We start from the raw sequence: 55,661 nt of genomic DNA on the forward strand, positions 1-55,661 counted from the left end.
GGGCCCTTGGGGCAGGGCCGGGCCATCGGGCTCGGCGTGTCCGACAGCCAGGGGGTCGTCTTACGCCCAGGGATCCGGCTCGACGCCCGCAGGTTACTGCGGTCCTGCGCCCTGTCGTCCTGGGAGTTCGACAACCTCGAAGCCGGTCAGGAGGTGTTCGTGCCGCACGCGGTCGAGGAACACGCCTCCCCGGTCATCGACATCGGCGAGGGGTTCGAGCGGTACACGCGGCGGCTGCGCGCGAAGTCGCCGAGTTTCCTCAGACAGACCCTGGCCAAGGAGCGCAGGCTGGCCCGGCAGGTCGGCGAGGTGCGGTTCGTGTACGACGCCCGGGATTCGGGTGCCTTGCGGGCGCTGATGGAGTGGAAGTCGGCGCAGTACCGGCGGACCGGCCGGCGCGACCGGTTCGCGCAGGAGTGGATCACCCGGCTGGTGGGGCTGCTCGGGCAGAGCGAGGAACCGGAGTGCCGGGGCGTACTGTCCGTGCTGTACGCGGCGGACCGGCCCGTGGCGGCGCACTTCGGTCTGCGCTCGCGCACGGTGCTGTCCTGGTGGTTCCCGGCGTACGACCGCACCTACGCCAAGTACTCCCCCGGACTCGTGCTCCAGCTGAGGATGCTGCGGGCCGCGGCGGCAGACGGCGTCGAGACGGTCGATCTGGGGAGCGGCCCGGCCCGCTACAAGGAGTCGCTCAAGACCCGTGACCTGCGGGTGTACGAGGGGGTGGTGGTACGGCCGGTGCCGGGCGGGGCCGCCCACTGGGTGAGCCGGGAGCCCGCACGGGCCGCCCGTCGATTCGTCCGCAACCGGCCCCTCCTGGCCGGCGCGGCAGCGCGGGCGCTGGAGGGGGTGGGGCGGCTGCGCGGTCACTGAGACCGGTCAGGCCGGGCGCCCGGCTCCGGGGAACCGGGCGCACCGCGGTCAGCTCGTGCCGGTCCAGTTGTGGGCGACGTCCACGACGACGCGGCCGTCGAGCTGCAGTACCCGGAAGGGCAGCCGGGCGCGGACGCCGAGCCCGACCTGGGTCTCGCCCTCGAAGCTGCCGGCGAACCGGGTGTCCCGGAAGGTGCGGTAGCCGGTGAGGTCCACGCCCGGCAGCGGGCGCGAGACCCGGCCGGGATACGTGGCGGCGCCGGTCTCCGGGTCGTAGGCGGGCGCTGCGACCCGAACCTCGAGGACGGCTCCGCCGGCCACGGGGATCTCCCGGCCCGAGCCGTCCTGGTAGAGCCGGTCGACGTAGCGGACCGAGTAGCCGACGTCGCTGCCCCCGCCGGGCACGTCGATGACCATCCGGTCGAAGCAGGTGTGACGGCCGGTCCGGACGTCCTTCACCGGCGCGATCGTGCCACTGGTGTCGGTCTTGGGGAGGCTTCCCCAGCCGGTCGGACAGGCCGTGGCCTGGGCGGCGGCCCGGGCGGCGACCGGTGCGGCACCGGCCGGGACGGCTGCCACGCCCACCGTGGCGCCGACGAGCGCGAGAGTCGCGCATGCTGTTCTGATTCGTACCATTACCGCCCCCGAGGCTCATGTATTGCTGGTATGGGGTGAGACGTCCGGACGGACCGAAAGGTTGCACCCACCGCGCCGGACCGCCGACCATGGCACATCCTGGTGGGGAGCGATGGGGTCCGGTGCGTCCGTACCGGGAGGACGCGAGATGGATGAGTCAACCGCCGTACCGGACGGGCCCCGGTCATCCGATGGCCGGAGCCGGGGCGGTGGTGACGGCCGGGCCCGGACCGGGGACACCGGCTGGATCGAGGATGCCCTGACCGCTCCGCTGATCGAGGCCGTACAGGACCTCGGGGGTTACGGCGGACTGGTCTACCTGCGCTCCCGCGACCGGCGTTCGCTCGTGCTCGCGATGGTGACCGGGGTGCCCCGGTCGCTGCTGAAGACCTGGTGGCGGGTGCCGGTGGGCGGTGCACTGCCCATGGCGGAGGCCTACCGGCGCAACGAGACGCTGTGGCTGCCGGACGAGAGCGCCACCATGGTGCGCTTCCCGCACTTCACCGCCGGGCTGCCGTACTCCTTCGGCTCGGCCTACCGGCCCGTCCGGGCCGGCGGCGAGACCGTGGGCGTCCTGGTCGTCCTGCGTTCGGCCGCCCGGTCGCCGATCGGCGCGGAGGCCGTGGAGCCGGCGCTGCGCCCGGCCGGGCAGGCCATGGAGGAGCGTCTGGCCCGCCTCGCCGCCGGCCGGCCGGATGCGGAACCGGCCCCGGACCGGGTCGAGTACGACGGCGAACCGGTGGGCGTGCGGCTGCCCACGCCCGCCGTCCATCCCGTCCGGGTAGGGCTCATCGACTGGGACCTCGACAGCGACCGGTGCACGGCGGACGACGAGGCGCTCGCTCTCCTCGGCATCGGCCGGGCGGACTTCCGCGGCACGATGGCGGAGATCGTGGCCCGGGTCAGCCCCGACGACCTGCACGAACTGCGCGCGTGCCGGCACGACGCGCTCACGCTCGGCCAGGTCAGGTCCCGGCACTTCCGGGTGCGGGACGACTCCGCGGGCGAGGCGGAGGCCGGCTACCGGCCCGTCGAGCTGTGGGGACATCTCGTGCGCGGCGGCGCCGGTTCCGGCCGGATCCTGGTGGGAGCCCTCGTCGACGCGGTCAGCGGGCTCAGGGCGGCCGAGGCCGCGGAGCGGCTGCCCGACGGTGTCTTCTCCCTGGACCAGGACGGCCGCGTGACGTACGCCAACCACCGCTGCGAGGAACTGCTGGGCGGCGGCCGCGAGGCGTTCCTGGGCCGCTATCCGTGGGAGGTGATCACCTGGCTCCGGGATCCGGCGTACGAGGACCGCTACCGGGCGGCGATGCTGTCGCAGGAGCAGGTGTCCTTCCTCGTGCGGCATCCCGCCGGGAACTGGCTGAGCTTCGTGCTCTACCCGGATGTGCACGGGCTGACCGGCCGGGTCCGTCCGGCCGGGGCGCCCACGGACGCCGGGGCGGCGCGCGATGCCGGGTCCGCCGCCGGTCCCGAACCAGGGGCCGTGGCGCCGCCGCCCGGTCCGGTCGCGGCGGCGCGTGCCGGGGCGCTGTACCACGTGGTGCAGATGGCGAGCGTGCTCACCCAGGCGGTCACCGTCGAGGACGTGTGCCGGGCCGTGTCCGAGCAGCTGCTGCCCGCGTTCGGCGTCCGGGAGCTCGCCCTGTACACGGTCCGCGAGGGGCGGATGTACCTGCTGTGGGAGTCGGGCTATCCCGAGGGCTTCCTCGCCCCCTTCGAGGGGGTCACCCTCGACACGCAGCTGCCCGGTGTGCACGCGCTGACCACGCGGCTGCCGCTCTTCTTCGAGTCGCCCGAGGACCTCTCCGTCGCCTACCCGGGCATCACCCTGGACCGGATGAGCGCCTGGTCGTTCCTGCCGCTGATCGCCTCCGGGCATCCCGTCGGCTCATGCATCCTCGGCTGGGACACCCCGCACCGGTTCACCCCCGACGAGCGTTCCGCACTCACCGCGCTGAGCGGCCTGGCCGCGCAGGCGCTGGAGCGAGCGCGCCTCTACGACGCCGAGTCCGCCGTCGCCCGCGGTCTTCAGGAGGGGCTGCTGCCGCACCGGCTGCCCGCCGTCGAGGGGCTGCGCACCACCGGCCGCTACCTGCCCGGCACCCAGGGCATGGCCATCGGCGGCGACTGGTACGACGTGGTCACCACGGGGCGCGGGGTGGCCCTGGTCATCGGGGACGTCGAGGGCCACAGTGTCGGCGCCGCCGCGGTGATGGGCCAGCTGCGCAGTGCCGTGCACGCCTTCGCGGCGAGCGAGTGGCCGCCGCAGGAGGTGATCACGCACACCAACCGGCACCTGGCCGAGCTGGAGGCGGACGTCTGCGCCACCTGCTGCTACGTCGAGCTGGACCCGCGTACGGGACGGGCGTTCGCCGTACGGGCCGGGCATCCCCCGCCGCTGCTGCGCCATCCCGACGGGCGCGCGCAGACGCTGGATCTCGCGGGCGGCGTCATGCTGGGCGTGCAGTCCGACGCGGACTATCCGGTCACGGAACTCACGCTCGCCCCCGGCAGTGTCCTCGCCCTGTACACCGACGGGCTCGTGGAGCAGCCCGGCAGCGACATCGAGACGGGCATCGAGGAGGTCCGCCGCTGCCTCGCCGACACCCCGGCGGACTCGGTGGAGCAGCTCGCCGACCGGCTGGTGCGCATGGCCCGCCGGGCCCGGGAGCGGCCCGACGACGTGGCGCTGCTGCTGACGGCGTATCGCTGAGCGACCGGGCTGCCGACGCACGCGACGGGGCGTGGGCGGCGTGGCGCGGGGTACGGTGGGCGGGACGGGTGAGCGAGGCGGTGGTGGCGGTGGAGTGGCAGCGGTATGCCGAGCAGATGGCGATGCTCGCCCGCGATCTGGTGGCGCAGGATTCGGTGCAGGCGACGCTGGACGAGATCGCGGCAGCCGCCGTGAAGCTGGTCGAGGGCTGTGACGCGGCCGGGATCCTGGCGGTGTCCAAGGGCCGGGCCCTGACGCTCTCCGTCTGCGGCGACATGGTCGAGGAGTCCGACCGGCTGCAGGGCGAGCTGGGCGAGGGACCGTGTTTCGACGCGGCCCGGCGCGTGGACGGTGAGCGGCTGTTCCGCATCGCCGACATGACGAAGCCGCAGCCGTCCTGGCCGCGGTTCTCCCAGGCCGCCCGCGACCTCGGAATCGGCAGCATGACCGGTGTGCTGCTCTACACCGGTGGGCAGGACTTCGGCGCCCTCAACCTGTACTCGCGCCGGCCGGGGGCCTTCGGCAAGGACATCGAGGCCGCGGGCTGGCTGCTCGCCTCCCACGCCGCCGTCGCGCTGGCCACCGCCCGCACCGTCGACCAGCTCGAGCACGCCCTGGAGACCCGGCACGCCATCGGGGAGGCCATGGGGATCCTCATGGAACGTCACCGGATGAGCGAGGACGAGGCCTTCGACGTGCTGCGGCGCATCTCCCAGCATCACAACATCAAGCTGCGCGACGTCGCCCGGCACGTCCGCGTCGACACTCCCGGCCAGGGCTGACCGGAGCGGTAGGGCACCTCACGGTGCTGACCGGGCAGGCGGCGCCGGTGTCGATGCCCAGCAGCGGGCCGGTTCGGGAGGACACCGGCGGTGGCGTGGGCGGGGTGCCGAACGCCCTGCGCTCGAGGCCGGTGAGCCGCCCGCGTCCGTCGAGATCACCAGCGCCTTCTGGGGAGCCTGCCACGGCGGTCACCTGCCCACCGCGCGGTACCTCCACCGGCACGGCGCGGACATCAACTGGTGCGGCTACGACGACCGGACCCCGCTCGACATCGCCCGGGCCCAGGACGCGGACGACGTCGTGCGGTGGCTGCGCGGCCTGGGGGCGCGGAGCCGCTCGTAGCGTCCGCGGTGTCTCACAGGCAGTAGCGCACGAGCCACTCGTCCTGGTTGTACGCGGTGCGCGCCGGGTCGGGCGTGCCGGCGGCGCGTTCCTCGACCGTGTCCTCCAGGCGCACCCGCTCCGGCAGTGTCCCGAACCGGGCCTGGCGTGCTGCGGCTTCCGCCTCGCTGCTCCGCTGTGACATCGCTTCGTCCACGGCGATTCCCCTCTCCGGCCGGCCTCTCCGACCGATCGGCCTCCCTGGGCAATGAGTTGACGTGCGAGCCGGGCTCATGGTTCCCGCGAGGGTCACTTGTTCGACCCTACGAACTTTCCGCTCGGCTGTTTCCCTTGCACGGGGACCAGTGATAGTAAACCTTCCTATCAGTTCTGCACGGCCAGCTCTTCCAACCCCCACCCTGCTTGGAGGCCCCGTGAGACACCCCTCGACCCCGGCGGCGCGCCGCACCGTCCTGGCGCTCTTCGGCGCGACACTCGCCGCCGCCCCGTTCCTGAAGCCGCCGCACGCCACGGCCTCCGTCCGTGCGGCCGGGCTCGACAACCCGGCGAAGAAGGAGATCGCCATGCAGCTCGTGTCGAGCGCGGAGAACTCCTCGCTCGACTGGAAGGCGCAGTACCAGTACATCGAGGACATCGGCGACGGCCGCGGCTACACCGCCGGCATCATCGGGTTCTGCTCCGGTACCGGCGACATGCTCGACCTCGTCGAGCTGTACACCGACCGCAAACCCGGCAACGTCCTGGCGAAGTACCTGCCGGCGTTGCGCCGGGTCGACGGCTCCGACTCGCACGACGGGCTCGACCCGGGCTTCCCCGGCGACTGGCGCAGGGCGGCCCGCGACGCCCAGTTCCGCCGCGCCCAGGACGACGAACGCGACCGGGTGTACTTCGGCCCGGCGGTCCGGCAGGGGAAGGCGGACGGGCTGCGGGCGCTCGGCCAGTTCGCGTACTACGACGCCATCGTCATGCACGGCGACGGCAACGACCCCCTGAGCTTCCGCAGCATCCGTCAGCGGGCCCTGCGCACCGCGAACCCACCGGCGTGGGGCGGTGACGAGGTGACGTACCTCGACGCCTTCCTGGACGCACGCGTGTGGGCGATGAAGCAGGAGGAGGCGCACAGCGACACCAGCAGGGTCGACACGGCACAGCGGGTCTTCCTGCGCGAGCGCAACCTCGACCTCGACCCGCCGCTGGACTGGAAGGTCTACGGCGACAGCTACCACATCGGCTGAGGACCGCGGCCCGGGCAGGATTGGTCCGGCAAGCAGGCACAGAAGTGGACCCCTTCCCGGGCCGCCCGGCTGCCTAGCGTCGCCCTATGAACGCCACCACCACGCGCGGTGCTCTGCTCGCCGCGCTCGCCTGCGTCCTCGTCGGAGGCTCCTTCACGGCCAACAGCGTCCTGGGCGACTACCCGTACGCGGGCGGTCAGTTCCTGCGGTACGGGCTGGCCTGTCTGCTGCTCGTGCCGCTGACCGGCAAGGGCGCGGCCGCCCGGCTGCGGGCGCTGACACCCCGTCAGTGGATCCGGCTCGCGCTGCTCGCCGCGGTCGGCATGGTCGGTTTCAACCTGGCCGTCATCGCCGCGGAGCGCACGGCGGAGCCTGCGGTTCCGGGCGTGTTCGTGGGCTGTGCGCCGGTGGTGGTCGCGGTGCTCGTGCCCCTCCTGGACGGGCGCCGGCCTCAACGGTCCGTGTTGTGCGGGGCGTTGCTCGTGGCCTTCGGTGCCTGCGTCGTCCAGGGCTGGGGGCGCACCGACGGCGCGGGCATCGCCTTCTCCGTGTGCGCCCTGGCGGGAGAGGTCGGGTTCGCCGTGCTCGCCGTGCCCGTACTGCGGCCCCTCGGTCCACGGCTGCTGTCCGCCACGGTGTGCGCGGTCGCCGCGCTGGAGTCGGCGGCGGCCGGAGTGCTCGCCGAGGGCGCCGCGTGGCTGCGGCGTCCGGACACCGTCGAGACCTGCGCGCTGCTGTGGCAGGCGGTGGTGGTCACGGTGGTCGGGTTCGTGTGCTGGTACATGGGCATGCAGCGGATCGGAGCGGAACGCGCCACCCTGTTCTCCGGCCTCATCCCGGTCGCGGCGGCCTGCACCGCGCCGCTCGTCGGTACGGGCTCCTACGGTCTCGCGCAGGCGGCGGGCAGTGCGCTGGTCGGCCTCGGCGTCGCCCTGGGGTCCGGGGCGCGGACGCGGCCGGGCGGAGACGGGCCGTCGGTGATCCCCGCGGGCGGCCGCACTCCCCCGGTGGCCACCTTCCGGGGGAACAAACCCCCTGAGGAACGTGGTGACGCCGTGTCCGGCATGCCGGAGTGATCTCGCGCGCATCTAATGGACGGCGTCGCACGTCCCGTCCCACACAGGAGTCCACGGCCATGCCGCACACCCGCACCGGCGCAGGGGACGAGAAGGCCGCACGGGCGGGTCTGCTGCGGCGGCTGGGCGAGTGGTGCGCGCGCCACTTCGTGGTCGTCGTCATCGCCTGGGTCGTGGCGCTGGTGGTCCTCCAGGTCGTCAGCCGCTCGGTCGGGGGCACGTACTCCGACAACTTCACCCTGCCGCAGGCTCAGTCGCAGAAGGGCCTGGACGTGCTGAAGAAGCACGATCCGCAGGCCGGCGGCTACAGCAGCCAGATCGTGCTGCAGGACGACGGGCAGTCCCTGTCCTCACTGAGCTCCCAGATGTCCACCACCGTCGCCGACCTGGGGAAGCTGCCGCACGTCCTGTCGGCCCAGAACCCGCTCTCCGCCCCGGGTTCGTCCTCCGGCCAGTCGCAGCAGAACGTGGGGCCGTTGTCGGACGACGGGAAGACGGCCTACATCACCGTCCGCTTCGACGTGCAGCCGTCGACCCTCGGCGACGACTATCTGAACGGGGTCGACGACGCCGTACAGCCGCTGCGTTCGGCAGGGGCGGAGGTGGAGTACGGCGGACCGCTCGGCGAGCTCGCCCGGCCGGCCGCCGACGACCGGGTGAGCGAAATGATCGGGTTCGGCGTGGCCGTCATCGTGCTGCTGGTCGGGTTCGGGAGTGTGATCGCCGCCGGTGTCCCACTGCTGACCGCGCTGATCAGCGTCGTCGCCGGTCTCGCGATCCTCGGCCTGCTGGCCGCCGCGTTCACCTTCGCGACCGTCTCACCGACGCTGGCCACGATGATCGGACTGGGCGTCGGGATCGACTACGCCCTGTTCCTGATCACCCGTCACCGGCAGAACCTCCTCGACGGGGCGGACCCGGTGCGGGCCGCCGGGCAGGCGGCCGCCACCAGCGGCCGCGCCGTACTCGTCTCCGGCTGCACCGTGATCATCGCCCTGGCGGGCCTGTCCGCGTCGGGGGTCTCCTTCATCGCCAAGCTCGGGTTCGCCGCCGCCGTCACGGTCGTCTCGGCCGTCGCCGGAGCGCTCACCCTGGTCCCGGCCCTGCTCGGGCTCCTCGGCCGGCACATCGACCGCTACCGGGTGCGGCGCCCCGTCGCCGAGACCGACGCCGGGGCGGGTGACGCGCCGCAGGGCACCTGGCACCGGTACGCGCAGCGAGTGGAGCGCAGGCCGCTGTGGTTCCTCGCGGCGGGTGTCGCGGTGATCGTCGTCCTGGCGATCCCGGTGCTGTCCATCCGGCTCGGCCACATCGGTGACGGCGCCGACCCGACGTCCTTCACCGACCGGCGGGCGTACGACCTGATGACGGACGCGTTCGGGCCCGGGTCCAACGGTCCGCTGACGGTCGTCATCGACCAGACGGACGTACCGGACTCACAGCGCTCCGGTCTGGCCTCGAAGGCCCAGCAGACGCTCGACTCGGCCCAAGACGCCGCCGTCGTCACGCCCCTGACGGCCACCCAGGACGGAGACGTCCTGGTCGGCACGGTCTACTCGACGTCGTCCCCGCAGAGCGCCACGACCACGGACCTGGCCAACCGTCTGGTCGACGACACGCTGCCGGACGCCGTCCGGGGCACGGAAGCCAAAGGGTACGTCACGGGTACGACGGCGGCGCAGGTCGACTTCCGTGACATCGTCGCCTCCCGGCTGGCGGTGATCATCGCCGTGGTGGTGGCCCTGGCGTTCCTGATCATCCTGGCCGTGTTCCGGGGGCTGCTCGTCGCCGTGAAGGCCGCCGTCCTCAACATCCTGTCGATCGCCGCCTCGTACGGCGTGGTCGTCGCGGTGTTCCAGTGGGGCTGGGGCGGCCCCGCCCTCGGCGTCAACGGCACGGTCCCCATCGAGAGTTATGTACCGATGATGATGTTCGCCATCATCTTCGGCCTCAGCATGGACTACGAGATCTTCCTGCTGTCCCGGGTCCACGAGGCGTGGCTGCGCACCGGGGACGCCAAGGCCTCGGTCGCGCACGCCCTGGAGATCACGGCCCGGGTCATCACCTGCGCCGCGCTGATCATGGTGAGCGTGTTCGCGGCGTTCATCGTCAGCGACAGCATCGTGGTCAAGATGCTCGGACTGGGGCTGGCCGTCAGCGTGCTCATCGACGCCACCGTGGTACGCCTGCTGATGGTGCCGGCCGTGATGACACTGCTGGGGCGGCACGCCTGGTGGGCTCCGCGGTGGCTGGACCGGATGCTGCCGCACATCGACGCCGAGGGCGGAGGGGCCCAGGCGATGGGGGTCAATGAAGCACCAGGTGGACCAGGGCGACGGTACCGACGGACACGATCAGGGTGCGCAGGACGGCGGGACTGAAGCGGCGGCCCGTCCTGGCTCCGATCAGGCCGCCCAGTGCGGAACCCACGGCGATGAGCAGGACGGCCGTCCAGTCGAACTCCGCGAAGAAGAGGAAGAGCACCGCGGCGACGGTGTTGACGACGGCGGCCAGCACGTTCTTGACGGCGTTGAGCCGCTGGAGTGTGTCGTCGAGCAGCATGCCCATCAGGGAGACGTAGATGATGCCCTGCGCCGCGGAGAAGTAGCCGCCGTAGACGCTGGCGAGCGTCAGGCCGGTGAACAGCAGCGGGCCGCCGTCACGACGGGCGGGACCAGCTGCCGGGCGACGGCGGCGCACCCTCTTGCCGATCAGCGGCTGGCAGGCGACCAGGACGAGGGCGAGGCTCACGAGGACCGGAACGATCCGCTCGAAGGCGGATGCGGGCAGGGTCAGCAGCAGGACGGCGCCGGCGAGGCCGCCCAGTACGGCACCGATGCCGAGCAGCAGGACGCGGCGTCGCTGCCCGCGGAGTTCCTCGCGGTAGCCGATGGCCGCGCTGATGGAGCCGGGGACCAGGCCGAGCCCGTTGGACACCGTGGCGGTGACCGGGGGCAGGCCGGTGGCGAGCAGGACCGGGAAGGTGATCAGCGTTCCCGAGCCGACGACGGCGTTGACGGCGCCCGCGCCCGTACCGGCGGCGAACACGGCCGCCATCTCGCCCGGCGTCACAGCGCCGCTCCGCCGGCGCCGCCGAGTCCGGCGTTCCTGGTGAGGTGCATGGGATCACGCTAGAGGGTGGTCGGTTCGGCGGCCGTCGAAGAGCGGCGGATGGCCGGGAATGATCAACGGCGGCGGGATCCGGGCCGGATCCCGCCGCCGTTCGCCGGTCGTGCCGGTGCTGTCCGTCAGCCTCGCCTGACGCGGCGCAGGACGACGAAGCCCGCGATGACCAGGACGGCGCCCGCCGCGGCCGGCCAGAGCTGGGCGCCGGTGTCGGCGAGACCGCCGCTGCCGACCGCCTGGGGCTCGGTCCGGGACGGGTCCGACGGGGTGGGAGCGGCGCTGGTCGCCGTTCCGACGGCCTGGGACTGGCCGAGGCCGTCCGTGTCCTCGCCTGCGTCGTCCTTCGAGCCGCTCTGCTCGCCGGTGTTCGCGGCGCCGCCTTCGGGCGTGGGCGTCGCGAACACCTCCGGCTCGTCGGTGCGCGGCGCGGCCGTGGGCGAACCGTCCTGCTCCGGCTGCTCCGGCTCGGGGGCCGGCTTGTTCGTCACCGGGGGCTTGGCGGCCTGGTCCTTCCCGCCGTTGCCGTCGCCCTTCCCGCCGTCGCCGTCACCCGTGTCGCCGGGCTTGCCGCCGGCGTTGCCGTCCTGCGGGGCGTCCGGGGTGCGGGTGGGCTGCTCCTGCGGGGCCTCGGGGGCCTTCGTCGGCTCCGCGGGGGCCTTCGTCGGCTGCTCCTTCGTCGGCTCCTCCTGCGGCTCCTCCTGCGGGTTGTCGCCCGGCTCGGCTTCCGCCCCGGCGCCGCACGTGCGGCCGTCGTTGATGCAGTCGGCCATCTCCCGCATCAGTTCCTCGTCGAAGACGTTGATGAAGTCGCCGTGGTCCGTGACCGGCTTGTGCAGCTGCTCCGGGAAGGAGTCCACCGCGAACAGCGGCGTCGTACGGCCGCCGTCCTCCAGGCTCGGCGCGTCGACGTCGTAGACGATGCGCTGGACAAGCTGCGGGATGGGCCGGAAGCCGGACGGGCAGTTGCCGGCGGCGTCCGTGAACGCCACGTGGGTGCGGTGGTTGGCGCTGTCGATGTTGCGGCCGTCCCAGCAGCTCTGGAACTTGAAGGTGCGCACCACGTCGCTGCCCTGCGGGCACAGCGGGTACTTGTCCTTCAGCTGCCGGTCCTCGAAGCCCGTGCAGCTCCAGGAGGCGTTGGCGTTGGCCGGGCCGTTGACGAACGACTTGGCGTCACCGGTGATGATGCGCAGCAGCCGCGGCATCTCGGTGACCTTGTCGCGCGGATTCCCCACGAAGGTCAGCGTGACCTGCTTCGGCGTGACGATCTCGCCGGCGTTGCCCTCGATGCCGCCGCCGGGCGACTTGGCGTCCTGCTCCTGGGTGCCGTTCTGCAGGCGCAGCACGGGCCAGTAGTAGGAGGACTTGTCGCCCTGGTCGACGCAACTGGTCTTGGCGTCCGCGAGGTCCTGATCGCTGGCGAAGGCGTTGTTGGCCTGGTTCCCGACGTAGTCGTGGAAGTGGTGGGCGCCGTTGGTGACGCCCGGGGCGGCGATGATGTTGTCGGAGTTGAACACGCCGTTCTCGTTCACGCCGCAGTCGGTGACGAAGGAGCCCCGGGAGGCCTTCGTCCCCTGGCGCGGGCCGCCGGCGTTGGGCTGGACGCTGGTGATGGGCGCGAAGTCGGAGGCGACGGGGCCGTTGCCCGCCTGTCCGCCATTGGCGCCTTGGCCGTCGCCCTGCTGCTGGCCGTCCTGCCCCTGCTCCTGGCCGGGCTGTTGGCCGCCGTCGCCGTCCTGGCCCTCGCCCTGCGCGGGGGTCTGGTTGCCGGAATCCCGTACGGTGCAGGCGGCGAGGGCCTCGAGCCCTTCGGGGCGGTCCCCCACCCGGTCGATGGCGATCGCGATGCGTTCGAGGGCCGCGGCCCGCTTGTCCTTCAGCGGGTTCATGATTGCGTTGTCGGCGAAGCCGGAGTCCTGCTGCACCTGCTGCGCGGACTCGCTCAGGCGCTGGTAGGCCTTGGCGATCTGCTCGTCCAGGAGGGCGAGTTCCTTGTCGACCTCCCCCCGCGCCTGCTCGGGGACCGACGTGAGCTTGCTGCCCACGTCGGGGCAGTCGATCGTGGAGCCCGCGGTCCGGACCCCCGTACCGGACCGCGTCTGGGCCGAGTCACCGCCCGAACCGCCGTCGGTCGCGGAGGCGTAGACGTTCGCGGCCATCAGGCCGCCTCCGCCGAGGATCAGTGCGAATGCGGCGAAGGTCGCGCGTCGTGGGCCGGTAGGGCGTCTTCGCGTGTTGCGTCCCAAGGGTGCTCTCCTGCGCTTGTGGCGTACCGGGCATGAAAATCCCCCCGCCCCATACGTACGGGAGCACTGGCGTGTTCACGCGTCTCGAAAACTTTCGGAGAACTCTCATGAAGCCGCCAACACCCGGACCCCGCCGGTCTCGTGGACCGGCGGGGAACCGCAGGTCAGCGGAAGTTCACATCACTGCACAGGAAGTAGGTCTGGTCCATGTGCGACGCCTGCCAGATCGTGTAGACGACGTGCCGGCCGCTCAGGCCCGAAGTGCGCACGGGAATCTCGTAGTTCTGGCTGGGCGCGTACTTGCCGGTACGCGCGACGAGCCGCAGGTCGTTCCATGTCAGCGGCTGGGTGGCGGGGTCGAAGCCCTGCCGTGTGACGTACACCAGGAAGTAGTCGGCGCCGTGGCTGGCCTGGTCGTACAACTTCACGGTGAAGTCGGCGCCGATGTCGGCCGTCTTCCAGGCGCCCACCGTGTCCAGGGAGTTGTACCGGCCGCCCTCAGTGCGTCCGCCGCTGCACAGCTGGCCGTCGGGGACCACGGCCTGGAAGTTGCCGCCCGAGCCGTTGCGGTACAGGCCGTTCCAGTTCCACATGGCGTTGGGGTTGTCCTGCCACGCCTGCCAGCACATGGGGTCCTGCTGCGCCATCGCGGGGTTCTGGAAGTCGCTGCCCCAGCGCAGCCAGCAGCCGTAGTTGCGGGAGGCCGGGTCGACGACCGAGCCGTGGGCGACGGCGGTGCCACTCCAGGGGAGGACGCTGAGCAGCGCGGCGACCAGGACGCTCACGGCAAGCGTCAAGCGGGAGCGGACCCTATGAGCATGACCATGACAATTCATGATCTCCTTCTTTCGGATGTGGGGGTTGCAGTGCTCTCGATGCCGTTCCGTGGGGGTGCGGGAGCGTGCGTGTGGGAGCGCTCCCGCACTGCCAGGCTGCGCCGGATGGCCGGGGTCGGCAACGTGCGTTTGCGCCACTTCCGTGCCTCGTGGCGTGTTCGATGCGTCGAGAGGGTCTTTCAGAGCCGGTCGAGTTCCTTCGTGGTGCGGCCGAGGTAGGTGGCCGGACCGGGCTCGGGGAAGTCCAGTTCATGGAAGCCCATGCGGTCGTAGAAGGCCCTGGCCCGGGTGTTGGCGGTCGCCATGGCCAGGTGCACGGCCGGCACTCCCCTGTCCTGGAGGGTCGCCAGGAACGTCCGCATCAGGCGGCGGCCGTGGCCGCTCCCCTGCCACTCGGGCAGCAGGTCGATGTGCAGGTGGGCGGGGTAGGCCGCGAGTTCGCGCAGCACCATCCGCTCGGGGTTGTGCAGCAGTTCCGCCATCGCCTCGTCCGGAGTGCGGGGCGGCTCCGGCGGCTTCGGGTAGCGGTCGGCGACCAGCGGCAGCCATGTGCTGCGGAAGGCCTCGGCGAAGCGCGCGGTGTCCGCGGTACCGAGGATGTAGCCGACCGCCCGTCCCTGGCCGTCGTCCAGCACGAACGCCAGGTCCGGCTCCAGATGGACGTACGGAGCCGCGAAGGTGACCGGGAAGATGCCGGGGTCCGTGTAGTGAGGGCGGCTGTCCTGGCCGTTGTGCGCGGTGCGGACGCAGATCTCGTCCAGGGCCGGACGGTCCTCGGGGCGGTACGGGCGGATGGCGGGGAGCGTGGTCATGACGGCATCGTGCCCGCGCTGGGAGCGCTCCCGCAATCCGATCGGAGAGGCTGGAGCGGCGGTGGAGCAGCGGGGGTCCTGCGAGGGCGAGTCGGCCAGGGATGGTCTTCGACCGAGCGCGGCTTAACCGCACGGCTCGGGGTTACCCGGCTCCCATGGTGAAGCTGCATATTCCGGGACGAAAAGAACATCACACGAGCGAGGCCCCGCCTCGGGACTCCTCGCCGGCCCGGGCTGCCGCTCCGGCCGCGGAAAGGCCCGGCCCCGGGCCCGACCAGGAGCCCGGCCCGGGACCCGAGGTGGAGCGGGCCGCGCCGGACAGCCCGAGTGAACTCCCCCGGAAGTCGTGGGGTGCGGTGCTGAAGGGGAGCCTGCGGGAGTTCAAGGACGACGAGCTGGCCGACCGGGCGGCGGCCCTCACGTACTACGGGGTGCTGGCGCTGTTCCCGGCGCTGCTGGTGCTGGTGTCGCTGCTGGGCCTCACCGGCAAGTCGACCACCGACAAGGTGCTCGACAACGTCCAGCAGCTCGCCCCCGGCTCGGCCCGCGACATCATCACCCGGGCCGTCGAGCAGTTGCAGGGCAACGCCGGGATCGGCTCGCTGATGGCGATCGTCGGTCTGGTCCTCGCGGTGTGGTCGGCCTCCGGCTACGTGGGGGCGTTCATCCGCTCCGCCAACGCCGTCTACGACATGCCCGAGGGCCGGCCGGTGTGGAAGCTGCTGCCGGTGCGGGTGGCCGTGACGGTCGTGCTGATGGTGCTGGCCGTGATCAGCGCGCTGATCGTGGTCTTCACGGGTGGACTGGCCCGGCAGATCGGAACCACGCTCGGGATCGGGGACACCGCGCTGACGGTCTGGTCGATCGCCAAGTGGCCTGCTCTGGTGGTGCTGGTCACGATCATGATCGCGATCCTGTACTGGGCGACCCCGAACGCCAAGGTGAAGGGGTTCCGCTGGATCACGCCGGGCAGTCTGCTGGCTCTGCTGATCTGGATGATCGCGTCGGCCGGCTTCGCGGTCTACGTGGCCAACTTCGCCTCGTACAACAAGACCTACGGCACGATGGCCGGCGTCATCGTCTTCCTGGTGTGGCTGTGGATCACCAACCTGGCGATCCTGCTGGGCCTGGAGTTCGACGCCGAGACGGTCCGGCAGCGGGCCATCGCCGGTGGTCATCCGCCCGAGACGGAGCCGTACACGCAGCCGCGTGACACCCGTGCGTGGGACGAACAGGACCGGCGCCGCATGGAAGGGACCTGATCCGTTCAGCCCATGAGTCCGGCGGCGACCGTCGCGCCCAGTTCCCAGCACTTCTCGATGTCATCCTTGCCGGGCTCGCCGGTCACCGTCACGGCCTCGGCGGCGCGGCGCCAGCCGAGACCCGTCGTGATCGACTCGATGCCCCGCACGGCCCCGGTGACGTCGTTGCCACCGTGCACCCAGTAACCGAAGGGCCGGCCGCGGGTCGCGTCGAGGCAGGGGTAGTAGACCTGGTCGAAGAAGTGCTTGAGGGCGCCCGACATGTAGCCGAGGTTGGCGGGGGTGCCGAGGAGGTAGCCGTCGGCGGCGAGGACGTCGGAGGCGGTGGCGGCGAGCGCCGGCACGCGGACGACCCGGACGTCCTCGATCTCGGGGTCGCTCGCCCCGGAGACGACGGCTTCGAACATCGCCTGGCAGTTGGGCGAGGGCGTGTGATGGACGATCAGCAAGGTGGCCACGTCGACCGACCTTACAAGTCGTGACGACCATGAGTGTCCGGCGCGAGAACTGGTACCCGTCCGTCGCTCTCCGTACGAGAAAGGAAGGTACCGCCTTGTCACAGGTAGAGGAATCCATCGAGGTCCGCGTCCCGGTGCACACCGCGTACAACCAGTGGACGCAGTTCGAGGACTTCCCCCAGTTCATGGACGGCGTGGAGCGTATCGAACAGCGCACGGACACCCTGACGCACTGGGTGACGAAGGTCGGCGGCCAGGAGCGGGAGTTCGACGCGGAGATCACCGAGCAGATCCCCGACGAGCGGGTCGCCTGGACCACCGTGAACGGCGAGGCCAAGCAAGCCGGTGTGGTCACCTTCCACCGGATCCAGGACGACACGACCAAGGTCATGCTCCAGATGGAGTTCGACCCCAGTGGCCTGGCCGAGACCGTGGGCGACAAGCTCGGGTTCGTGAAGCGGCAGGTCTCCGGTGATCTGCGGCGGTTCAAGCAGTTCATGGAGGCCCGGGGGACGGAGACCGGGGCCTGGCGCGGCGAGGTCTGATCCGCGGGAACGACGGCCGCCACCACTGATCGTGGTGGCGGCCGCCTTCTGTCTGCCGGGCTGTCCTGGCGCTGTCGTCGCCCGTTCCTACGCCACCGCCGGCCGGGCCGTCCCGCTCTGCAGCCGTTCCCGGACCTCCTGGGTCAGGCCGTTGAGGCGCAGGGCGAGTCGTGTCGCGGCGTCGTAGAGGGTGTGGACCGCCTGGAGGCGCTCCAGGCGCGGGGCCAGCGCCGAGAGGGCGATGGCCAGGGCCACGCCGGCCCAGCCCACGGGTCCCAGCGGGGTGCAGCCGAAGAAGTGGCTGACGCCGGGCGTCTGGACGAGGGCGGCGAGCACGGCGGCGGAGCCGAGGGCAGTGACCCACACCAGCGGGCTGTGGCGCCGGCCGGAGAGGGTCTGCACGAGCTGGGCGCCGACCACGCCGCACAGGGCCATGGTGGTGGACCGGCGTTCGGTGCCGGGGGTGAGGCGGCCGATGAGGTACGCCGTGACCGCGCCGAGGCAGGTGGTGATGCCCCGGCGCCGGATGGAGCGCAACAACGGCGCGCCGAGGACGTCGAGACCCATCGGGCCGGTCGCGGCGTGCTCCGCCGTCGAGGGATCGTCGCTCGGCGTGACCGCCACCGCCATGGCCGGGAACATGTCGGTGAGCAGGTTGACCAGCAGCAGCTGACGCGTCGACAGGGGCGAGGCGCCGGCCAGCAGGGTGCCGAGGACACTGAAGCCGACCTCGCCGGCGTTGCCGCCGATGAGGATGCTCACCGCGTCGGCGACGCTGCGCCACAGGGCACGGCCCTCGGCGACCGCGTCCACCAGGACGGACAGGTCGCCGGAGGTGAGCACGAGGTCGGCGGCGTTGCGGGCGGCCGCGGAGCCGCGGGACTCGATGCCGACCCCGACGTCGGCGGCGCGGATGGCAGCGGCGTCGTTGGCGCCGTCACCGGCCATCGCCACGACCCGTCCGGCCTGTTGCAGCGCCTCCACGACGTGCAGCTTCTGCTCGGGTGCGACCCGGGCGATGACGCCCGCACCGCGCAGCACCCGGACGCGTTCGCGGCGCTCCATGGCGACGAGTTCGTCCCCGGTCACCGCCTCGGTCTCGTCCGGCCAGCCCAGTTGCAGGGCGATGGCGCGGGCGGTCTGCGGGTGGTCGCCGGTGAGCATGACGGGCAGGATGCCGGAGCGGCGCAGTTCCGCGAGCAGGGCGTGTGAGGTCTCGCGGGGCACGTCGGCGAGGGCGACGAAACCGCTGAACTCCAGGTCCGCGAGCGGCGCGTCGAGTTCGGCGTCGGCGTCGCCGGCCCGGCAGGGGCGCCGGGCGACGGCGAGGACGCGCAGTCCCTGTCCCGCCAGTTCGTGGGCGGTGTCGGTCGTGCCGTCGGGGAGGTTCCGGCAGGCGGGCAGGATCGTCTCGGGGGCGCCCTTGACGACGAGGAGTTCGCCGAAGTCCGGGTCGCCGTCGCGGCCGACCGCGGCGGCGTAGCCGCGCCGTGTCTCGAAGGGCAGCTCGCCGGTCGGTGTCCAGCCCTGGTCGGGCGGGGCGACGTCGAGGACGGCCTCGTCGGTGGCGTGCGCGACCCGGCGGCCCTGTCCCGTCTCCTCCTGCGGGCACGCGCGGGCGGCCAGGCGCAGGAGCGGTACGGCCTGTTCGGACTCCACGGACAGGACGGTGCCGTCGGCGGTGGCGACGCGGACCAGGCGCAGTTTGTTCTCGGTGAGGGTGCCGGTCTTGTCGAAGCAGACGGTGTCGACCCGCCCGAGCGCCTCCAGGGTGCGCGGGGTGCGGACCAGGACGCCGCGCCGGGACAGCCTGCGGGCGGCGGCCATCTGCGCGACCGTCGCGACGAGCGGGAGCCCCTCCGGCACGGCGGCGACCGCGACCGCGACACCGCCGCTGACGGCGCGTCGTACGGGGCTGCCGCGCAGCAGGGACAGCCCGGTCACGGCCGCGCCGCCGGTGAAGGTCATCGGCAGGGCCTTGCTGGTCAGTTCCTGGAGCCGGGCCTGTACACCGGCGGGCGGCGGGGTGCGGGCGGCGAGCGTGACGGCGCGGCCCGCCTCGGTCTGGTCGCCGGTGTCGACGACGAGGGCGGTGGCGCTGCCGGCCACGACGGTGGTGCCCTCGAACACCATGCAGGTGCGCTGGGCCACCGGCAGGCCGGGGGTGGCCTCGACGGTCTTGGCGACCGGGAGGGACTCGCCGGTGAGCGCCGACTCGTCGACTTCGAGACCGTCGACGTCGAGCAGCCGGGCGTCGGCCGGTACGACGTCGCCGGCGCCGAGGGTGATCTCGTCGCCGGGGCGCAGCCGGGCGGCGTCGACGGTGACGGTGCGCCTGCGGCCGTCCCGCTTGCGGGCCTTGGGCTGCTGCCGGGCAGCCAGCCGGGCCAGTGCCTGTTCGGCGCGCATCCGCTGGAGTCCGCCGGTCACGGCGTTGAGGTCCATGGCGCCGACGACCAGCAGCGCGTCGACGAGCGAGCCGAGCAGCGCCGAGGCGACGGCGCCCGTGGCCAGGACGGGGGTGAGCGGATCGTCGAGTTCGCGGCGTACGGCGCCGGCGGCCTGCCAGGTCCAGCGGACGGGCGCCACGGCCGGGTGGCGGCCGACGCGAGCGGCCTGCTGCCGCGAGCGGTCGGCGAGCAGGGCGAGTCCGGTGGGCTCCCCGTCGCGGTCGGTGCGTCCCAGCCGGTCACGGGCCTCGTGGGGTTCCAGGGCGTGCCAGGGGATGTGCAGCCGGGGCGGGGGCGGGGTGGCCCGGGCCACCCGGACGGCTTCGAGCCAGCCCGTGAGCAGGGCGTTCGCGGCGGCGATGTTGACGGGGGCGTGCCGGGTGAGGGGCCACAGGAGCCTGCGGCCCGGGGGCTGCCCGCCGCGCGCGACCAGGAGCCCCGACAGGGCCGCCCCCGCGCGGGCCAGGGTCTGCGAGCGGCGTGCGACGCGCCGGGCCGCCGGGATCGCCGTCAGCAGCCGCCAGACGTCGGGGAGTCCGCCCGGGGCCAGCGCGTCGGCGCCCCAGGAGACGGCCGCGCGGTCGTCGGTGAGGGCGATCGCCACATCGCCGGCGGGCAGTCCGGCCGCCACGTGCCCGTCGCCGGAGCCGTCGAGGCGGGCGACGGTCAGCACGACGTGACCGTCGTCCTGGAGGGCCCGTACGACGTCTCCGAACGGCTTGGCGCCGGGGGCGACCTCGTCGGCGAGCCGGGTGATGTCCCTCAGGTCGGAGCCGCCGGCGATCACGACGTGCAGTCCTGCCCGGCGGGCGGCGTCGAGGACGGCCTCGGCGAAGGGATGGACCGGGTCGTCGGCCGGCCCGTCCAGGTCGCGTCCGGCGTCCTGCCGCCGGCTGCGCAGGGCGTCGGCGTGCAGGACGAGGGCGTCGGCGATCTCCAGCTGGCGCAGGCGCTCCGCGCTGCGCACGAGGATCCCGGCCCGGGCGAGGAAGGTGCCGAGGGTCGCGTTGAAGGCGGCCGGTCCGTACCGGGCCGCCTTAGGGGATCCGGCGAGGACGGCTTCGGCCGCTTCCCCCGCGGAGTGCGTGACGAGGAGGGTGGCGGCGGCGCCGGCGAGGCTGCCGGTGCTGGCGTGGGAGGCGTACTCCTGCGCGGGCGTCACCTTGAGCGGCGGCCGGGTGTCCGGGGGGCAGGGCAGGCTGGTGCGCTGCTCGTGGCAGATGTCGTCGTGCAGTGCCTCGAAGGCCGCGGCCCTGGCCACGGCTTCGGTCAGCTGACTGCTGCGCAGCAGGCCGTCGAGCACGAGCGCCAGCGGGGTCTGGCCGACGCCGTGCGCGGCGGCGTTCGCGGCGGCGAGGACGAGTTCCATGCCGTGGGTGCCGAGCCTTTGCCGGAGCAGCGCCCGGAAGCGGGGGTTCTCCCGCAGCAGCATGACGGTGGCGGTGACGATGCGTGAGGTGGGCGGCAGGCGCAGGGACCGGCCGGCCAGGGCACCGGCGGCGCCTGCGGCGTCCAGCAGGATCGCCGCCGCGGTGAGGCGCACTTCGCCGGGGTCGCCGGGGTGGGTGGCCTCCTCGGCCTCGGGGTCGGCGCCCTCGGTCAGGCCGAGGCGGGTGGCGAGCGCGGTGGCGCGTTCGCTGACGCGGTCGGTGACGGCGTCCTCGGCCACGGTGATCACCAGGCGGGACAGTCCCTCGTCCCAGTACGCCGCGATGACGTCCGGGTGGTCGAGCAGTTCCCCGGCGACCTTGCGGGCGATGCCGCCGATGTCGCCGTCGGACCGCCGAAGGGCGATGTGGACGCGCTGCCCCGCCTGCCAGTGCTGTGCGCCGGACAGGGCGTTGCGCGCGACGTTGCGGACGCGCCGTGTGGTGTCGTAGGCGGACGTCACTCCCTGGGCCGTGCTGCGGGCGGCGCCTGCCGCCGCCCCGGCCATGGCCCCGACGAGCGGGGCGACGTCGAAGCGTGTGAGCATCTCCTGTTGTCCCGACTCAGCCGTTGGGCCGGCTGTCGTGTCCGTGCCGGTGTGCCTGCTCTCGGTCCGGCTCCTCGCCGTGCGGGTCGTGGTGCGCGGTGGCCTCGGCGACCTGCTTCAGCGCGGAGGCGGTGACGGTGTCGCCCACCTTGGCGGGCTGTTCGTGGACGTGGTGTTCCGGGCGGTTGTGCCGGTAGTGGGAGGGGGCGAGCTTGTCGCCGGGGCCGTACGAGGAGGTGCCCTCGTCGTCCGGCACGACCTGGACGTCGGCGCCGCGTTCCCCGGCCCCGGCGGTCTGCGTGCCGCCGTTCCCCGACGCGCCGTCGGGACGCTGTCCCGGCTTCGGCTGGGTCAGCCAGGCGACGGCCGCGCCGGTCAGCGCCACCGGCCACTCCACGACTCCGGCCACGCCGAGCACTCCGGCACCGGCGTAGACGGCCATCCGGCGGCCGCGCGGCGACACCGCGCCGATCCGGTCCAGGGCGTCTCCGGCCACCTTGCCCACCTGCTCCGCACCCGGCAGATGCCTCAGCCCCGAGGCGACGGCCCGCAACGGCTGCGGAAGATCGGGCGAACGTGATGTGTCCTGGTTCATGGCGACCTCCACAAGCGCGTTGTCCAGCGGCTTCCACCGGTTTCCCAGCTCTCTGCCCCATATTCCGCCTTTGCCGGAGCGAGCGCTTGTCGTGTTCGGCCGAGGCCGCGATCGGGTCTCAGTCGATGTCCCGCAGGCCGGTCTCGCCGTGGTGGACGCCGCCCATGCCGCGCTTGATGTACGACTGTGATCCGCCGCCCACGGCGGAGATGACGATCATGCCGCCGGCGGCGATGCACTGGCTCGCGGTGACTGTCCGCCGGGCGCGTCACGTCGGCGTGCGCGGGCGCGGTGAAGCCGCCATGACCAGGGCGGTGAGCAGGACGTACGGCGGCTTGTTCACGGGGTGCTCCTTCCTACGGGGGTGGGGCGTCGACGCCATGGCGAAAAGCGGGCCTCGGCTCAGGTGCTCGTCGAGACCTGCCGTGTCGGGGGCACCGCTCCGGGTACTCAGAGCAGGCACGCAAGGCCGTCACGGGTCCGGGCGCCGCGCGGCGGCGGGTGTCCGGTTCGGCGAATGGAGTGGTCATGACGCAGAACGGTGATGACGCGACGCTCGTCCGGCGACCGGGAATCCCCGATTTCCGGCTGGCCCCGGACCAGCCCGAGCCCGCGCCGCCCGCGCCGCCACAGGACCCGCAGGCCGACGAGCCGCCGCAGGAGCTGCCCCTGGACCGCAACCAGGCGATCCTGGAGGCGGCCAAGCAGGTCGGTGCCGTGCTGAAGCGCAAGGGGCATCTGTTCGCGCTGGCGGGGAGCGTGGCCGCCTACGCCCACGGCGGGGAGAAGAACCTCCAGCACGACGTCGACTTCGCCATCCGCCCCGAGGACGCGGACGCGGTGGCGGCCACGCTCCGCGAGGCCGGGCTGACGGTCTACAGCCCGCCGGAGGACTGGCTGATCAAGGCCACGTGCTTCGGCCAGCCGGTGGACATCATCTTCGAGCTGGCGCACCAGCCGGTCGGCGCGGACATGCTGGAGCGGGCGGAGGAGGTCTCCGTCGACTCGGTGCGCATGCCCGTACTGGCCCCGACCGACCTGCTGTGGAGCCTGATCGCCGCCTTCTCCGAGCACCACTGCGACTTCGGCGCGGCCCTGCCCATCGCGCGTGCCCTGCGCGAGAAGGTCGACTGGGAACGGGTGCGGCGTGAGTGCGGGGACGCTCCCATGCCCGCCGCCTTCTTCTTCCTCCTGGAGCGCCTGAACGTCATCTGATGCCGTCTGATGCGGAAGGAACACCATGACTACCCACGGCTCACAGCACACGGGCGGCGGGGAGCCGGCGCAGAACCTGGACTACCGGATCGCCCACCTCCAGGAGCGCCTCGCCTCCGGTGAGCTCGGTGAACTGGGCGTCCGGGTCGAGGCCCGCGGCCAGACGGTGCTGCTCACCGGCACCGTGCCGTCGGCGCCCTGCCGCGAGGAGATTCTGCGCACCGTCCACGAGGAGCTCGCCGGATTCCCGGTGCACAGCGACCTCGTGGTGACCGAGACGTCCTCCCCCGACCACGCGGAGGAACTCGCATGATCCGCATCGCAGCCGTCGGAGACATCCACCTGGGGCCCGGCGACCAGGGCCTGCTCCGCCCCGCCTTCGAGACCCTGCCCGAGTGCGCCGACCTCCTGCTGCTGGCCGGCGACCTGACCCGGCACGGCACCCCCGAGGAGGCCCGGGTGGTGGCCCGGGAGATCCGGGACCTCGGGGTCCCGGTGGTCGCCGTGCTGGGCAACCACGACCATCACGACGACCGGCCCGACGAGGTCACGGCCATCCTCCGGGACGCCGGCGCCCACGTCCTGGAGGGGCAGGGGACGGTCGTGACGAGCGGCGGGGCGCGGATCGGCGTGGCCGGCACCAAGGGGTTCGGCGGCGGCTTCGTCGGCCGCTGCGCCGGGGAGTTCGGCGAGCCGGTCATGAAGGAGTTCGTCAGGTACTCGCGCCGGTGCGCCGACGGCCTGCGCACGTCCCTGGAGCAGTTGGGCGAGGAGGGCTGTGACGCGCGGATCGCCCTGACCCACTTCTCCCCCGTCCCGGACACGCTGGCGGGCGAGCCGCTGGAGATCTATCCGTTCCTGGGCAGCTATCTGCTGGCGGAGGCGATCGACACCGCCGGCGCCGACCTCGCCGTGCACGGGCACGCGCACGCCGGCACGGAACACGGCATGACGAGCGGCGGCGTGCGGGTGCGCAACGTCGCCCAGCCGGTCATCGGGCGGGCCTTCCACGTCTACCACCTGCCCGTCCACGACCACGCCGCCACCACCGGGGCCGCAGCACCCGCGGCCCACTAGACGGCCCGGTCCCCCTCCGCCGCTCCATGGTGCTCGACCGGGTCGAGTACTTTTTCACACCTCAGGGATGAGTGGTTGACCCTCGTGCCACCACGCGCAGGGTGCGGACGGAGGAGTCCGCCGCGTCGGGGATGAGGACCCCGTGCTCGACACCGCTGCGCAGGTAGTCCAGGACCTCGTCGGTGACCACCTCGCCGGGTGCCACGACGGGCACGCCCGGCGGGTAGGGGCTGATCATCTCCGCGGCGATCCGTCCCGCGGCCCGCTCGGCGGGCACATGCTCGACCGGGGCGAAGAACGCCTCGCGGGGCAGCATGGCCTGCTCCAGCTCCAGGGCCGAGGGCTCGGGCAGGTGGACCGGCGGCCGCCGCTCGATGGTGTCCGCCCGCTCGACGAGCTCGGCCAGGGCGTCCACCAGGACCGTCTCGGTCTCGTCGTCGTCCGCGTACGTGATCGAGGCGCTGACGCGGCAGGTATCCGAGCCGCCGACGTCCACGTGCCGGTGGGTGCGCAGCCACTCCGAGGCCTGCATGCCGCTGATGCCGAGCTTGCGTACGTCGATGACGAGCTTGAGCGGATCGAGGTCGGCGGCGAGCCCCTCCTCCACGACCTCGCGGCCCATGGGCCGCAGACCCGGCAGCTCGGTGACCGCCGCCCGGATGCGTTCGGCCCGGCGGATGGCGGCTTCCAGGAGCTCGTACCCCTGTTCGACCATCTGGCGGCGCCAGCCGTCGAGCGTGGCGTACACGAGGGAGGAGGCGCTGGTGGTGCCGAGCAGGTCCTCGCGCTGCCTGAGGGCCTCGGGCGAGACGCGGTCGTACTGGAGGTGGAAGACGGAGCTCTGTTCCACGGCCCCGCCCATCTTGTGCACGCTCGTCACGACCAGGTCGGCCTCGGCGTCCATCCCCCAGGCGGGCAGGCCGGGGTGGAACGGCAGGTGGGCGCCCCAGGCCTCGTCGACGATGACGGGCACGTCGAACTCGTGGCACACCCGGGCCACTCCCCCGATGTCCGCGCAGGAGCCCCAGTCGGTGGGCGTGATGAGCAGCATGCCCTTGGCGTCGGGGTGTTCCCGGAGCCGCCGGCGGACGTCGTCGGGCTCGGGCGGGTGGGCCAAATGCCGTTCGGCGTCGGACTTCGGGTGCACCCAGATCGGTTCGACGCCGTTGACGACGACGGCCGCGATGACCGACTTGTGGGCGTTGCGCGACAGCAGGAGCTTCTCGCCCGGCCCGGCCGCGGCCAGCATGGCGGTCTTCACGGACAGGGAGCTGCCGCAGGTCGAGAAGAACGCCTGCTCGGCGCCGACCGCGTCCGCCATGAGCTCTTGGGCCCGGCTGAGGACGCCCTGCGACTGGCGGCGGTCGTCGAGGCCGTTGAGGGAGAGCACGTCGGACCGGAACACGTCGAGCCCGACGATCTCCGCCACCCGTGGGTCCACTCCCCTGCCCTGCTTGTGGCCCGGCGGGCCGTAGGCGATGTCGCCGCGGCGCCGGAAGTCCTCCAGCGCCTCCAGGACGGGCACGCGCGAGTGGTCCATGGTTCCTCCCAGGTCCGGCCCGCCCGGCCGCCGCCGCGGCGTCCACACTGTCGTGGCCCGACGGGTACACCGACCGTGTTGCACTCCGGCACCGGTCGAAACGCCGTGCTGTCGCGGCACCGGGCGGTGCCCGCCCAGGGGCACCGCCTCACGGCCCGGACAGCCGCGGGCGTGTCGTGGCCGCCCTAGCTGCGGGCAGTCGTGCCTCCCCCAGTGCCTTAAGGGCCTGGGAGGTACCCCCAGGCGGCACGGGTGGGCGCAGCGGCACCTCGTCGCGCCGAGCTGCACATCGCCCCGCCCGCCCCTACCGGGGACACCCTCGCGGGTTATCTGCGGGCTCAGGCCACGACGCCGCGCGTGTCGCCGCACCCGGCGGTGAAACCCGGTCGGGGACACACCGCAGCCGACGCCGGGGAGGTTCCTGTGGAGCGCACGCTCGACGACGTGCACCAAGCCGTTCGGGAAGAGGTGGCGGCGCGGGCCGAGGCGTTGTGGGGCGTGGCCTCGCTGCTGCACGCCGAGCCCGAGTACGCCTTCGCCGAGCACCGGGCAGCCGCTCTGCTGTCGGGTGAGCTGGAGCGGGCCGGTTTCGTCGTGGAGCGCGCAGTGGCGGGGATGCCGACCGCGTTCACGGCGCGCTCGGGCGAGGGCCGGCCCGCCGTGGCGCTCCTGCTGGAGTACGACGCCCTGCCCGGCCTCGGTCACGCGTGCGGCCACAACCTCATCGCGGCGGCGGGCCTGGGAGCCGCGCTGGCGGTGGGGGCCGTGGTGGTGGAGGCGGCCGGGTCGGTGCTGGCGGTGGGCACGCCCGCCGAGGAGAGCGGCGGCGGCAAGGCCCTGGAGGTGGAGGCCGGGGTGTTCGACGGCGTCGACGCGGCGCTGATGTTCCATCCGGGCGTCCACAGCTGGGTGCGGGCGCCGCTGACCGCGCAGGTGCAGTACCGGGTGGCCTTCCACGGCCGGTCCGCGCACCCCACGGGAAACCCGACCGAGGGCATCGACGCGCTCGCGGCGCTGGTGGAGCTGTTCAACGTGCTGGCCGTGCTGGGGCGCCGGCTGCCGGAGGGCTCGCACGTGCAGGGCATCGTCACCCAGGGCGGCATCGCCACGAACATCGTCCCGGAGTACGCCGAGGGCCTGTTCGGGCTGCGCGCGGCCACGACTCCGGCACTGGAGGACCTCACGGCGCAGTTGCGGGAGTGTGCCGCCGGGGTGGCCCGGGCCACGGGCACGACCGCCGAGGTGGAGCGGGCCACCGTGCGCTACGAGCACTTCCGGGACAGCGAGACGCTGTCCGAGCGGTTCGCCGCGCACCTGTCCCGGGCCGGGATCCCGCTCTCACCGCCCATGCCCGGGGTGTACCTGGGCTCGTCCGACATCGGGAACGTCAGTGGGCGGGTGCCCGCCATCCACCCGTTCGTCGCGATCATGGACGAGGACGGCTCCGACCACACGCCGGAGTTCGCCGAGGCCGCCGCCTCGCCGCGGGCCCGCGAGGTGCTGGTCGCCGCGACGGAGGCCCTCGCGTGCACCGCCGTGGACGTCCTGCTGTCCGAGGAGCTGCGCGCGCAGGCCTGGGCGCGGCACGGGGCGGCGTGAACCGGGTGAGTGCTTCCGCCCCGGGCGGGGAACCCGGCGAGCGCTGTACCCACCGACACCCTGGAGAGGGCCATGAGTCTGTTGCGCGTGCTCGGCCGTCCCATGCTGGCCTCGATGTTCCTCACGGGCGGCCTGAACTCCGTCCGCGACCCGGAGGCCGTCACCCCGGCCGCCGAGCCTGTCGTCCAACCGGTCACCGAACGCGTCTCGGCGCTGCCCGACCGCACCGAGCAGGTCGTACGGCTGAACGGCGCCGTGCAGGTCGTGGCCGGGCTGATGCTGGCCACCGGGCGCATGCCGCGTCCGGCCGCGCTGGCCATCGCGGCCACGCTGGTGCCGACGACGCTGGCGGGGCACCGCTTCTGGGAGGCGGAGGATCCCTCGGAGCGTGCCCAGCAGCGGATCCACTTCTTCAAGAACATGTCCATGCTGGGCGGGCTGCTGATCGCCGCGGACGACACCGGCGCCCGCCCGTCGGTGGTGTGGCGCGGCAGCCACGCCGCCCGTGGCCTGCGGCGGGACGTGGGTCTGGTGCGGCGCTCCGTCCGTGCCACCGCGGGCCCGGCCGCGGTGGCCGGGCGTGTCCGGGCCAAGCTCCCGGCCTGACGCCCACCGGGGCGATCCGACCGCGCGTTAGCCCCCTGGGGCCCTGGGGACCCGGGGGCTGGAGGTGAAGGACATGGGACACGGAGGAAACGTCATCGACGAGCTGGTGACCGATCACCGCGAAGTCGAGGAGATGTTCGGCAAGATCGAGGGGCTGCCGTCCGGTCACAAGGACCGCAAGATGTACGCGGACCAGGTCACGATCGAGCTGGTGCGGCACTCGGTGGCCGAGGAGGCCTACCTCTATCCGGCCGTACGCGAGCACGTGGCAGGCGGTGACGCCCTCGCCGACCAGGAGCTCCAGGACCACGCCACCGCCGAGCGGATCATGAAGGACCTGGAGGGCTGTGATCCGGGCGACGCCGACTTCGACCGGCTGATGGGCATGCTGATGAGCGAGATCCGTTCGCACATCGCCGACGAGGAGGGCAACCTCTTCCCGGCCCTGCGGCAGGCCTGTCCGGCGGACGCGCTCAACGAACTGGGCGAGAAGGTCCGGAAGGCGAAGAAGACCGCCCCGACCCGGCCGCACCCGGCCGCTCCCGACAAACCTCCGGCGAACAAGCTCCTGGCTCCGGGCACCGGCATGGTCGACCGGCTGCGCGACGCGCTGACCGGTCGCGGCAAGTCCGAGTAGAGAAGACAGCGAGAAGGGTCCGTCGCCGTGGCGACGGGCCCTTCTCGCTGTCTTCTGTGGTCTTCGCCACGTGCTGCGGGCCCGGGCAGGCCCCTGTGATCGACAACTGTGATCAACCACACTCGCGGCCGCAAATGCCCCCAGGCCGGAGGGGGTTGGGAAGTGTGAAGGAAGCGGACGAGGTGTGGACGGAACCGACTCGGGGGTTCCCTCTGCCACGATGGTCGGCGCCGTACCCGGCGAGGGGAGCCACCGCGCAGCGCAGCCGGTGCTTCTCGTTTCCCTCGTCCCCCTCCTCCTGAGTCCTCCGACTCGTCTTGCGAGTACCGCACTGTGTCTTCGTCGCCCTCCCCCGCCCTGCCCGTCTCGCGCTCGCCCTGGCGGTCGCTGCGGTACCGCAGCATGCGCTGGTGGTCCGCCGCGAACTTCGTGTCGAACGCCGGTACGTGGATGCAGCTCACGGTGCAGAACCTGCTGGTCCTGCAGATCACCGGGTCCGCCGCCGCGACGGGGCTGTCCATGTCCGTGCAGGCAGCCCCCGCCCTGCTGATGAGCGTCCTCGGCGGCGCGGCCGTCGACCGGTGGCCCCGCAAGCTGACGGCGGCCGTGAGCCAGGCGCTGCTCGGCGCGATCGCCTTCACGACGGCCGTGCTCGTGGCCCTGGACCGGCTCGACATGACCTCCCTGATGGTGCTGGCCGCCCTCACGGGTGTCGTGGCGACCGTCGACAACCCGGCGTGTGCGCTGCTGGGCAACGATCTCGTCCCGGCGGAGGACGTGCCCTCGGCCATCGGGGTCGGGGCGCTGGTGCACCAGTCGGGACGGCTGGTGGGAGCGGCGTTGGCCGGTGTGGCCGTGGGATTCCTCGGTACGTCCGCGGCGTACTTCGCGAACGGCGTGTCGTTCCTGTTCGTGGCCTCGGTCATTCCGTTCCTGCGGCCGGCTCCCGGAGCGGTACGGGAGGTCGCCGCGGGCCCGAAGCGCACCGGCTCGGACATGTCCGTGCGCGAGGGGCTGGCGTTCTTCGCGCGCCGGCCGCGTCTGATGGCGCTCGCCGGGGTGACCGGGATCAGCGCGGTGTTCGGCCGCAACTACGGGCTCACCCTGGCGGTGCTCGTCACCGGGCCGCTCGCGGGTGGTGCCGGTTCGTTCGGCACCGTCTCGACCGTGCTCGCCGTCGGCGGCATCCTCGGCGCGCTCCTCGGCGCCCGGCTGCGCCGGCCGTCCGTGCGGCTCGTGGGGGCGCTGGCGGCGGCCGGGGCGCTGCTCCAGGTGGTGGCGGGGCTGTCGCCGTCGCTCGCGGTGCTGATCGTGCTCGTGCTGCCGATGGCCGTGGTGGAGTCCGTCTCGGACACCGCCGGCACGGCCGTCCTCCAGACCGACCCGCCCGCCCACCTGCGGGGCCGTGTGCTGGGCGTGTGGGGCAGCATCGGCACGGTGTGGAGCCTGGGCGGCCCGCCCGCGCTCGGCCTCCTCATGGAGCTGGCCGGCGCCCGTGGCGCCCTCGTCACAGGCGGACTGCTCATCGCCGGCTCGATCGGCGCGGGCTACCTGCTGCGGCAGCGCCGCGCCACCACGCCGGTGGTGATCCGGACGGAGGAGGGCGACGTCCACGGGCAGCCGGCGCTCAGCACGGCGGCCTGACCGGGGCCCTCAGGAGCCCGACGGCCGCAGGGCCGTCGTCGCCGCCTTCGCCGCCCGGCGGGTCAGCAGGGTCGTGGAGCGGCCGTCGAGGTACGGCAGGACCACGGCCTGGCCGCCCCAGGTGCGCAGCGTCTCGGCCTCGGGAAGGTCCTGGACGCAGTAGTCGCCGCCCTTGACCCAGACGTCCGGCCGCAGCCGGGCCAGTACCGCCTCGGGGGTGTCCTCCTCGAAGACCACGACGGCGTCGACGCTGCCGAGCGCGGCGAGGACGCGGGCGCGGTCCGCCGCCGGGTTGAGCGGGCGGCCCGGGCCCTTGCGGCGGGTGACGGACGCGTCGGAGTTCAGGCACACGATGAGGCAGTCGCCGATGCGCCGGGCGCTCTCCAGCAGTCCGACGTGGCCGGCGTGCACCAGGTCGAAGCAGCCGCCGGTGGCGACCACGGTGCCGCCACGGGCCCGGACGCTCTCGGCGAGGGCGAACGCGTCGGTCGCGGCCTCGTCCGCGGGTCCGGGCGGCGGCTCGGTCCGCCACAGGTCGGGGTTGCCCGCGCCGCCGGCCGCGACGAACGCGGCGGCCTCGGCGACGGCCCGTTGCAGCGCCTCCTCGGGGAGCAGGCCGTCGGCGAGGGCCGCCGCCGTCGTCGCGGCGAAGCAGTCGCCCGCGCCGCACGGGTCGCCGGCGGCCCGGTAGGGCACGGGCACGAGCATCGGCGTACCGGAGCCGGGCCGGGCCAGCAGCACCCCGCGGTCGCCGAGGGTGACGGCGACTCCGGCGGCGCGCCAGCGCTCCGCGAGCCGCGTCCCGCGCTCGGCGTACGCGCCCAGTGACGTCCCTCCGGAGCCGGGGTACAGGGCTCGTGCCTCCGCCGCGTTGGGGGTGACGAGCCGGGCTCCGGGCACGGGCGGGTCGCCCTGGGGGTGCGGGTCCCACACCAGGGGTGTGCGCCGGGCGATGTCCTCCAGGTACGGCCGCAGGGCGCCGGCGGTGTGGCGGCCGTAGTCGGCGACCAGGATCGCGCGGGCGTTCGCCAGGGCCTCCCGGACCGCGCCGTCGGGTGCGCCGGGGGTGCCGCCGCCCCGGTCGATGCGGACGACGGGCCGGCCGCCCGCGAGGACGCGGGTCTTGACCGGCAGGGTGCCGTTGAGCGGGAGCTCCAGCAGCCGGACCCGGCCACGCAGGTCACGCCGTACGGCCTCGCTGGCGTCGTCGTCGCCGAGCGCGGTGACCAGGACCACGTCCCGGCCACCGCGGGCGGCGAGGGCGGCGGCCAGTCCGGCTCCTCCGGGGTGCCGCCGGTCGCCGGTGACGTCGACGACGGGGGCGGGGGCGTCCGGGGAGAGCCGGGTGGAGACACCTTCGATGTCCTCGTCGAGGAGGACGTCCCCGACGACCGCGAGTGGTTCCGGTCCGGTCATGACGTGCTCCCGTGGGTGAGGACCGTGCGCCGTGCGAGCGGTGTGGACACGGCCGTGTCGAAGCACTCGCAGAGCAGGTGGACGGCGACGAGGTGGATCTCCTGGACGTTCGCGGTGCTGCCGGCGTCGACGCACAGGGCTTCGTGGGCGGCTTCCGCGAGGGGGTTCGGGCCGCGCCCGGTGAGCGCCCACACGCGCAGTCCGGCCTGCCGGGCTGTCACGGCCGCGGCGATGAGGTTGGCGCTGCGGCCCGAGGTGGACAGCAGCATCAGGATGTCGCCCGGGCGGCCGTGTGCGGTGACCTGGCGGGCGTAGACGTGGTCGAAGCCGTAGTCGTTGCCGATGGCCGTCATGCTGGAGGTTTCGGCGTGCAGGGCGAGCGCTGAGTAGGCGCGGCGTTCCTGACGGTAACGGCCGACCAGTTCGGCGGTGAGGTGCTGGGCCTGGGCGGCGCTGCCGCCGTTGCCCGCGACGAGCAGCCGGCCGCCGCCGGTGAGGACGTCGGCGAGGTGGCCGCCCCAGTCGGCGATCCGTTCGAGGCCGTGCCGGCGGAACCGGGCGAGTGCCTCTTCCAGTGACCGGCAGTGCAGGCGGGCGGCATCGAGCGCGGGGTGTGCAGGGTGTTCGCTCATGCTGTTCGGGCGTGCCGCCGCCCGGTGGACGGCGGCGGACCCGCACCTCCTTCGGTCTTCGGGCGTCGGCTGCGGCCGGCGGGTCGGGGACGGATCGGTTCAGCCGGCGTCCGTCGCGGCGGGCTCGGCGTCGAGGACCTCGCAGTAGGCGGCCTCGGTGGCCGCGGCGACCTGCCCCCAGCCGTAGCGGCTCAGCACCCGGCGGCGGCCGTTCGCTCCGCACGCCTCGCGGGCCGCCGGGTCGGCGAGCAGGCCGGCGACGGCGCGGGCCAGGGCCTCCGGGTCGCGGGGCGGCACCAGGCGTCCGGTGCCCGGGTCGGCGACGGTGTCGAGCTGCCCGCCGACCGCGCTGGCGACGACGGGCACGCCGCACGCCATGGCCTCCAGCGGGACGATGCCGAAAGGCTCGTAGTCGGCGGGACACACCACGACGTCGGCGGAGCGCAGCAGCGGCGGCACCTCCTCGCTGGGCACGGCGCCGGTGAAGCGGACCCGGTCGGCGACGCCGGCGTCCCGGGCGATGCCGCGCAGCCGGCGCACCTCCGGGTCGTCGTCGAGCCGGTCCGCGGGCGGCCCACCGACGACGACGAGCTCCGTGCCGGGCAGCCGGGCCAGGGCGGCGACCGCCACCGCGGCGCCTTTGCGCGGTACCAGCCGGCCCAGCTGGAGCAGCCGGTGCGGGTACGGTCCGCGCGGCGCGGCCGGGCCCTTGGGGGTGAACCGGTCGGGGTCGACGCCGCACGGCACGATGCCGATCTTGTGCGGGGGTATGCCCATGCGGGTCAGTTCGGCGGCCTCGTCCCGGCAGGTGGCGACGACGCGGTCGCAACCCAGCCCGATCTCGATCTCGCCGGGGATCCGCTCGGGTGGGCTGGTGTCGGCGAGGCGCTGGTGCCGTCGCTTCACGGTGCCCAGGGCGTGGTAGGTGTGCAGCAGGGGCAGCCCGTGGGCACGGGCCGCGTGCAGCGCGGCCAGGCCCGACATCCAGTAGTGCGAGTGCACGAGGTCGGGGGCCCTGGTGCGCCAGCAGCGTGCCAGGTAGCGGCCGAACTCGCCCATGTGTGGCAGGAGTTCGTCCTTCGGGAGCGGCTCGGCCGGTCCGGCGGGGACGTGGTGCACCTCGACGCCGTCGCGCAGCTCCACCCGGCTGGGCAGGTCGGGCGCGTCACGGCGGGTGTAGACGGTGACGCGGTGGCCCCGGTCGGCGAGCGCCCCGGCGAGGCAGGCGACGTGGACGTTCTGGCCGCCGGCGTCGACCCCGCCGAGCGCGGCGAGCGGACTGGCGTGCTCCGAGACGAGCGCGATCGCGAGGCTGCCCGGGTCGAGGGGGTCGCCGCCGAGCGGCCCGGTGGGGAAGGAGCTGAGGGACGGGGTCATGGGCACACCTCCGTGATCAGGCGCTCCCAGTCGGCCAGGAAGCGCTTGAGCCCGTAGCGTTCGAGGGCCGCCTGCCGGGCCCGGGCTCCGGCCGCGGCCGCGGCCTCGGGTTCGTGGAGGTAGCGGCGGGCGGCGCGGGCCAGGACGTCGGGGCGGGTGGAGAGGGTGCCCGCGCCGGGCGGCACGGCCTCGACGGCCTCGGTGGTGGCGAGGGCCAGGACGGGCAGGCCGAGGTGCATCGCCTCCAGCAGGGACAGGCCGAGGGAGGTCCAGCGCACCGGGTGCAAGTACATGCGGCGTTCGGCCAGCGCCGTGTGCAGTTCGCTCTGCGGCAGGTCGGCGGTGCGGCACCGGTCGGGTGGCAGACCGAGGTGGCCGGCCAGGCCCTCGGTGCCCATGCCGAACACGTCGAGGGGCACGGCCTCGGCCAGGGCGGGCAGCAGGTCCGTGCCGGTGTGCCGGGCGCGTCGCACGGGTTCGTTGACGACGACGGCGCCGCGGGCGAGCCGGCCGGTGTAGCGGTGGCCGGGGTCGACGATGCCGTGTTCGACGACCTCGGTGCGGGTGGTGCCGCAGTCCCAGAACAGCCGGTTGAAGTGCGTGACGTGCACGATCGTCAGGTCGTCGCGGTCGGCGCACGGATGCCGGGTGTCCGGTACGGCGCCGTCGGGCGCGTTGTGCTCCAGGTACAGCGCGGGCACGTCCCGGCCGGGGCGGCGTCCGCCGAGCCACCGCTCGGCCAGTTCGAGTTCGTGCGGGCGTTGCAGGACGACCATGTCGACGGGCGTGTCTCGAAGTTCCTCAGGGGTGGCCTCGCGGACCGAGGCGGGCCAGGAGAAGGTGCGGGCCCGTCCGAGGCCGTCCGGGTCGCGGCCCGGGGTGACGGGGACGACGTAGGTGTGCGGGCCCTGGACGAACGCGGTCGTCCAGGAGCCGTGCACGTGCCACAGCAGGATGTTCATACGGCCGCTCCTCGCTCCGTCTGTTCTCCCTGGTCCGCCGGGTCGTCCGTGAGGGCCGCCACGGCGGCGAGCACCTCGGCGTCGCCGATGCCGTCCAGACAGGGGTGTCCCGGCACGGGGCAGTGCCGGGCCCGGGTGTCCGCGCACGCGGCGTGCCGGTCGCCGAGCAGGACGTGCGGAACGCCGTAGGGGGCCCATCGTTCGGCCGGCACGACCGGTGCGAAGAGGCTGACGACGGGTGTGCCGACGGCGGCGGCGAGATGGGCGGGGCCGGTGTTCCCGGCCACCACGGCCCGCGCCCCGGCGAGGACTCCGGCCAGGTGCGGCAGGTCGGTGGCGCCGCCGAGGTCCAGGGCGTGCCGTCCGGCGACGCGTGCGGTCAGCTGCCGCTCGGCGCGGCCTCCGGTGACGACGACCCGGTATCCCTCGGCGGACAGGGCGGCGACGGCCCGTGCCGCCCGGCCGGGGGTCCAGGCCCGGGCGGGGACGGCGGCGCCGGGATGGACGACGACGTACGGCCCGGGCCCGGTGAGGTGAGTGGTCGGGGGCGGCGGTGTGACGCGCAGCCGGCCGTCGTCGCCGGGCGGCAGGGCGTAGCCGGCGGCGCGGGCCAGGTCGAGGGCGGCCAGGGCCTCATGGCGGTGCGGCGGTCTGCGGTGCCGCAGGTCGAGCAGTGTGCCCGGGTAGTCCTCGCTGTCGGCGGCGGTCCAGCCGATCCCGGCGAGCCTCAGCAGCAGGGCGATCGGCAGGGGGCTCTGGTGGTACGACACGAGGACGAGCGCCCGGTCGAAGCGGGCCGCCGTGAGCGTCTCCATCAACCGGCGGGTGGCCGTCCGCGTGACGGGCGGGGGCTCCAGCCCGACCCAGGGGGCGTCGTAGGTCAGCACGTCGTCCGCCCCGGGCAGCATCCGCCCCGCCGCGGCGCCCTGCGGCCCGCACAGCAGCGCGGTGTACGAGGATCCGGCCGCGACGGCCCGCACGGCGGGCCCGGCCAGGAGGACGTCTCCGGCGCTGTCGAGGCGGACGACGAGGCTCCGGGGCAGGCGGCTGCGGGGGCGGAAGGGGGTCATCGCGGCTCCCCCGTCGGCAGGGCGGGGTGACCGCGCGGTACCGCCGCCGGCGTGGCCCGGTGGCGGCGCGGTTCGCCGGCCGGCCCGGCCGGGCCGCTCCGCCACTCCCCCGTCGCCCTACCGGGATCCGGTCGGGGCGTCCGCGCCTGCGCGGCGACCGGGGCCGGGGCGAGGGCGAGACGGACCGCGGCGAGCAGGTCGGCTGCCGTGGTGTCGGCCGCCGTGGTCTCCTCGGGGCGGGTGGCGGGCGTGGGGACCAGGATGCCGCGGGCCCCGGCGGCGCGGGCGGCCTCCACGTCGGCCCCGATGTCGCCGATGACGACGGCGCGTCCGGGCGGGACGGCAAGCAGGTGGCACGCGGCCAGGATCAGTCCGGGGGCGGGCTTACGGCAGCCGCAGCCCTCCCCCGGCCCGTGCGGGCACACGGCCCAGACGGCGAACGGCCCGAGCAGCCGCTCCACCCGCAGGCGCACGTCCTCGACCTGGCGAGGGGTAATCAGCCCACGGGCCACGCCCGACTGGTTGGTCACGACGCCGACGGGAATCCCGGCGGCGCGCACGGCGTCGACGGCCTCCCGCGCGCCGGGCATGAGCGCGACCCGCGCCGGGGTCCCATTGTAGGGGATGTCGGCGACGAGCGTGCCGTCGCGGTCGAAGAGGACAGCAGCGGGGAGCGGGCCGCCCGGCTCGTGCCGGGGCTGCCGTACGCCGGTGGGCCCGTCCGCTCCGGAGAGCAGCCATGGGCCGGTGGGGCGGGTCATGACCGCAGCCGTTCCCTGACCACCGGGCGGGGCGCGGGCGCCGGTTCACCGGTCCCGAGCGGGGTGAGCGGCCGGGCCGTGCGGTGCGCGAGTCGCCCGCGCAGCCAGTGCCAGGTCGCGGCCGGCGGGATGAGCGCGCTGGTCATGGCCATGGTGAGCACCTCGTCGCGGGTGCGCGGCCCGGGCAGGATCCGGGCCAGGGCGAACTCGGCCGTGCCGGCCAGCCAGGCGGCGCCGCAGGCCCCGGCCAGTCGGTGCCGGCCGAGCAGGGCGCAGCCGAGCGTCGTCACCCCCGCCCCGGTCAGGGCGAGGTGCAGGGGCAGCCGGCCGCGCGGCGCCCCCGCCCGGCGCCACCAGTGGCGGCCGTGCAGCCGGGTCATCAGCACGTCGTCGGCGTTTCCGGCCTGGAGACGGACGGAGGTCCAGCACCCGGCCGGCCGCACGGGGTGGGTGGTGGTACGCCGGCCCGTGGTGAGGGTCCAGCCGGCGTCGAGGACGCGCAGGGCGAGGTCGGCGTCCTCCCGGAAGGCACGCCGGAAGCGCTCGTCGAATCCGCCGACGGCGGTGAGCGCGGCCCGGCGGTACGCCATGTCCGCGGTGATCCAGCGGGCGCCGGCGAGTCCGGCCGTGTTGCGTTCCCAGTCGGTGGGGCGGCGGTCCGCGGGCAGCGGCACCTCGATCCGGGCGGTGATCCCGGCGGTCCGCTCCGTCGCCGCGGCCAGGTCGAGCGTCAGGTCGTCGCCCCAGGTGGGGCCGGGGACGACGTCGTCGTCGAGGAAGACGATCCAGGGCACGTCACCGGCCGCCCGCCAGCCGAGGTTGCGGGCGGCGGCGGGGCCGCGCGCCCCGCCGGGTACGACGATGGTGCGCGAGCGCAGGGACGGCGGGACGTCGGCGGTGAGGGGCGGGCGGGCCTGGCCGGACCGGTCGTCGACGAGGACCACGCGGACCGGCCCCGGTCCGCTCGCCTCGGCCAGGGCGTGCAGGCACACGCGCAGACCGGGCCTGCCGAGGGTCGGGACGACGACGGCGTACTCGGCGTCCCGGGTGCGGGCGTCGGGCTGGGTCATCGCGGGCCTCCGGTGTCCTCGGCACGGAACAGGTCGCCGCGGCGGACGGCGTACGGGCCGATGGCCAGCAGGTCGACGGGCGAGGAGCCGAAGCACTCCAGGGCGTCGCGCGGGTCGTCGACCATGGGCCGGCCGGCGGTGTTGAGACTGGTGTTGACGACGACGGGCAGCCCGGTGAGGTGCTCGAACTCGCCCAGCATCCGGGCCACCAGCGGCTCGTGGGCCGGGTCGACGGTCTGGATGCGGGCGGTGCCGTCGACGTGCACGACGGCGGGGATGCGGTCCCGCCACTCCTTCGCGACGTCGTGCACGAACAGCATGTAGGGGCTGGGCAGCGGCCCGTCGAAGATCTCGGCGGCGCGGTCGGCGAGGACCATCGGGGCGACGGGCCGGAACTGCTCGCGGCCCTTGACGTCGTTGAGGCGTTCGAGGTTGCCCGCGTGCCCGGGGTGGGCGAGCAGGGAGCGGTGGCCGAGCGCCCGGGGGCCGTATTCGGAGCGGCCCTGGAACCAGGCGACGATCGCGTTGTCCGCGAGGGCGCGGGCGACGGTGGCGGCGATGTCCGGGGGCCGTTCGAAGGGGACGGCGGCCGTCTTCAGCCAGGCTCCGAGTTCCGCGTCGGACCAGTCCCGGCCGAGGTCTGCGCCGGTCATGGGCTCCGGTTCGTCGCCCTCGCCGGCGGACAGCAGCAGGGCGCCGCCCAGGGCGGTACCGGCGTCTCCGGCGGCGGGCTGCACCCACACCCGGGAGAAGGGGCCCTCGCGTGCGATACGGGAGTTGGCGACGCAGTTGAGGGCGACGCCGCCGGCGAGGGTGAGCACCCGGTCGTGGGTACGGCCGTGCAACCAGCGCACGAGGTCGAGCAGGGTCTCCTCCAGCACGGCCTGGGCGCTGGCGGCGACGTCGGCGTGGTCCCGCGTCCACGGCTCGTCGGCCTTGCGCGGCGCGCACAGCTCCCGCCACGGCACGCCGGTGGCATGGAAGCCGCCGTCGCCGGTCGGGTACACGTGGCGGCGCAGTTCGGTGAGCATGCGCGGGGTGCCGTGGGAGGCGAGGGCCATCACCTTGAACTCGTCGGAGGAGCGCAGGAAGCCGAGGTGTTCGGTGAGTTCCTCGTAGACGAGGCCGAGCGAGTGCGGCAGGTCCTGGGCGTGCAGCGCCTCCAGCCGGTCGCCGACGCGGCGTGCGGCCAGGTGGGAGGCGCGTTCGCCGCGGCCGTCCAGGACCAGGACGGAGGAGTCGCCGGCGTCCGGTGCCGCGAAGGCGCTGGAGGCGGCGTGGGCCATGTGGTGGGGCACGAAGCGGACGATGCCGGGGGCGAGGCCGGGCAGGGCCGTCCGCAGGAATCCGGGCGCCTCGCGGGCGTAGATCAGCCGCAGGTGGTCCCACGGGTCGTCCAGGCCCATGTCCTCGGCGGGCCGGGCGAGCGCCGGGTCGAAGGAGTAGGTGACCGCGTCGAGGTCCTGCGGGCGCAGCCCGGCCCGCTTCAGGCACCAGGCGGCGGCCTTCTCGGGCAGCTCCCAGGCGGAGAACGGCAGGGGGCGCTTCCCGTGCTTGCGCCGGGAGAACCGCTCCTCCTCCGCGGCGGCGACGGTCCGCCCGTCGATGACCAGGGCGGCGGCGGGGTCGTGGAAGAGGGCGTTGATTCCGAGGATGCGCATGGGGGTGGCGGCCTTTCGGCGGGTGGGATGGGTCCGTCGTGGCACGGGGCCCGAGGCGGCCCGGGTCAGGCGTCCGTTCCGTCCTCGCGGAACCAGGCGATGGTGCGCCGCAGCCCTTCCTCGGCGCGCACCTGCGGCTCCCAGCCGAGCTTGTCGCGGGCCAGCGTGATGTCCGGGCAGCGCACGGCCGGGTCGTCCACCGGGCGTTCGATGAAGCGGATCTCCGACGGGGAGCCGGCGAGTTCGACGACCAGCCGGGCCAGGTCGAGCATGGTGATCTCGGTCGGGTTGCCGATGTTGACGGGGCCGCGCATGCCGTGGGCGGCCGCCGCGAGGATGCCGCGCACGGTGTCGTCGACGTAGCACAGGGACCGGGTCTGGCGCCCGTCGCCGGTCACGGTGAGGGGCTCGCCGGCCAGGGCCTGCCGTACGAAGGTCGGCACCGCGCGTCCGTCGTGGCCGCGCATCCGGGGGCCGTAGGTGTTGAACAGCCGCACGATGCAGGTGTCGGTGCCGTGGGTGTCGGCGTGGGCGGTGGTCAGCGCCTCGCCGAAGCGTTTGGCCTCGTCGTAGACGCTGCGCGGGCCGACCGGGTTGACGTTGCCCCAGTAGCGCTCGTCCTGGGGGTTCTGCTGCGGGTCGCCGTAGACCTCGGAGGTGGACGCGAGGACGAAACGGGCGCGGGAGGACCGTGCGAGTTCCAGGGCGTTGCGGGTGCCGAGGCTGCCCGTCTCCATGGTGTGCAACGGCAGGCGCAGGTAGTCGGCGGGGGACGCCGGGGAGGCGAAGTGCAGGACCAGGTCGGGCGCCCGCTTGATGCGCAGGCCCTCGGCGACGTCGGCCTGGACGAGCGTGAAGCCGGGCCGTTCGAGCAGCGGGGATATGTTCTCGGGCCGGCCGGTGCAGAAGTCGTCCACGCAGGTGACGGCCGCGCCCGCGTCCAGCAGGGCGGCGCACAGGTGGGAGCCGACGAATCCGGCGCCGCCCGTGACGACGGCGTGTTCCCAGCTGCGTGAGTGGGCGGTGGTCATCTCGGTCTCTCCTCCGTCAGCGGCGTCACGGCCCGGCACGACGGTGTACGCCTCGCGCCGCCGAAGGTGGCCGGAGGCCGTCGAGCCCACGCTCAGCGTCCGCCGCCGGTGCGACCACGGCACGGCCGCGTACGGCAAACCGGTGAGTCACGGAGGGTGAGGGGCGCGGTTACCGGCTGTTCGGGCAGGCCGGTGCAGGGCTGGAGAGCTCGGACGCAACCAGCACGTCGCGGTTCGGAGGCGGGAGCGCCCCCAGGACGGCGGACACGGCCGGCGCGGGCCGGCGAGCCAACGCACCGCAGACCCGGCGAGGGAGGTCGCTCGCCCGGGCCGGCCGACACGGCCACCGGGAGCGGCGAGGCGACGTCGCCGCAGACCGGCAGGCAGGCACCGCCCCAGGACGGTGAGGCAGGCGGGAGCCGGCGGTGTCAGGCGATCAGCGTGCGGCCCGGGTGCAGGCGGGCCAGGAGTTGGGCGTGGTGGAGGTCGGCCACGGGGGCGAGCAGGTCGGGGTGGCGCAGCAGGGCGGCGGCGCGCTGGTCGTTGTCCTCGGGTGCGACGAGGCGGCGGAACTCGGCCGGTGTGCCGGTGCTGTGGCTGCCGTCGGCGAGCGCGGCCACCGCCAGGGCGGCCAGCTCCGGGTCGGTGAGCAGACTGGCCGCCCAACTCGCCACGACCTCGTCCACCCAGGTGCGCCAGGCGTGCGCGTCCACGTCGTCGCCCAGGGACGCGTCGGCGCCGGTGAGCCAGTCCAGCCGCCCGGAGCCGCCGGGGCCTGCCACACCGACCAGGGCGGCGTCCATCTCCGTCGGGTACCTGAGCCATGCCGCGACCGTGACGGCTTGGCGCGCCTGCATCTCGCACAGCGCGGAGGCGAGCGCGCCGCCGGAGGCGGGGAAGGCGCGGGTCAGCCACTGGGCGGTCGCCGCTATGACAGGAGAGAGGTCTGCTTGCACTGCCAGGCCGTCCGAAAGGGGTGGGGAAGCGAGGGATCTGCCCGTAGACGGTAGCCGCCGTCCCGCGCACCCGGACGTGATCGGGGCCTCGTCCAGGTCGTGGCCTCGGCCACATCGCAGCGGAGCTCGTGAGCAGGGACGTCGGTCCCGTTTCGCCGGGAGGGGGCCGGGCACCCGCTCCGCATCACCTTCCGCAAGCCGGAAAGTCCGGAGAACCCCAGCTCCGGCCGTCTTTGGGCGGGGTCGGGGCCGGGCCGGAGCAGGACAGGAGCACTGCCATGACGGAACAGCGAACGGATCCGCCGGGCGCCCGGCGTGCTCCGGCCACCGACATGTCGCTGCTGGGCGTCTACCTCAACGACCATCTCGCCGGCGCCACCGCCGGGACGGCGCGGATACGCCATCTGGTGCGCTCGTGCCGGGGTACGGCGCTCGCCGACGCCCTGGCCCCGGTCGCCGCCGAGATCGCCGAGGACCGGGCGAGCCTGCTCCACATCATGCGGCGGCTCGACGTCCCGGTGCGGCGCTACAAGGTCTACGCGGGCCGGGCGGCGGAGCAGGTGGGCCGGCTGAAGAGCAACGGCAGTCTGGTGCGGCGGTCCCCGCTGAGCACGCTGTGGGAGCTGGAGGCGCTGGGCCTGGGCGTGGAGGGCAAGACGTCCGGCTGGCAGACGCTCCGGGACCTGGCCGCCACGGACGCACGCCTGGACCCGCGGCACCTCGACGACCTCGTCGAACGGGCCCGGCGGCAGCGCGCCACGCTGGAGGAACTGCGCCGCCGTCAGGTGCAGGTCGCCTTCCGCGAGACCTGACGCGCAGGTTCCGCCGCCGGTCCCGGCTTACCAGAACCTGCTGCTGAGAGCCGGCTGATGCGACAGTTCCACGGCGTCCCGCAGCCGCAGCGCGACGCTGATGGTGGCGCGCAGCGCGGAGGGGCGCACGGTCTGGGCGGTCTCGGTGGCCAGGACCAGCAGGCAGGCCGCCGCCTGCTCGACGACCGGCACGGGGAGGATGAAGTCGTGGTCGGCGGCCTCGCGGAACGCCTTCAGGGGGACCGCGGCCCCGTCGATGGACCGGTGCGCGGCCTGCTCCAGATGCTGTGCGGCCTGTTCGCACACGGGGGCGGGCAGGGCGATGGTGCGCTGGAACGGTGAGCTCGTCATACCCCGACTGGTCCCCCGGCGGAGGCCGGTTCTGTCGGCGGGCGGTGCGATTTCACCGTCCCGCGTGACCGCGGCGTGGCGAATGTCCCGGCATCGAAACGGCCGCCGAGCGGGGCCCAACGGCGGTCGGGGACGAAGGTCTGCACCTGCGCTCGGCTTCCCGGGCGAGCGAGCCGCCGCGGCTCGGGGTCTGGAACGGCGCGGGTCCGACAAGGCGGATTTCACCGCGTACGTCGACTTGGACGCGACATGGCCGATCCAGTTGCCGGACGTCGCTTCCGGGTTGGAAGGCTGAGTGCCGTTTCACCCGGGGCGCGGTCGTACGCTGGGTGTTCGATCAAGCTCGGAGCCGAGGGAGGAGCGCGTATGACCGCCGCTGCGGATGTCGTGGCCCGGCTCACTGGGCGGGCGGTCACCGGGGAACGGCCGCTGTCCGGGGCCCTCGCCGAGGTCACGCTCGACGACGGGCGGGTGGTGATCGCCAAGCGCGCCGACGATCCTGGGGCGGCGCGGGCGGAGGCGGCTGGGCTGCGCTGGCTGGCCGGGGCCGGCGCGGTGCGGATACCGGCCGTGCACGGCCACGACGGGAACTGGCTGGTCGTGGACCGGGTCACGCGGGGGCGGCCGAGCCGGGAGGCGGCGGTCCGCTTCGGCCGTGACCTGGCCGCCCTGCACGCGGCCGGGGCGCCCGCGTTCGGCGCGCCGCCCCCGGGCGGGCCGGCGGACGCCTGCATCGGACTCGCCCCGATGCGCAACGAGCCCGGCACTCACTGGCCGGGCTGGTACGCCGAGCACCGCGTACTGCCGTATCTGCGGCGCGCGGTCGACCAGGGCACCGTCCGCCCCGGCGAGGCGACCGACGTGGAGCGTCTGTGCGAGCGGCTGCCGGAGCTGGCCGGACCCGCCGAGCCGCCCGCTCGGCTGCACGGCGACCTGTGGAACGGCAACGTGCTGTGGGCGGCCGACGAACACGTCCGGCTGATCGACCCGGCCGCGCACGGCGGACACCGCGAGACCGATCTGGCGATGCTGCGGCTCTTCGGCTGCCCGCACCTGGATCAGGTGCTGGACGGCTACCAGCAGGAGGCGCCGCTCGCCGAGGGCTGGGCGGACCGCGTCGGCGTGCACCAGCTGTTCCCGCTGCTGGTGCACGCCGTCCTGTTCGGCCGGAGCTACGCGGAACAGGCCCTCGCGGTGGCCCGTAGCGCCCTGGCGGGCTGACCGGTCAGCGCGTGACGACGTGCCGTTCGTCCGGCACGCAGTGGGTCATGGTGAGGCCCTCGACGTCGCGCGGCGGGTTCTTGCCCAGATTGGCCAGGCGTTCGCGGTCCTCGTCCGTGAGGTCCTGGCTCGCCAGCGGCTCCAGACCGGCGACGTCCTCGGGGCCGATGCCCAGCCCCTCGCCGACCCGCAGGCCGAGGTCGTTCTCGACCAGCAGGAAGTGCCAGACCATGCGCTCCTGGACCGGCCGGTCGCACTGGGACAGCAGGTCGGTGAAGTTCTTCACCAGGTCGTCCCGCTCCCAGTCCTCCAGGAGCAGGTAGCGCTGGCCTGCCTGCATGTAGTCGTTGGTGCGGGGGATGCGCTTGCGGGTGAGCCGCCCCTCGACCACGGGCCCCTGCTCGTCGTGGGTCGGGTAGCGGGCCTCGCGCAGGCCGCCCGTGATCGACGGCTCGTAGTTGACCTGCGGGTTCTCTCCGCCGCCGTCCACGTGGTACGCCATCTGGCCGTCACGCTGGTTGGTGCGCACATCCGCGTTCTTGGCCTGGTTGACGGGGAGCTGGAGGTAGTTCGGGCCGACCCGGTAGCGCTGGGTGTCGCTGTAGGAGAAGGTCCGGCCGACGAGCATCTTGTCGTCGGAGAAGTCCAGGCCGTCGACGAGGACGCCGGTGCCGAACGAGATCTGCTCGTTCTCGGCGAAGAAGTCCCGCGGCATCCGGTCGAGCACCATCCGGCCGACCGGCTTCGGCGGGAAGTCCTGCTCGGGCCAGGTCTTGGTGTCGTCCAGCGGGTCGAAGTCGAGCTCGGGGTGGTCGTGGTCGTCCATCATCTGGACGAGCAGTTCCCACTCCGGGTGGTCGCCGCGGGCCACCGACTCGTACAGGTCCTTGGTGGCGTGGCCGAGGGAGTCGGCCTGGACGTTGGCCGCGTCCTCCTCGGTCATGCTGCGCACGCCCTGCTTGGGCATCCAGTGGTACTTGACCAGCTTGGTGTCACCGTCGGCGTTGACCCACTTGTAGGTGTTGACGCCGAAGCCCTGCATGTGGCGGTAGTCCGCGGGGATGCCGCGCGGGCTGAACAGGTTGACCAGCATGTGCATGGCCTCGGGCGTCTGCGACATGAAGTCGAAGATGCGGCGGGGCTGCTGCTCGAAAGTCACCGGGTCCGGCTTGAGGGCGTGGATGACGTCCGGGAACTTGATGGCGTCACGGATGAAGAAGACGCCGAGATTGTTGCCGACCAGGTCCCAGTTGCCGTCCTCCGTGTAGAACTTCACCGCGAAACCACGCGGGTCGCGGGCGGCCTCGGAGGAGTCGCGTCCGCCGATGACGGTGGAGAAGCGGACGGCCACGTCCGTGCGTTTGCCGCGTTCCTGGAAGAGTTTGGCCCGGGTGTAGCGGTTGATCGGTTCGTCGCCCCAGGTGCCATAGGCCTCGAAGTGGCCGTAGGCGGTGACGCCGCGGGCGTGCACGACGCGCTCGGGGATGCGTTCCCGGTCGAAGTGGCTGATCTTCTCCAGGAACTGGTAGTTCTCCAGCGTGGCGGGCCCGCGGGCGCCGATGGTGCGCTGGTTCTGGTTGTCGTAGACCGGATGGCCCTGGCGGTTGGTGAGGACCTCGCGGTCGTCGCCCGGAGCGGGACCGGTACCGGATACGTCCGTCATATGCGTGGGCTCCTTCGGCTCATGGCCGGCGGCCGACCGGGGCGGCGCCGCGAGCGGCCGCCCGGCCGGTCATGGCGGAACGCCCGGGTACCCGGAGGGGCGGGCTCAGTCACCTGCCGCGGGAAGCGCTGGCCGGCCCCACAGGTTCCAGCGCCCTCCCCCCTGGCATGGTGGACGGTGAGGACGTGACCCGGGGCGCGGTCAGGGGCCGGCCACGTGTGCCGTCCCGCGCACCACGGACCAGGCCTCCGCGAGCAGGGCGGGGTGGTTCTCGCCGTACGTGACGACGGCCGCGAACACCGCGTCGAGAGCCGCCCGGAGGGGGTCGGGTCCGGCGGCGTCGGTCACCGCGGGCAGGGCCATGTGCGGCTGCGACATCCGCAGAGACGGGTCCGGAGGGCCGAAGGTGACCGCCATGATGTACGGGCCGGAGCCGGAGCCCTGCGGTGTCGCCCCGTCGCACGGGCCGGAGCCGGAGCCCTGCCGTATCGCCGAGGCGTACGGGCCGGAGCCGGAGGCCTGCGTTTTCGCCACGGCTGCCGCCGGGCCCACCACGGCCTGTGTGGCCTCCAGGGGTTGCGGCACGGGGGTGCCGGGGGACGCGGGCGGCCGGAAGGGAGGCCGCTCGGGCGGGACGGCCCGGCCGACGGTCCGGTCCGGGACAAGCGGGTCGGTGGCCAGGGTCTGCCACATGCGGGCGTCGTCGTCGAACGGCGGCGGCAGCGGACGGCCTTCGGCCAGGGCCGCGAGCGCGTCGGCGACCCAGTCGAGGGCGGTGAGACCGGCCGCTTCACACGCCCGGCGGGCCGCGAACAGAGCCACCTCACGCTGGGTCGCGGGGCCGGACGCGTCGATGGCGTGGACCAGGGCGGGGTCGAACTCGAGCAGGCCGCGGACGTTGCCGCCGACGTCACGCAGGGCCTGGCTCGGCGGCTGTCCGCCCCATTGCCATCGCTCGAAGGCGAGCCGGCGTTCCCGTTCCGCCGTCTCCTGCGCGAGGCGGGCCTGGCGCTCGGCTTCGGCGCGTTCGGCGGGCGTGGGAGGCGGCGGCAGTTCGCGGGCGTAGCGGTGCCAGTAGGCGGCGACCCGCGAGGTCTGTTTCAGGACGCGGTCCGGCTCGGGCGGCGCGGGCCAGAACTGCAGGAGGTAGCAGTCGAGTCGGGCCTCGCCGTCCATCCGGGTGTCCCGCTCGCTCGCCTGGTCCATGCCCTGGGCGCAGTACCGCACCCGGTAGTCGGTCTCCTCCAGAGCGAGCTCCCAGGAGTCTCCCCCTCCCCATTCCACCAGCGCACAGTCCGCCGACACCGGACGAAAGGACACCTCCACCACGTCCTCCCAGGCCGGATCCAGCGGCGGCGCCTGCTCGTGCACCTCGACCGTGAAGCCCACCGAGCCGGTGTGCAGTCCGGTGTTCAGCCACAGGGCGCCCGGTGTCGCCGCCCCGCACAGTCCCGCGCTCTGCCCGGCGAACGCCTCCTCGAGGCCCGGCCCGTAGCTGTCCGGGTCGGTCTCGACGTAGATCTGGCCGTAGTGCACATGAACCTCTCCCTCGACCGGCCTGCGCACGATCAGCTCCTTCTCGTCCGGGGATGGGATGGTGAGCTGTCGGCATCGTGGCATCCACCACTGACAATCAGAGCGCGATCACGGGAGACCGGAAGCATGCGGCACGTCTACTGGATCGGGGGCGGGAGCGGCGCGGGCAAGTCCACGATCGCCCGCAGAATCGCCGACCGGCAGGGCTGGCGTCTCTACTCGACCGACGACGTGATGGGGGACCACGCCCGCCGGACCACGCCCGACGAGGCCCCGTTCCTGTACGAGTTCATGGCCATGGACATGGACGAGCGCTGGGTGAACCGGTCTGCGCAGACCATGCTCCGGACGTTCCACTGGTTTCGCGGCGAGGGCTTCGGACCGATCGTCGAGGACCTGCTGCGCATGCCGCGGGAGACGTGCGTCGTCGTGGAGGGATTCCGCCTGCTGCCGCACCTCGTACAGCCCCTGCTCACCGAGCCCGGACACGCGGTCTGGCTCCTGCCCACACCGCGGTTCCGGCAGGCCGCGTTCACGGGGCGGGCCACGCCGGGAGCGGGTTTCACGGAGAGAACCAGTGACCCGGCGCGCGCGAACCGCAACATCGCCGCACGGGACCACCTGTTCACGGAACGCCTCCGCGAGGAGACCGCACGCCTCGGACTGCCCGCCGTCACGGTCGACCTCACGATGTCGGAGGACGAACTCGCCGAACGGGTGAGCGCGATCTTCCGGCTCTGACCTCTCGCGGCGCAAAGGGCCCGGACCCGCCCGCCGGCGGTGTCCGGGCCATGCGACCCCGGTGGGGCCTCAGCCGCCGTTGAGGCGTGCGCGCAGGAGGTTCTTGCCCAGTTCGGCACCCTTGCGGCTGTCCGCCTGGGCCTTGCGGAACAGATCCGCGACCTCGGTGTCCTTGGCGCGCTCCGCGTCCTGGATGTAGCTCTCCAGACGCAGGGCGTTGTTCAGGCACGCCTCGACGTACCAGATCAGGTTGTAGTCCTTGTCCTGCGTACCGGTCACACCGCCGGTCTCCGTCTCGCTGGTCATTCGGACCTCCTTCTTGCGGAGTGGACCTCTTCAGGCGCCGGACGGGTACCCGTCCTCCGGTCGGACACACAGCTCTCCTCCATCACGTTCCGTATTCGTTCGATTACGCACCAGGTGGGCGGGGGCCGGCCCGGCGGTCAGACCTGTACGGACCGCCAACTCCCCTCCCCCGTACGGCAATACCGACAGTTGCCACAGAAACGAACAGACGCTGGTCAGTTTCAGAACGAAGTGCCGTTCCACCGTGCGAGACCGGTCGATGACGGTGTGTACTGTGCTGCGGGTGGCTCGTGAGAGCACCTCGGACTCCGCCCTGCCCGACTCCCCCTGGACTCGACTCGATGATCGAATCACCGGACCTGGTCGTCGGCGGTCTCGCCGTCGGCACACTGTCCGCGTTCGCCCTCGGCTGCGGGTTGCTGCGCTCACGGCGGCAACTGGCCGAGCAGCGCGCGAAGACGGCCGTCCTGCGGGCGCGACTCGACGGCACCACACGGGCGTTCACGGCCGAGGTCGAGCACCTGGCGGCGCGGCGCGTGCCCGCCGCGGCCCGGCAGGCGGCCCATCCGCACGTCGCGGTGCCCGGCCCGCTCAGTCCTCAGCTCGCCGGTTCGCCCCTGGGTCTCGCGCTGGAGCAGGTGCTGAAGGGGCTGCACGCCGAACTCGCCGCGCAGCGCACCCGAATCGATGCCGCCGCACAGGCCGGGATGCGCGGCGCCACGCGGGAGATCCAGGCGGCGCTGTACCGGCTGCAGGACGCCCTGCGCGGTCTGCAACAGCGCTATGACGACCCCGAGTTGGCGCAGACCCTGTTCGAGCTGGACCACGAGAACGAGCAGTCGCTGCGGCGCGCGCAGATCGCCGCGGTGGTGTGCGGCGCCTGGGTGGGGCTGGCCCGGGAGGAGTCCCATCTCGTGGACGCGGTGACGGGCGGTCAGGCCCGGCTCGCGGGCTACCAGCGCGTCCGGATCCACAACCACCTTCAGGCCGGGACCGCCCTGGTGTCCCACGCCGTCGAACCGGTCGCCATCATCGTCGCCGAGCTCCTCGACAACGCGCTGCGGCACTCCGCGCCCGACACCGAGGTCGTGGTCAACCTGGAGGCCGTCCACCACGGCGTCTGCGTCACCGTCGACGACGCCGGACTGGGCATGACGCAGGACGAACGGGCCCGCGCCCAGCGGATGGTGGCCGGCTCGGAACCGATCCTGCTCACCGAGCTCGGCGACCCGCCGCGCATGGGACTCGCCGCCATCGGCCAGCTGACCCGGCAGTTCGGTCTGAGTGTGGACCTGTCCTCCCCGTCCCCGTACGGCGGCGTGCGGGCGGTGCTGCGGGTCGACAGTCACCTGCTGACTCGCATAGACCCCGACGAACTGCCTCCGGCGGCCAGCGCCCCGCGCTCCACACGCAGGGCGGAGCGGGACACGGCGGGCGGTACCGCGACGTCCCCCGGTGCCGTGCCGTCCCACAGTGACGAGCCGGGCGCAGCCGCCCCCGCCGCGCCTGCCGCCCCTTCCGCTCCGGCCCGTGAACCCGATCCGGCCCCGGCGCCCGCGTCCGGTAAGCCCGGGCAGCCGTCCTCCCTCACCGCCGCCGGCTCCACCCCGTCCGACGATCACGGATACGGCACGGACCAGGAGGACCAGGCCGCCGCCCCGGCCCCGGGCCACCACGGCCCGCGCGACAGCGGCGGACTCCCCCAGCGGCGTCGCCGCAGCCGGGCCACGCCCCCGCCGGGCATCCCGGCCGCCGCGCCCGCACCCGCACCGCAGCGCCGCCCGCGGCGCCCGGAGGAGTCCGCCGCCGCCCTCGGCGCCCTCCAGTCCGGCACGGCGGCCGCACGTTTCGCCGCCCGGCCGAACACCGGCGCCCCTCCAGCCGTACCTGAGGGTGCCCCGGCCGCGACCACGGCCGACGGGCCCGACGACACCGGCCGAGACCGGAACGACCACGAAGGGGGAACGGCTCGATGACCAGCCGCGCAACGGGGGACACGGCCTGGGTGCTCGAACCGGTTCTGGAGGTGCCGCACGTCGTGGCCGCCGTCCTGCTCACCCGGGACGGGCTCGTGACCGGCTACACCGACGCGCTGTCGCGGCCGTCCGCCGAGCGGGTCGCCGCCATCACCAGCACCGTGCAGGGCGCCTGCCGTACCGCGGCGGCGGCGTTCGCCGACACCGACCGGGCCGACATCCGGCAGGTCGTCATCGAGTCGGACCACGGCTATGTGCTCATCGTGCCGACGGACCACGGCACCTGCGTGGCCGCGTACGGCGACCCCGAGGTGCGCCTGGACCTGCTCGCGCACCGGGTGCACTCCCAGGTCGCGCGGCTGGGTGAGAAGGCGATGGCCGCGGGGCCCCGAGGTGCCGACGGCGACACACCGGCATGACGGGCCGCCGAGGCGGCCGTCCCCTGGTTCCCGCGTATCTGTCGACCGGCGGGGTGGCCCGGCCCAGCCGTGCCCATCTGGAGCGGCTGTCGGTCCTCACCGGCAGCGGCGAGGCCGCTCCCGCCGATCTGCCCGCCGCGCAGGCGGCCCTGCTGGACGAACTGGAGTACGGGTCGCTGACGGTGGTGGAGGCCGCGGCCCTGCTGCGGCTGCCCGTCTCCGCCGTGCTGGTGCTGGCCGCCGACCTCATCGACCGTGACCTGGTGCTGGCCCGCGCGCCGATCCCGCCCGCCCGGCGCTTCGACCCCGACCTGCTGAAGAGAGTGGCCGATGGCCTCCGCGACCTCAAGCACCGTTGACGCCCCCGGCGGCGACGGCGTCCATCTCCCGGACACCGCCCGCGACCTGGTGAAGATCCTGGTCACGGGGCCTTTCGGGGTGGGCAAGACCACCCTGATCGGCTCGGTCTCGGAGATCCGCCCGCTGCACACGGAGGAGCCGCTCACCGAGGCGTCCGCGCAGGTCGACGATCTCGCCGGGGTCCGGGACAAGTCGACCACCACGGTCGCCATCGACTTCGGCCGGATCAGCCTGCCGGGCGGCATCGTGCTGTATCTGTTCGGCACGCCCGGCCAGGAGCGGTTCCGGTCGCTGTGGGACGACATCGCCCACGGGGCGCTCGGCGCGCTCGTGCTCGTCGACGCCCGCCGGATCGACGCCTCGTTCGACGTGCTCGGGCTGGTGGAGGAGACCGGGCTGCCGTACGCGGTCGCCTTCAACTCCTTCCCGGACGCGCCCCGGCACCACACGCCCGAGCAGTTGCGCGCCGCCCTGGACCTGGAACCGACGACCCCGATGGTGACCTGCGACGCGCGGGAGGCGAACTCCTCGATCGACGCCCTGCTCGCCCTGGTCCAGCACCTGATCGACCACCGACCCGCGGAGTACCGGTGACCCACCCGTCCCCTGCCGAGCAGGCCTTCTCCCGCGCGGCGCCCGTCCGCCTGTGGGAGGACAGCTTCGCCCGCGACCCCCGCCCGTACTACGCCGCTCTGCGCGCCCAGGGCCCGGTCGGCTGGGCGGAACTCGCGCCCGGTGTGCCGGCGTACGTCGTCACGGACCGGCGGGCGGCGCTGGACCTGCTGCACGACACCACCACGTTCTCGCACGATCCCCGGCCGTGGCAGGCGACCGTCCCGGACGACTCCCCGGTGCTCGGCATGATGCGCTGGCGGCCCAACACCCTGTTCGCCGACGGCGGCGCGCATCTGCGCTACCGCACCACGCTGATCGACGCCTTCGACCTGGTGGAGCCGCACGACCTGCGGGACCGGGTGCACCAGGCGGTGCACCTGCTGGTGAGCCGGATCGGGCCGCGGGGCGAGGCCGACCTGGTCGGCGAGTTCACCAGGCCGCTGATGGCGCTGGTGTTCAACAGCCTCTTCGGCCTGCCGGACAGCGCCGGCGACCGGCTCGACGCCGCGCTCGGCAAGCTGATCGAGGGCGGCGCCCAGGCGGCGGAGGGCGAGGCGGAGTACGCCGGGTACGTGCTGGAGCTGATCGCGGCCAAGACCGAGCGGCGCGGCGACGACCTGCCGAGCTGGCTGCTGGACCATCCGGCGGGGCTGACCCCCGAGGAGGTCACCTGGCAGGTGTTCCTCACGCTCGGCGCGGGACACGAGCCGACGGCCAACCTGGTGTCCAACGCGCTGTCCAGGATCCTCGGCAACCCGGCCTACTACTCGACGCTCACCAGCGGCGCCCGCCCGGTGACGGACGCGGTGCTGGAGGTGCTGCACCACGAGACGCCACTGGCCAACTACGGCATCCACTACGCCCGCACGCCGGTCACCTTCCACGGCGTATGGATCCGGGCCGCGGTGCCGGTGGTGATCTCGTACGGGGCGCTGGCACAGGCCACCGAGCAGGAGCGCGGCGCGGACCGGCACCCGGGCGACGCCTCCCACCTGTCCTGGTCGGCGGGCCCGCACGCCTGCCCGGTCAAGCAGCCCACGCTGCTGATCGCCACCGAGGCGATCGAACGGCTCACGCAGTGGCTGCCCGACCTGGAACCCGTGCTGCCCCGCGAGCGTCTCACCTGGCGGCCCGGCCCGTTCCACCGCTCGCTGACGGCGCTGCCCGTCCGTTTCACTCCCCGCTCCCCCGATCAGCCAGGAGGACGACCGTGACCGTGACCGACCGCATCGCACTCGACCCGTTCGGCGCGGACATCGCCGGCGAGATCGCCCGGCTGCGCGCCCTCGGCCCGATCGTGCCGGTGGAGCTGCCCGGCGGGATCCCCGCCTGGGCGCCCACGCGCTACGACACGCTGAAGCAGCTCATCCTCGACCAGCGGGTCAGCAAGGACCCGCGGCTGCACTGGCGGCTGTGGCCCGAGATCGGCGACCACCCGTCCTGGGGCTGGATCGTGAGCTGGGTGGGCGTGGTCAACATGCTCACCGCCTACGGCGCGGACCACACGCGGCTGCGCAAGCTGGTGGCGCCCAGCTTCACGCACCGGCGCACCGAGGCGATGCGGCCCCGGGTGGAGGCGATCACCGCGGAGCTGCTGGACGCGCTCGACGCGGCCGGCGGCGAGATCGTGGACGTCAAGGAGGGGTTCGCCCAGCCGCTGCCGATGCGGATGATCTGCGAACTGTTCGGCGTCCCGGACGCGCTGCGCGAGGACACCGCCCGGATGATCGCGGCCCTCATGGACACCACCGACCCGAGCCCGGAGCACGCGGCGTCCGTCCAGCGGCAGATCGGCACGGTGCTGCCCGCGCTGATCGCGCACAAGGCCGCGCACCCCGGTGACGACATGACCACCGAGCTGATCCGGGTCCGGGACGAGGAGGGCGACCGGCTCAGCGACGAGGAGCTGCTGTACACGCTGCTGCTGGTCATCGGGGCCGGTTTCGAGACCACCGTCAATCTCATCGGCAACGCGGTGGTGGCCCTGCTGCGCCGCCCCGAGCAGCTGGCGGCCGTCCGGTCCGGGGAGATCGGCTGGGACGCCGTCGTCGACGAGACACTGCGCGCGCACCCGTCGATCGCGTCGTTGCCGCTCCGGTTCGCCGTCACCGATCTCACCGTCGGCGATGTGACGGTCCCGGCCGGAGACGCCATCATCACGACCTACGCCGCCGCGGGGCTCGACCCCGAGCACTACGGGCCGGACGCCGACGTCTTCGACGCCACGCGCACCGCCGACGACCATCTGGCGTTCGGGATCGGGGTGCACCGCTGTATCGGGGCGCCGCTGGCCCGTCTGGAGGCGCTGACCGCGCTGCCCGCGTTGTTCGACCGGTTCCCCGGCCTGAGTCTGGCCGACGGTGACGAGGGCCTGCGGCAGGTACCGTCGTTCATCGCCTTCGGCTGGCAGGAGATACCCGTGCGGCTGCGCGGCTGAGGCAACCGGAGGACCGCTGTCTCACAGGGGTGGCACGCGGGAGCGCGACCGGTCCCCCGTTCCGGTCGAGCCCCCGCGGTGCGTTGAACTTACGTCCCTGGCCGAGGCCTTGTGAATCGCGTCGATGCCCGTTGCGTGCTCAACAGGGCTCACCCGTGCACAGCTGAGTCCGGATGGCCCGGTTTCGTCCCACCGGGACCTGGCCAACCGGTTGGCCGTGCGGCTCAGCCGGTCAGCCGTGGCGGCCGAAAGCCGGCAGATCGAGGTCACCGACGGCCAGGTGGGCCAGCACGACCTCGTACAGGTCAGTGCCCGCGGCGAGCAGTTGGCGTTCCAGGACGGGTTCGGCGCTGCGGACGTGCTCGCGCACCGTCTGCGGGTGCATGCCCAGGATCTGCGCGGCCCGTTCGGCGTTGCCACCGGCGGTGATCCAGGTGCGCAGGGTGCGGCGCGGGTTCCTGGCGTCCGCGTCCAGTCGGCCCAGCAGGCCCTGGGCCCAGGTGCGTACGGCGGGCCCGGACAGCAGGTCGGAGAGCCGGAGCGGGGAGTTCCGCGTGCTGTCGGGGGCGTCGGCCAGGCCGATCTGGGTGTTGAGCGCCAGGTGGACGACGGCACGGACCGTGACGTCGGCGAAGTCGGTGCCGAGCAGGGTCTCCACGCGTTCCATGCGGGCGCGGACGGTGTTGCGGCTGACGCCGAGGACCTTGGCCGCGTTGACGGCGGTGAACTCCAGACCGAGGCGTGTGGTGGCGAGGAGTTCGGCGCGGGTGTGGTGCGGCAGGGTGTCGAGCGGGCGCAGCACCCGGGCCGTCCAGCCGCGCAGCGCCTCGGGGTCCATGAGGCGTTCGGGGTGGGTGCGCTCGGCGTAGACCGCCGTCTTGTCGTGCCTGAAGTGGGCGACGGCGAGGGCGCTGACGGCCTGTCCGTAGGCGGTGGCGGTCCGGGCGAGGCTCTGCCGGACGCTGCCGCCGAGGAAGGTGTCCGGGTGCCGGCCGACCAGGGACCGCAGGGCCTCGTCGGTGGTGTCGCGGGGGCTGACGACGATCACATGGCCTTCCATGGCCGGGCAGCGCACGACCAGAGCGTCCTCCCCGGTGCGGTCCAGGCACTCCTCGGCGATCCGGTCGCGTACCGCGGCGTCGGACTCGACGACGTACACGCACGCCGTGTCGGCGTCGAGCAGTCCGGGCCAGAGCCCGGCGGCGACGCGGCGGGCGGCGATGGTGTCCTCGACCATCAGCAGTTGCAGGATGGCCAGGCGCAGATCGGAGGTGGCCCGCCGGAGCCGGTGACCGGCCGCGGTCGACTCGCGCGCGGTCAGCAGGAGCTCGATCACCTGGGCGGTGTGTGTGACGACGTCGGCGGCCCGGCGGTCGAAGGGGGTCTCGCGGGAGACGGCCAGGACGCAGATGTGGGACGGGTGTTCCACCCTGACCAGGCGCTGGTGGCGCTCCCGGCTCTCCCAGGCGGCGGAGGCGATCCGGCCGGCGGTGATGTCCGTGACGAGGCTCTCGTCCAGGGGGAGCCGGGTTCCGGCCAGGAGATTCCCGGCGGTGTCCTGAAGGGCCACGGACCCGCCCACGGCACCGGCGAGCCAGCCCACGACCTGGCGCACGTCGCGCCCCGCCGGACGCAGGTGGTCGAGCAGTTCCTCCGCCCATGCCGGGCCCGGTCCGGATGGTGTCCGCTGCTGCCGGTTCCCGTCCCCTCGGCCAGCCACCGCTGCCTTCCCCTCGTCGCTCGCGCCGCCTCCGGCGCACCGGTCGGGGACGTTACCCCACACGTCCCGCGCTTTCCCCTTCCAGGCATCCCGGGCGGGCCCGCGCGGGATGCCCCCGGGCCGACACCCCGCCCTGCGCGGCCGCACCGCGCGGGGCGGCATAAGCTCGGCGGATGGCGAAGTACTACGACGTGCACCCCGACAACCCCCAGCCCCGCACCATCGGCCAGATCGCCGACAGCATCCGTGCCGACGCTCTTGTCGCCTACCCCACGGACTCCTGT

General features: G+C 73.6%; 51 protein-coding genes (2 of these 51 running past the window's edge). 26 read left to right on the plus strand and 25 right to left on the minus strand.

Annotated elements, in window-relative coordinates; translation table 11 throughout:
• Positions 1-873: the 3' portion of a GNAT family N-acetyltransferase gene (locus tag AC07F0_RS27430; protein ID WP_478982830.1), read on the plus strand. 231 nt of this gene lie to the left of the window's left edge; 873 of the gene's 1,104 nt are visible here — the last part of the coding sequence; the start codon falls outside the window, past its left edge; the stop codon is at positions 871-873.
• 48 nt (positions 874-921) lie between these two features.
• Here the strand turns inward: AC07F0_RS27430 and AC07F0_RS27435 are convergent, their stop codons facing one another.
• Positions 922-1,509, minus strand: coding sequence for an AMIN-like domain-containing (lipo)protein (locus tag AC07F0_RS27435; protein ID WP_478982730.1), 588 nt, complete (start codon positions 1,507-1,509; stop codon positions 922-924).
• Between the two features lie 148 nt (positions 1,510-1,657).
• Here AC07F0_RS27435 and AC07F0_RS27440 point away from each other — a divergent pair, with 148 nt between their 5' ends.
• From AC07F0_RS27440 to AC07F0_RS27450, 3 genes are all read left to right on the plus strand, one after another.
• Entirely contained in the window at positions 1,658-4,225 is a 2,568-nt protein-coding gene (locus tag AC07F0_RS27440; RefSeq protein ID WP_478982732.1) for a SpoIIE family protein phosphatase, read from the plus strand.
• A 116-nt stretch (positions 4,226-4,341) separates the two neighbouring features.
• Complete coding sequence (locus AC07F0_RS27445) at positions 4,342-5,007, plus strand: GAF and ANTAR domain-containing protein (protein ID WP_478982831.1); 666 nt, start codon at positions 4,342-4,344, stop codon at positions 5,005-5,007.
• 154 nt (positions 5,008-5,161) lie between these two features.
• Entirely contained in the window at positions 5,162-5,350 is a 189-nt protein-coding gene (locus AC07F0_RS27450; RefSeq protein ID WP_478982832.1) for an ankyrin repeat domain-containing protein, read from the plus strand.
• Positions 5,351-5,363: 13 nt separating this feature from the next.
• Here AC07F0_RS27450 and AC07F0_RS27455 read toward each other — a convergent pair whose 3' ends face one another.
• Complete coding sequence (locus AC07F0_RS27455) at positions 5,364-5,546, minus strand: hypothetical protein (RefSeq protein WP_478982734.1); 183 nt, start codon at positions 5,544-5,546, stop codon at positions 5,364-5,366.
• A 217-nt stretch (positions 5,547-5,763) separates the two neighbouring features.
• Here AC07F0_RS27455 and AC07F0_RS27460 point away from each other — a divergent pair, with 217 nt between their 5' ends.
• The 3 genes from AC07F0_RS27460 (at position 5,764) to AC07F0_RS27470 (ending at position 10,042) form a co-directional block, all read left to right on the plus strand.
• A complete protein-coding gene (locus tag AC07F0_RS27460) occupies positions 5,764-6,585 on the plus strand; it encodes a chitosanase (RefSeq protein ID WP_478982736.1) in 822 nt (273 codons plus the stop codon).
• A gap of 86 nt (positions 6,586-6,671) precedes the next feature.
• Positions 6,672-7,661: a DMT family transporter gene (locus AC07F0_RS27465; RefSeq protein ID WP_478982738.1), complete on the plus strand. Its 990-nt coding sequence runs from the start codon at positions 6,672-6,674 to the stop codon at positions 7,659-7,661.
• A 59-nt stretch (positions 7,662-7,720) separates the two neighbouring features.
• Positions 7,721-10,042, plus strand: a complete 2,322-nt coding sequence (locus AC07F0_RS27470; RefSeq protein WP_478982740.1) for an MMPL family transporter — start codon at positions 7,721-7,723, stop codon at positions 10,040-10,042.
• Here AC07F0_RS27470 and AC07F0_RS27475 read toward each other — a convergent pair.
• The 4 genes from AC07F0_RS27475 to AC07F0_RS27490 form a co-directional block, all read right to left on the minus strand.
• Positions 9,969-10,718 carry a sulfite exporter TauE/SafE family protein gene (locus AC07F0_RS27475; RefSeq protein ID WP_478982833.1) on the minus strand — a complete coding sequence of 250 codons (750 nt, stop codon included), beginning with the start codon at positions 10,716-10,718 and terminating at the stop codon, positions 9,969-9,971. The genes AC07F0_RS27470 and AC07F0_RS27475 overlap by 74 nt on opposite strands.
• Before the next feature lie 191 nt (positions 10,719-10,909).
• The gene (locus AC07F0_RS27480) at positions 10,910-12,946 is read right to left on the minus strand and encodes a DUF1996 domain-containing protein (RefSeq protein ID WP_478982742.1); all 2,037 of its coding nucleotides are present in this window, start codon (positions 12,944-12,946) and stop codon (positions 10,910-10,912) included.
• A gap of 251 nt (positions 12,947-13,197) precedes the next feature.
• On the minus strand, positions 13,198-13,869 hold the full coding sequence (locus AC07F0_RS27485) for a lytic polysaccharide monooxygenase auxiliary activity family 9 protein (protein ID WP_478982743.1): 672 nt from the start codon (positions 13,867-13,869) through the stop codon (positions 13,198-13,200).
• 179 nt (positions 13,870-14,048) lie between these two features.
• A complete protein-coding gene (locus AC07F0_RS27490; protein ID WP_478982745.1) occupies positions 14,049-14,681 on the minus strand; it encodes a GNAT family N-acetyltransferase in 633 nt (210 codons plus the stop codon).
• Between the two features lie 101 nt (positions 14,682-14,782).
• On the opposite strand from AC07F0_RS27490, the gene AC07F0_RS27495 reads away from it, so the two are divergent.
• Entirely contained in the window at positions 14,783-15,943 is a 1,161-nt protein-coding gene (locus tag AC07F0_RS27495; protein WP_478982747.1) for a YihY/virulence factor BrkB family protein, read from the plus strand.
• Between the two features lie 5 nt (positions 15,944-15,948).
• On the opposite strand, the gene AC07F0_RS27500 is transcribed toward AC07F0_RS27495, so the two are convergent.
• Entirely contained in the window at positions 15,949-16,401 is a 453-nt protein-coding gene (locus AC07F0_RS27500) for a flavodoxin family protein (protein WP_478982749.1), read from the minus strand.
• 95 nt (positions 16,402-16,496) lie between these two features.
• Here AC07F0_RS27500 and AC07F0_RS27505 point away from each other — a divergent pair, with 95 nt between their 5' ends.
• Positions 16,497-16,946, plus strand: coding sequence for an SRPBCC family protein (locus tag AC07F0_RS27505; protein WP_478982751.1), 450 nt, complete (start codon positions 16,497-16,499; stop codon positions 16,944-16,946).
• An 87-nt stretch (positions 16,947-17,033) separates the two neighbouring features.
• Here AC07F0_RS27505 and AC07F0_RS27510 read toward each other — a convergent pair whose 3' ends face one another.
• Complete coding sequence (locus tag AC07F0_RS27510) at positions 17,034-21,371, minus strand: cation-translocating P-type ATPase (protein ID WP_478982753.1); 4,338 nt, start codon at positions 21,369-21,371, stop codon at positions 17,034-17,036.
• A gap of 16 nt (positions 21,372-21,387) precedes the next feature.
• Positions 21,388-21,966 carry a hypothetical protein gene (locus AC07F0_RS27515; RefSeq protein ID WP_478982755.1) on the minus strand — a complete coding sequence of 193 codons (579 nt, stop codon included), beginning with the start codon at positions 21,964-21,966 and terminating at the stop codon, positions 21,388-21,390.
• Positions 21,967-22,494: 528 nt separating this feature from the next.
• Between AC07F0_RS27515 and AC07F0_RS27520 the strand changes: the two genes are divergently transcribed.
• The 3 genes from AC07F0_RS27520 to AC07F0_RS27530 are packed head-to-tail and all read left to right on the plus strand — an operon-like array spanning position 22,495 to position 24,258.
• Positions 22,495-23,181: a nucleotidyltransferase family protein gene (locus tag AC07F0_RS27520; RefSeq protein WP_466206197.1), complete on the plus strand. Its 687-nt coding sequence runs from the start codon at positions 22,495-22,497 to the stop codon at positions 23,179-23,181.
• 25 nt (positions 23,182-23,206) lie between these two features.
• On the plus strand, positions 23,207-23,494 hold the full coding sequence (locus tag AC07F0_RS27525) for a BON domain-containing protein (RefSeq protein WP_478982757.1): 288 nt from the start codon (positions 23,207-23,209) through the stop codon (positions 23,492-23,494).
• Positions 23,491-24,258: a metallophosphoesterase family protein gene (locus AC07F0_RS27530; RefSeq protein WP_478982759.1), complete on the plus strand. Its 768-nt coding sequence runs from the start codon at positions 23,491-23,493 to the stop codon at positions 24,256-24,258. Before AC07F0_RS27525 ends, AC07F0_RS27530 begins: the two co-directional genes overlap by 4 nt.
• Before the next feature lie 61 nt (positions 24,259-24,319).
• On the opposite strand, the gene AC07F0_RS27535 is transcribed toward AC07F0_RS27530, so the two are convergent.
• The gene (locus AC07F0_RS27535) at positions 24,320-25,798 is read right to left on the minus strand and encodes an aminotransferase class I/II-fold pyridoxal phosphate-dependent enzyme (protein ID WP_478982761.1); all 1,479 of its coding nucleotides are present in this window, start codon (positions 25,796-25,798) and stop codon (positions 24,320-24,322) included.
• 423 nt (positions 25,799-26,221) lie between these two features.
• Here AC07F0_RS27535 and AC07F0_RS27540 point away from each other — a divergent pair, with 423 nt between their 5' ends.
• The 4 genes from AC07F0_RS27540 (at position 26,222) to AC07F0_RS27555 (ending at position 30,284) form a co-directional block, all read left to right on the plus strand.
• A complete protein-coding gene (locus AC07F0_RS27540; protein ID WP_478982763.1) occupies positions 26,222-27,397 on the plus strand; it encodes an amidohydrolase in 1,176 nt (391 codons plus the stop codon).
• Between the two features lie 72 nt (positions 27,398-27,469).
• A complete protein-coding gene (locus AC07F0_RS27545; RefSeq protein ID WP_478982765.1) occupies positions 27,470-28,003 on the plus strand; it encodes a DoxX family protein in 534 nt (177 codons plus the stop codon).
• A 73-nt stretch (positions 28,004-28,076) separates the two neighbouring features.
• Complete coding sequence (locus AC07F0_RS27550; protein WP_478982767.1) at positions 28,077-28,640, plus strand: hemerythrin domain-containing protein; 564 nt, start codon at positions 28,077-28,079, stop codon at positions 28,638-28,640.
• A gap of 357 nt (positions 28,641-28,997) precedes the next feature.
• The gene (locus AC07F0_RS27555) at positions 28,998-30,284 is read left to right on the plus strand and encodes an MFS transporter (protein WP_478982834.1); all 1,287 of its coding nucleotides are present in this window, start codon (positions 28,998-29,000) and stop codon (positions 30,282-30,284) included.
• 9 nt (positions 30,285-30,293) lie between these two features.
• Here AC07F0_RS27555 and rfaE2 read toward each other — a convergent pair whose 3' ends face one another.
• The 10 genes from rfaE2 to AC07F0_RS27605 form a co-directional block, all read right to left on the minus strand.
• Positions 30,294-31,700: a D-glycero-beta-D-manno-heptose 1-phosphate adenylyltransferase gene (rfaE2, locus tag AC07F0_RS27560; RefSeq protein WP_478982769.1), complete on the minus strand. Its 1,407-nt coding sequence runs from the start codon at positions 31,698-31,700 to the stop codon at positions 30,294-30,296.
• Complete coding sequence (locus AC07F0_RS27565) at positions 31,697-32,332, minus strand: D-sedoheptulose-7-phosphate isomerase (protein WP_478982771.1); 636 nt, start codon at positions 32,330-32,332, stop codon at positions 31,697-31,699. Before AC07F0_RS27565 ends, rfaE2 begins: the two co-directional genes overlap by 4 nt.
• 99 nt (positions 32,333-32,431) lie before the next feature.
• Positions 32,432-33,709, minus strand: a complete 1,278-nt coding sequence (locus tag AC07F0_RS27570; RefSeq protein ID WP_478982773.1) for a glycosyltransferase — start codon at positions 33,707-33,709, stop codon at positions 32,432-32,434.
• Positions 33,706-34,671, minus strand: a complete 966-nt coding sequence (locus AC07F0_RS27575; RefSeq protein WP_478982775.1) for a glycosyltransferase — start codon at positions 34,669-34,671, stop codon at positions 33,706-33,708. The genes AC07F0_RS27570 and AC07F0_RS27575 overlap by 4 nt, the downstream gene beginning before the upstream one ends.
• A complete protein-coding gene (locus AC07F0_RS27580; RefSeq protein WP_478982777.1) occupies positions 34,668-35,741 on the minus strand; it encodes a glycosyltransferase family 9 protein in 1,074 nt (357 codons plus the stop codon). Before AC07F0_RS27580 ends, AC07F0_RS27575 begins: the two co-directional genes overlap by 4 nt.
• Entirely contained in the window at positions 35,738-36,502 is a 765-nt protein-coding gene (locus AC07F0_RS27585) for a D-glycero-alpha-D-manno-heptose-1,7-bisphosphate 7-phosphatase (RefSeq protein ID WP_478982779.1), read from the minus strand. Before AC07F0_RS27585 ends, AC07F0_RS27580 begins: the two co-directional genes overlap by 4 nt.
• Entirely contained in the window at positions 36,499-37,572 is a 1,074-nt protein-coding gene (locus tag AC07F0_RS27590; RefSeq protein ID WP_478982780.1) for a glycosyltransferase family 2 protein, read from the minus strand. The genes AC07F0_RS27585 and AC07F0_RS27590 overlap by 4 nt, the downstream gene beginning before the upstream one ends.
• A complete protein-coding gene (locus AC07F0_RS27595) occupies positions 37,569-39,233 on the minus strand; it encodes a carbamoyltransferase family protein (protein ID WP_478982781.1) in 1,665 nt (554 codons plus the stop codon). Before AC07F0_RS27595 ends, AC07F0_RS27590 begins: the two co-directional genes overlap by 4 nt.
• Before the next feature lie 65 nt (positions 39,234-39,298).
• Positions 39,299-40,264, minus strand: coding sequence for an NAD-dependent epimerase/dehydratase family protein (locus AC07F0_RS27600; protein ID WP_478982782.1), 966 nt, complete (start codon positions 40,262-40,264; stop codon positions 39,299-39,301).
• Positions 40,265-40,692: 428 nt separating this feature from the next.
• Positions 40,693-41,220 (minus strand): hypothetical protein, encoded by a 528-nt coding sequence (locus AC07F0_RS27605; RefSeq protein ID WP_478982783.1) that lies wholly within the window; start codon positions 41,218-41,220, stop codon positions 40,693-40,695.
• A 278-nt stretch (positions 41,221-41,498) separates the two neighbouring features.
• Here AC07F0_RS27605 and AC07F0_RS27610 point away from each other — a divergent pair, with 278 nt between their 5' ends.
• Positions 41,499-42,032 (plus strand): hypothetical protein, encoded by a 534-nt coding sequence (locus tag AC07F0_RS27610; protein ID WP_478982784.1) that lies wholly within the window; start codon positions 41,499-41,501, stop codon positions 42,030-42,032.
• 27 nt (positions 42,033-42,059) lie between these two features.
• Here AC07F0_RS27610 and AC07F0_RS27615 read toward each other — a convergent pair whose 3' ends face one another.
• The gene (locus AC07F0_RS27615; protein ID WP_478982785.1) at positions 42,060-42,383 is read right to left on the minus strand and encodes a hypothetical protein; all 324 of its coding nucleotides are present in this window, start codon (positions 42,381-42,383) and stop codon (positions 42,060-42,062) included.
• A 366-nt stretch (positions 42,384-42,749) separates the two neighbouring features.
• Between AC07F0_RS27615 and AC07F0_RS27620 the strand changes: the two genes are divergently transcribed.
• Positions 42,750-43,604, plus strand: a complete 855-nt coding sequence (locus AC07F0_RS27620; RefSeq protein ID WP_478982786.1) for a fructosamine kinase family protein — start codon at positions 42,750-42,752, stop codon at positions 43,602-43,604.
• Between the two features lie 4 nt (positions 43,605-43,608).
• Here the strand turns inward: AC07F0_RS27620 and AC07F0_RS27625 are convergent, their stop codons facing one another.
• Positions 43,609-45,267 carry a catalase gene (locus tag AC07F0_RS27625; protein WP_478982787.1) on the minus strand — a complete coding sequence of 553 codons (1,659 nt, stop codon included), beginning with the start codon at positions 45,265-45,267 and terminating at the stop codon, positions 43,609-43,611.
• A 201-nt stretch (positions 45,268-45,468) separates the two neighbouring features.
• Positions 45,469-46,833 (minus strand): hypothetical protein, encoded by a 1,365-nt coding sequence (locus AC07F0_RS27630; protein ID WP_478982788.1) that lies wholly within the window; start codon positions 46,831-46,833, stop codon positions 45,469-45,471.
• A 96-nt stretch (positions 46,834-46,929) separates the two neighbouring features.
• Here AC07F0_RS27630 and AC07F0_RS27635 point away from each other — a divergent pair, with 96 nt between their 5' ends.
• Positions 46,930-47,544 (plus strand): hypothetical protein, encoded by a 615-nt coding sequence (locus tag AC07F0_RS27635; RefSeq protein ID WP_478982789.1) that lies wholly within the window; start codon positions 46,930-46,932, stop codon positions 47,542-47,544.
• 69 nt (positions 47,545-47,613) lie between these two features.
• Here AC07F0_RS27635 and AC07F0_RS27640 read toward each other — a convergent pair whose 3' ends face one another.
• Positions 47,614-47,850 (minus strand): hypothetical protein, encoded by a 237-nt coding sequence (locus AC07F0_RS27640; protein WP_020276938.1) that lies wholly within the window; start codon positions 47,848-47,850, stop codon positions 47,614-47,616.
• A gap of 341 nt (positions 47,851-48,191) precedes the next feature.
• Between AC07F0_RS27640 and AC07F0_RS27645 the strand changes: the two genes are divergently transcribed.
• Genes AC07F0_RS27645 through AC07F0_RS27670 form a run of 6 tightly spaced genes read left to right on the plus strand, consistent with a single transcriptional unit; the run spans position 48,192 to position 53,657 of the window.
• Positions 48,192-49,826, plus strand: a complete 1,635-nt coding sequence (locus tag AC07F0_RS27645) for an ATP-binding protein (RefSeq protein WP_478982790.1) — start codon at positions 48,192-48,194, stop codon at positions 49,824-49,826.
• Positions 49,823-50,245: a roadblock/LC7 domain-containing protein gene (locus AC07F0_RS27650; protein WP_356928909.1), complete on the plus strand. Its 423-nt coding sequence runs from the start codon at positions 49,823-49,825 to the stop codon at positions 50,243-50,245. Before AC07F0_RS27645 ends, AC07F0_RS27650 begins: the two co-directional genes overlap by 4 nt.
• Positions 50,242-50,604: a DUF742 domain-containing protein gene (locus tag AC07F0_RS27655; RefSeq protein ID WP_478982791.1), complete on the plus strand. Its 363-nt coding sequence runs from the start codon at positions 50,242-50,244 to the stop codon at positions 50,602-50,604. Before AC07F0_RS27650 ends, AC07F0_RS27655 begins: the two co-directional genes overlap by 4 nt.
• Entirely contained in the window at positions 50,576-51,199 is a 624-nt protein-coding gene (locus tag AC07F0_RS27660; RefSeq protein ID WP_478982792.1) for a GTP-binding protein, read from the plus strand. The genes AC07F0_RS27655 and AC07F0_RS27660 overlap by 29 nt, the downstream gene beginning before the upstream one ends.
• Positions 51,196-52,434, plus strand: a complete 1,239-nt coding sequence (locus AC07F0_RS27665; RefSeq protein WP_478982793.1) for a cytochrome P450 family protein — start codon at positions 51,196-51,198, stop codon at positions 52,432-52,434. The genes AC07F0_RS27660 and AC07F0_RS27665 overlap by 4 nt, the downstream gene beginning before the upstream one ends.
• The gene (locus tag AC07F0_RS27670; RefSeq protein ID WP_478982794.1) at positions 52,431-53,657 is read left to right on the plus strand and encodes a cytochrome P450 family protein; all 1,227 of its coding nucleotides are present in this window, start codon (positions 52,431-52,433) and stop codon (positions 53,655-53,657) included. Before AC07F0_RS27665 ends, AC07F0_RS27670 begins: the two co-directional genes overlap by 4 nt.
• A gap of 232 nt (positions 53,658-53,889) precedes the next feature.
• On the opposite strand, the gene AC07F0_RS27675 is transcribed toward AC07F0_RS27670, so the two are convergent.
• The gene (locus AC07F0_RS27675) at positions 53,890-55,377 is read right to left on the minus strand and encodes a helix-turn-helix domain-containing protein (RefSeq protein ID WP_478982795.1); all 1,488 of its coding nucleotides are present in this window, start codon (positions 55,375-55,377) and stop codon (positions 53,890-53,892) included.
• Between the two features lie 173 nt (positions 55,378-55,550).
• Here AC07F0_RS27675 and AC07F0_RS27680 point away from each other — a divergent pair, with 173 nt between their 5' ends.
• Positions 55,551-55,661, plus strand: partial view of an L-threonylcarbamoyladenylate synthase gene (locus AC07F0_RS27680; RefSeq protein ID WP_243377919.1) — the start only. It continues 510 nt past the right edge of the window; 111 of the gene's 621 nt are visible here — the first part of the coding sequence; the start codon lies at positions 55,551-55,553; its stop codon lies off the right edge, out of view.

The sequence above is a fragment of the Streptomyces sp. NPDC045955 genome, assembly GCF_056430805.1.

Bases quoted from the DNA above. Each gene is read 5' to 3' on its own strand.
- AC07F0_RS27580 (WP_478982777.1), bottom strand. From the start codon at position 35,741: ATGACCCCCTTCCGCCCCCGCAGCCGCCTGCCCCGGAGCCTCGTCGTC.
- AC07F0_RS27480 (WP_478982742.1), bottom strand. From the start codon at position 12,946: ATGGCCGCGAACGTCTACGCCTCCGCGACCGACGGCGGTTCGGGCGGT.
- AC07F0_RS27625 (WP_478982787.1), bottom strand. From the start codon at position 45,267: ATGACGGACGTATCCGGTACCGGTCCCGCTCCGGGCGACGACCGCGAG.
- AC07F0_RS27570 (WP_478982773.1), bottom strand. From the start codon at position 33,709: ATGACCCCGTCCCTCAGCTCCTTCCCCACCGGGCCGCTCGGCGGCGAC.
- AC07F0_RS27440 (WP_478982732.1), top strand. From the start codon at position 1,658: ATGGATGAGTCAACCGCCGTACCGGACGGGCCCCGGTCATCCGATGGC.
- AC07F0_RS27475 (WP_478982833.1), bottom strand. From the start codon at position 10,718: ATGGCGGCCGTGTTCGCCGCCGGTACGGGCGCGGGCGCCGTCAACGCC.
- AC07F0_RS27655 (WP_478982791.1), top strand. From the start codon at position 50,242: ATGACGGGCCGCCGAGGCGGCCGTCCCCTGGTTCCCGCGTATCTGTCG.
- AC07F0_RS27645 (WP_478982790.1), top strand. From the start codon at position 48,192: ATGATCGAATCACCGGACCTGGTCGTCGGCGGTCTCGCCGTCGGCACA.
- AC07F0_RS27445 (WP_478982831.1), top strand. From the start codon at position 4,342: ATGGCGATGCTCGCCCGCGATCTGGTGGCGCAGGATTCGGTGCAGGCG.
- AC07F0_RS27615 (WP_478982785.1), bottom strand. From the start codon at position 42,383: ATGACGAGCTCACCGTTCCAGCGCACCATCGCCCTGCCCGCCCCCGTG.
- AC07F0_RS27565 (WP_478982771.1), bottom strand. From the start codon at position 32,332: ATGAGCGAACACCCTGCACACCCCGCGCTCGATGCCGCCCGCCTGCAC.
- AC07F0_RS27520 (WP_466206197.1), top strand. From the start codon at position 22,495: ATGACGCAGAACGGTGATGACGCGACGCTCGTCCGGCGACCGGGAATC.
- AC07F0_RS27550 (WP_478982767.1), top strand. From the start codon at position 28,077: ATGGGACACGGAGGAAACGTCATCGACGAGCTGGTGACCGATCACCGC.
- AC07F0_RS27585 (WP_478982779.1), bottom strand. From the start codon at position 36,502: ATGACCCGCCCCACCGGCCCATGGCTGCTCTCCGGAGCGGACGGGCCC.
- AC07F0_RS27490 (WP_478982745.1), bottom strand. From the start codon at position 14,681: ATGACCACGCTCCCCGCCATCCGCCCGTACCGCCCCGAGGACCGTCCG.
- AC07F0_RS27545 (WP_478982765.1), top strand. From the start codon at position 27,470: ATGAGTCTGTTGCGCGTGCTCGGCCGTCCCATGCTGGCCTCGATGTTC.
- AC07F0_RS27640 (WP_020276938.1), bottom strand. From the start codon at position 47,850: ATGACCAGCGAGACGGAGACCGGCGGTGTGACCGGTACGCAGGACAAG.
- AC07F0_RS27465 (WP_478982738.1), top strand. From the start codon at position 6,672: ATGAACGCCACCACCACGCGCGGTGCTCTGCTCGCCGCGCTCGCCTGC.
- AC07F0_RS27495 (WP_478982747.1), top strand. From the start codon at position 14,783: ATGGTCTTCGACCGAGCGCGGCTTAACCGCACGGCTCGGGGTTACCCG.
- AC07F0_RS27435 (WP_478982730.1), bottom strand. From the start codon at position 1,509: ATGGTACGAATCAGAACAGCATGCGCGACTCTCGCGCTCGTCGGCGCC.
- AC07F0_RS27530 (WP_478982759.1), top strand. From the start codon at position 23,491: ATGATCCGCATCGCAGCCGTCGGAGACATCCACCTGGGGCCCGGCGAC.
- AC07F0_RS27525 (WP_478982757.1), top strand. From the start codon at position 23,207: ATGACTACCCACGGCTCACAGCACACGGGCGGCGGGGAGCCGGCGCAG.
- AC07F0_RS27595 (WP_478982781.1), bottom strand. From the start codon at position 39,233: ATGCGCATCCTCGGAATCAACGCCCTCTTCCACGACCCCGCCGCCGCC.
- AC07F0_RS27650 (WP_356928909.1), top strand. From the start codon at position 49,823: ATGACCAGCCGCGCAACGGGGGACACGGCCTGGGTGCTCGAACCGGTT.
- AC07F0_RS27600 (WP_478982782.1), bottom strand. From the start codon at position 40,264: ATGACCACCGCCCACTCACGCAGCTGGGAACACGCCGTCGTCACGGGC.
- AC07F0_RS27590 (WP_478982780.1), bottom strand. From the start codon at position 37,572: ATGACCCAGCCCGACGCCCGCACCCGGGACGCCGAGTACGCCGTCGTC.
- AC07F0_RS27610 (WP_478982784.1), top strand. From the start codon at position 41,499: ATGACGGAACAGCGAACGGATCCGCCGGGCGCCCGGCGTGCTCCGGCC.
- AC07F0_RS27535 (WP_478982761.1), bottom strand. From the start codon at position 25,798: ATGGACCACTCGCGCGTGCCCGTCCTGGAGGCGCTGGAGGACTTCCGG.
- AC07F0_RS27485 (WP_478982743.1), bottom strand. From the start codon at position 13,869: ATGAATTGTCATGGTCATGCTCATAGGGTCCGCTCCCGCTTGACGCTT.
- AC07F0_RS27510 (WP_478982753.1), bottom strand. From the start codon at position 21,371: ATGCTCACACGCTTCGACGTCGCCCCGCTCGTCGGGGCCATGGCCGGG.
- AC07F0_RS27470 (WP_478982740.1), top strand. From the start codon at position 7,721: ATGCCGCACACCCGCACCGGCGCAGGGGACGAGAAGGCCGCACGGGCG.
- AC07F0_RS27515 (WP_478982755.1), bottom strand. From the start codon at position 21,966: ATGAACCAGGACACATCACGTTCGCCCGATCTTCCGCAGCCGTTGCGG.
- AC07F0_RS27635 (WP_478982789.1), top strand. From the start codon at position 46,930: ATGCGGCACGTCTACTGGATCGGGGGCGGGAGCGGCGCGGGCAAGTCC.
- AC07F0_RS27660 (WP_478982792.1), top strand. From the start codon at position 50,576: ATGGCCTCCGCGACCTCAAGCACCGTTGACGCCCCCGGCGGCGACGGC.
- AC07F0_RS27575 (WP_478982775.1), bottom strand. From the start codon at position 34,671: ATGAACATCCTGCTGTGGCACGTGCACGGCTCCTGGACGACCGCGTTC.
- rfaE2 (WP_478982769.1), bottom strand. From the start codon at position 31,700: ATGACCGGACCGGAACCACTCGCGGTCGTCGGGGACGTCCTCCTCGAC.
- AC07F0_RS27620 (WP_478982786.1), top strand. From the start codon at position 42,750: ATGACCGCCGCTGCGGATGTCGTGGCCCGGCTCACTGGGCGGGCGGTC.